The organism is Mariniflexile sp. (assembly GCF_052728615.1).
In genome coordinates, this window is record NZ_JBFVFE010000008.1 from 1 (window position 1) to 57671 (window position 57671).

The window sequence follows — 57671 nt, forward strand, 5'->3', positions numbered from 1 at the left end:
CTCCTCTACCGCTTTTGCAATAGCATCCTGTTTTTCCTTTTCAACACGTTCTGCTTCCTGCCTTTTGGCTAGTGCTTCTTGGGCTTCTAACTTTATTCTTTCCTCCTCTTTGGCTTTGGCAATGGCATCCTGCTGTGCTTTTTCCAATCGCTCTGCTTCTTGCTTTTTGGCAAGTGCTTGGGCTTCTAACCTTAACCGTTCCTCCTCTACCGCTTTTGCAATAGCATCCTGTTTTTCCTTTTCAACACGTTCTGCTTCCTGCCTTTTGGCTAGTGCTTGTTGGGTTTCTAATTTTATTCTTTCCTCCTCTTTGGCTTTGGCAATGGAATCCTTTCGTTTTTGCTCATTAACTTCCTCGTTTCCATTATCTACAATTTTCTGAATTCTTTTCTGTCTTGCTTCATTTTGTTCAATTAACTTTACTCTTTCCTTTTCTTGAAAATCATAGAACAGATCGGACATTTCGTCGGTAAAAACCAAATATTCAGAATCAACATACCCCACCCAACCGTTATATTTTATTTTAAAAACATCTTTTCCTAAATAATCAATGACCGTACATGCTTCCCCGCTTTTAAATTCGGTTATTTTTCGAGCATAAGTATGGGTGCTTTTATCATACGTTTTATAGAAAATGCCATCTAAGGAAAACTCTGTAGATATATTTACTTCTTGCGCAAATGAGCTTGAGAATGCACTCAAATAAACTAATATGAAGTAAAAAAATCTAGCCATTTATAAGTAAATAAAAATATTGAGAGGTTACAATAAGTCGTTCTTCAAGGTTTCGGTTAATCCATTGGGGATAATACAAATAAAATTGGCTTCTATTGTCTTTTTCTTCCATTAAGACTATTTTGGAGTTTATTTCTATTCCTTTCAGCGTCAAAGTTAAAGATAATTTGCAGTAATTTTTTAACCATTAATTTAACTGCAATGCAAATACAAGCAAAAATACAAGTTTTTGATTGTCCGTTTTCAATCGCAACCCTTTAATCATTAATCTATCGGAAAAATTGTTTAAATATAAATTGAATCAAAAAAGTGATGGCTTTTAATGTTTATTAAGAGTATCATTTTTTTCCAATTTAAAATTCAGCTTTTTTACGGTTCTATAGGCAATTATACTGGGATAGAGCAAATATTTTCTATTAAAAATAAAAACAAGCAGTAGGTTTAATTGGATTCCATTACCTAATGAAGACCTATATTTATCTAATGGATAAGCTCCAATAGCCTGAAAATCAGATAAGATATTTTTTAATTCTGAAATCTTAAAATGTGATCTGATAAATCTAAAAATAATGATAAATACATAGTGTTGCTGTTTTATGTGCAATCGCTGAACAACTTTATTATTAGTGGCTCCTTTCCCAGCCAAATTGTTTTTTAAACGATATAGTTCATGTACGGAAAAGCACATATCATAAAGGTGTGTTTTAAGGTGTTCGAACGATTTGTTTCTACTTATGGAGTTGTGCGATTTTCTGTATCTATGGACGTCATAATCAATATATGATATTCTTTCTGTTTTGCTTATAAGTGAAGGGGTGAAAAAAGAATCTTGAACAAATTTTTTATCGTAAAAGGACACGCCGCTATTTAAATAAAATGATTTTTTTGTAATGTACCGCCAAACTTCTGGTAAATAGTCGTGTGTGCCTAAAAAATCGATCCCACTTAAAATTTTATTGATTTCGATTTTTAAATGAGAGTGATTAAAATCAATTTGTTGTTCGTTTTTAACGGTCATGGATGAAAAAACGATCATATCAAGGTTATATTCCTCCAATAATTCAATAAGATTGCCCAACGTGTTCATTGCGATATAATCATCAGCATCCAAAAAATAAATGTATTTGCCTTTTGATAGGGTAACACCTATATTTCTGGCAGCCCCATGCCCCTTGTTTTTCTGACTTTTTAAATGGATATTGGAATATTCTTTGGTAAATGGGATGATTTTTTCCAAAGTATTATCGGTTGACCCGTCATTGACAACCATGATTTCATAATCAGTAGATTTTAAATCTTGTTTACAGCAACTGATGAGACATGACTCAATGTAGTTCTCAGCATTATAAACAGGAATTATTATGGTTAATTTCATGTGTCTATATATTTGTTTTATTGGTCACATGGTACTTCCATATAATCATTCCCTTGGGCATCAAGAATTCTTTATGGAAGTTTCATAATAATTAAAAGTAATTATTTTTATGATATGGTAAGTAAAATGAGCCATTAAAACAAAAAAGCCCCACTGTTTTTAGTGAAGCTTCCTGTGAGCCCTAAAGGATTCGAACCTTTGACCGCCTCCTTAGAAGGGAGGTGCTCTATCCAGCTGAGCTAAGAGCCCTCGTCACGAAAAACACATACTGCTTTGTTTTCCGGAGTGCAAATATAAAATTAACTGCATATCTAACAAAGATAATTATTGATATTTTTATCAACTAATGAATTTTACATTTTTATGCTGTTCAAATCATATAAAATATACCAATTAAAAGTTTATAAACAACTTTATTTTAATTTTAAGTCAATATCTTTATGTTTCTAATCGATATTCACAAATGATCACGGAACTAAAAGAAAGCTACGGTTACCTTTTTGAAGATAATCTATTAAAAGAAATCAATGATTTTGGAACTTTTAAAGAAATTCCTGAAGGGTTTCAGCTATTGGATATTGGCCAATATATAAAATCGATACCCCTTTTAATAAGTGGTGCCGTAAAAATACTGCGAGAAGATGCGAAAGGCGACGAGCTTTTACTGTATTTTATTGAACGGGGCGATACGTGTGCCATGACCTTATCTTGCTGCATGGGGCAGAAAAAAAGTGAGGTTAGGGCCATTGCAGAAACTCAAACCAAACTCATCATGGTACCTGTTGAAAAGATGAGTGAATGGATGGGAACATATAAAAGTTGGCAAAATTTCATCCTTCAAAGTTATCATGATAGAATGACCGAACTGTTGGAAGCCATTGATACCATTGCGTTTTTAAATATGGATGAACGCCTGCTAAAATATTTAAGAGATAAAGCCATGGTGAACCACGACGAGGTTATTAACGTCACGCACCAAGAAATCGCCTTTGACCTGCACACCTCAAGAGTTGTTATTTCAAGATTATTAAAAACTTTGGAAAATGACAATAAAATAAGGTTGTCCAGAAACAGTATTAAAATTATTGACCTTTAACTTCTCTGTAACAATTGTTACCCATCAAAATTACTTAGCACCATAGCTTTGTAACTTAAAACAGAACTATGACCCTGATAGATTTTTTAGGTTTTTACGGTGCTTTTTTAATTGGTATTATCCTGGGGCTTATGGGCGGCGGCGGCTCCATACTGACCGTTCCATTATTAGTGTACCTTTTAAGTTATAGTCCTGTGGTGGCCACGGCTTATTCGCTATTTGTGGTAGGGATGTCATCAGTGGTCGGTATCATTCAAAAACATCAAGAAAAATTAGTGGATTTTAAAACGGGATTAGCGTTTTCATTTCCTTCGTTTTTAGCGGTTTACATGTCCAGAAGGTATGTAGTTCCTAACATTCCAGATGAAATTTTCAGTTTAAACGGATTTGTTTTAACAAAAGAAATGGCCATCATGGTGTTTTTTGCAATCATCATGTTATTGGCTGCAATATCCATGATAAAAAGAAAACCCAAATTTGACGGGCCCTTTAAAAAACAAGCATATTACAAAACCTTTGTTCAAGCATTGGTTATTGGAACCATAACAGGCTTAATTGGTGCTGGCGGTGGTTTTTTGTATGTGCCCGCATTGGTGTTGTGGGCTGGCTTAAATATGAAAAATGCTGTTGGAACCTCTTTGGTTATTATTGCCATAAACTCCATTATTGGTTTTTTAGGGGACTTGCACACTTTAGATATTGATTGGGAATTTTTATTGTCATTTACTTTTTTAACCATTTTAGGAATTTTGCTGGGTGGCTATTTATCTAAGTACATTTCCAATAAAAAACTTAAAAAAGGCTTTGGGTGGTTTGTTATGGTCATGGCCATTTATATCATGATAAAAGAGTTTTCCTAATAAGGATACTGTAACTTTTGTTACTGAACTCATCTTGACTTTTTGTTTTTGACCGAAAACGAGATAAAATTTGTTCAGATGAGGCACTTTTTGAAAGGCATAGCATCGCTACGCATAAAAAAGGTAACGAAATATGGACGAATTTTAGCCGTTTTTTAGGAAATAGAAAAAGTCAAGATGAGCTCACTATAAAAACCCTGAAAATGAATTACTTTTACACTATCAAACATGTGATTATGAAGATTGAACAAATTTACACAGGATGCTTAGCACAGGGTGCTTACTACATAGAAAGCAAAGGTGAAGTGGCTATTATAGACCCATTAAGAGAGGTAACGCCCTATATGGAACGGGCAAAACGTAACAAGGCAAAAATAAAATACATTTTTGAAACGCATTTCCATGCCGATTTTGTAAGTGGGCATGTAACGCTTTCAAAACTTTCAGGAGCACCCATCATTTATGGCCCAACTGCAAATCCATCTTTTGATGCTATAGTTGCCAAAGATGGTCAAGTATTTCCTTTAGGGGACATTACCATTACCGCACTGCACACCCCAGGCCACACTATGGAAAGCACCACCTATTTATTGAAAGACAACAACGGGAAAGATCATGCTATTTTTAGTGGGGACACCTTGTTTTTAGGCGATGTTGGCAGACCAGATTTAGCGCAAAAAGCAGCTAACATGACCCAAGAGGAATTAGCTGGTTTGCTTTTTGAAAGCTTACGAAGCAAAATAATGACCCTTGCAGATGATGTAATCGTATATCCCGCGCACGGAGCTGGATCTGCATGCGGAAAAAATTTGAGCAAAAAAACCGTTGGCACCCTGGTCGAACAGAAGCAAACCAATTATGCCTTACGTGCTGATATGACCAAAGAAGAATTTATTAAGGAAGTAACAGACGGGTTGTTGCCTCCACCTCAATATTTTCCTTTAAATGTAAAGATGAACAAAGAAGGTTATGATGATATTGAAGATGTTATAGAACGCGGTACAAAACCCTTGTCCGCACAAGAATTTAAGTTCATTGCCAATACCACAGGAGCCATCGTTCTGGATGTCCGCAACGAAAAAGATTTTATCAAAGGACATATTCCAAGATCCATATTTATTGGTATTGAGGGTGGTTTTGCACCATGGGTGGGGGCTTTAATTGCCGATGTTGAACAACCTATTTTATTGGTGGCTCCAAAAGGTAGAGAGGAAGAAGCCATTATTCGTTTATCGCGTGTTGGTTTTGATAATACTTTGGGGTTTTTGGACGGCGGTTTTGAAGCTTGGAAACATGCTGGGTTTGATTATGATACCATTTCATCCATTTCTGCCGAAGAATTAAAATCTAAAATGGAAAATGGAGAAATACCTATTTTTGATGTTCGGAAAGAGGGTGAATTCAAATCGGAACATGTTAAAGATGCGCATCATACACCTTTGGATTATCTGAATGACCATCTTTCCGAATTTCCAGAAGACAAACCTTTTTATGTGCATTGCGCCGGCGGTTATAGATCGGTTATTGCGGCATCCATTTTAAAAAGCAGGGGCATTCATAATTTAATAGATGTTTCTGGTGGTTTTGCTGCCATTAAGGACGCTGGAGTTCCTGTAACGGATTATGTGTGCCCAACAACACTTTAAAATTTAGAAATGGGTCGTTTTTCAGATATAATCAATAAAGACAAACCTGTTCTGGTCGATTTTTTTGCCGAATGGTGCGGTCCTTGCAAAATGATGTCCCCAATTCTAAAAGAAGTTAAGGATAACCTAGGGGAGTCTGTTTCCATAATAAAAATAGATGTCGATAAAAACCAAGGGCTGGCCACAAAGTATCAGGTAAAAGGTGTGCCCACCCTACTCCTTTTTAAAAACGGAAAACAAATTTGGAGGCAATCCGGTTTAGTCCAAAAACAAGAATTGCTTTCACTTTTAAAAACTAAAATTTAGGGGATGGTTTATAAAATATCCTAGTTAACAATCCATCTGCCATTGGATTGTTAATTAGGATAGGAAAACGTTATCTGCTAAAGCGTTTTAGTAGCATAAAGAAACTGTATGTTTAAGGATATTCACTGTTATCTAGCAGCCTGCAACCGTTTGATCATTGCTTGCATTTCCTTAATCTCTTTTTCCTGTGCTTTAATAATATCCTCAGCTAACCTCTTTACTTCTGGATCTTTTATGTCTGCTCGCTTGCTTGTAAGTATTGCTATGGAGTGATGCGGAATCATCGCCTTCATCCACAGTATATCGCCAATGATAGGGCTTTGGGCCCTTACCAAACCGAGAGCACTTGCAAATAGAATGATGCTGCCCAACAAAATTGCCATGTTCTTTTTCTTGTTGTTGTACATTTTTCTCATAAAGAACAACATAATGAGTGCCATGGCAGATATACCCAAGCAAGCCATATAAAAGCGTGTTAAACTAAAATACACATGGTCTATGCTATAATTATTAAGGTACATGGTAATGTACATGGCAATAAATGATGCAACTAGCATCCAAATAAATTTAGTATAATGGTTGTTTCCTGTTTGTGTGTTAGATTGTTCCATAATTTAGTGTTTTGTTATTTATTATTTTAGTACATGACAAAAAAAGATATTTCATTAAAAAAATTATTTAAGTCGACCCCTCCGCCTATCGGCATACCGAAAAATCGGTACAGGCTCTACCCCTTGAAAAAAGGGGAGGAATTATTTAAGGAGTTTTTTTTAATAATCTGATGTTAATAAATTTTTGTCATGTACTTTAATTTATTATTGTTTTAATGGTTATGAAATGATATTTACAAATTAAATCCATAAGCGATACGAACCATCACTTGCGCTAATCCTTCATTTGCCGCACTTTTTTTAATAATAGGAAAATCCTTTAAAAATTCATACCTCAAACTAAAATCTATATTCTTGGTAGCATAGCCAATACTGGGCGAAAAAAGCATGGAATTGTCCTTGTACGCTTTTGTGGTTGAAAAGGCCCCTCCTATTTCTCCCATAACGTAAAACTCATTTTTAAACATGAATGTTTTATAACCCACTTTTACAGGGATGTAACCAAAATCAACACCATCATCCTTAACAAACAAATTATTATAACCTGTAGTAAAGGATAGTGAATAAGTGCTTGAGATATTATATTGAACCCTTACATCGCCCCCTAAATTAAATTGATAAGGATCGTTTAGTGGTAAACCGGTATTGAGCCCAACACCAAATTTAAAATTCCGATTGTAATTGCCATCATCTTGTGCGATGCCATAATTGGTATAACTGAAAATGCATATTATAGCCAAAATTATAGTTATTCTTTTCATTAGTTTTGTGTGTTGGCTTCCACTCTATTTGAAATAAATTTTGTTACACCAAATTGTAGAGCATAACCCAATATGGTTTTGAAAAATGAATGCGATTTACCTATCAATATTTTTTTAGATAAATAACCGCCGGCAAGACTCGCCACGGTTTGTAATACGCTTGATTTTAAGTTGTTGGAATGCTTTAAGTCTTCAAATTTTTCCTTTAGTATATTGATGGGTTTCATGCTATCAAAAGTAACTTCCAGTTGGTATTTAATTTCTTCCAACTTTATGTTTCTTTCAAGTTCTAAACGAGCAATGGCCTTATCTAGGTCCATACTTTGATTTTTATAGGCTTTCATCGGGAGCGGCTTTTGAACTGGTTGGTACTGATTTGGTTTTTAATAATTTTGCAATCACTAAATTTGTGATAGGGACTTTTATTATTTTATCTCTATTGTAATGCAGAATAAGAGCTACTATTAAATAGATACCGGATACTAATAAAAAACCTAGGTAATACTTGCCCAATAACTCTCCTAAATACAGGCTTAAAGCAATGTTTACAAATAAAAAGAACATTGCAACAACCATGATTACCAGCAATCTGGCCAGTACAGAAGAGACTATATCTGAAGTTTTATCAATGGCATTGAGTTTAACCAATTCAATATTAATCTCTGCATAACTTTTAGCTTTTTCATAAAGCAATTCTATGTTTGTTGCAATAGTGTCCATGTTCTTTTTTATTTATTCATTTGTTCTTTTACTGTCTTGACATCTTCTTTTGCATTTTGGATATCTTTTTTACCTTCTTTAGCCAATTTTTCACCTTTGCTTATCAAGGAATTGTATTTTTCTGATACGGTATCCAAAAAATCACTAAAGCTATTAATGGCTTGATCTTTAGCTTCACTGCTTTTTTTAGCGATTTTTTTTCTAGTGTCTTTTCCTTTATCAGGAGCAAATAAAATTCCTATTGCAGCACCTAATGCTACTCCTCCCAATACACCAATAATTGTTTTACTTGTTTTCATTTTTTTGTTTTTAAAAGTTAATTTTTATTGTTTCTTTATACGATTCTTATAAAGATACTCTTTAATGATAAGTTTTGCAATACTTTATCTTAGTTTAATTTTAGTGCTACGTAAACACTAAGATTGCTGTTTTTTCCATCAGGAAACGTATAGGCGCCACTACCAAAGCTTCTTTCTTTTCCTACGGTAGTAAGCCCATAGTTATAACGAGCCCCTATTCCAATGGTTTCAAAATCAAATCCAATACCAACAGAAACACCTGCATCAAATTTGTTGAAATCATCATTATTAAGGTTATCCTCAAAATCAAATGACCCACTGTCTGTTTCATTGGTTATTTGTGCATCAATTAAATAGGCAACATAAGGGCCCGCATGAATATTAAAATTTGGTGTTATATTTGCCTTTAGCAACACTGGCACTTCAATATAATTCAATTTGAATTTAGCTTTTCCAGTTGCAAAAACATTGTCATAAGTGAGTTCTGAACCTTTTCTACTAAATAAAAACTCGGGTTGTATTGCCAAGAAATCGGTTACGGGCATGCTAACGTACAAACCGGCATTAAAGCTTGTTAAAACATTGTTGTCATCTACATCTTCTGTGTACATGTTTGAAAAATTCACACCACCTTTAATACCAAATTCCGCGTTTGACGTAGCACTGGTTTGCGCTTGAGCGGTAATAAATGAAGATCCGGCAATTAGAATTACCGATGCAAATAATTGAATTTTATTTTTCATAATCATTAAAATTTATCGTTTGATTTTTACACTACAAAGATGCAACACATCGGCAGGATATTTATTATAAAATATTTTGGATGTTTTACAGAATTCCCATTTTACCCATAGAAATTGAGCTGTGAACAAGCTTAAATTTCCATTCAGGGCAATCAAAAATTGAATACAGCACCTCCAATTGGTATCCTATGCCTATCTTTATAACGTCTTAATGGATAAGACTAAAAAATATTAATTTTAAAAATTTTGATCATGAAGTTGAGAAACAAAACAGTAGCCATATTAGCTACGGACGGATTTGAAAAATCTGAATTATTTGAACCTTTTAATGCCCTTAAAGATGCAGGGGCCACCGTACATATCATTTCTATAAAAGAAGGCGATATTACCAGTTGGGATGATAAAAACTGGGGGAAAACCATAGCGGTGGATGCCTTGGCAAAAAATGTTAGTGCCTCTGATTATAATGCATTGGTACTGCCCGGTGGCGTTATAAACCCCGATTTATTACGTGTAAACGAGGATGCTTTAAAATTTGTTAAAGGCTTTTTTAAAGCAGGAAAACCTGTAGCAGCCATTTGCCATGCCCCCTGGCTTTTAATTAGCGCAGGTGTTATTGAAAACCGAACCGTTACCTCTTACAAAAGTATTAAGGACGATGTAATAAATGCGGGTGCACATTGGAAAGATGAAGAAGTGGTAGTAGACTCTGGATTGGTAACCAGCAGAAACCCCAAAGATTTACCGGCATTTATAAATAAAGTTATTGAAGAAATAGCAGAAGGCAAACATGAAAAACAGGTTGTTAGTGCTTAAAGTTTGAATGGATATTGATTATAGCACACTGAGAGGAGCAAAAAAGCTCCTCTCTATTTGTTTGAAATTTTAAATTATGAACATAATAGGGAACATTATAAAAAGTGCCATTGATTTAACCCAAAAGCTAAGCCCAGAAGCCAGTCCGTCCCAAAATCAAAAAGAGGTATTAAAAAATTTGTTGGGCAAGGCCAAAGATACGGCATTTGGTAAATTTTATAATTTTGGGGAGATACTGGAATCTGATGCTATCCAAAAAAGTTTCGCTGAACAAGTTCCTTACTTTGATTATAAAAAAATAAATGAAGCATGGTGGCAACAACTTCATGATGGCAACACCAATGTTACATGGCCCAAAAATCCGGATTATTATGCATTGAGTTCGGGTACCACGGGCAAAACCAGTAAACGCATTCCCGTTACCCAGGATATGGTGGACAGCATAAAATCCGCCGGAATCGCACAAATTATAGCCTTGAGCCAATTTGATCTTCCTCCCTCTTTTTTTGGGAAAGGCATATTGATGTTGGGCAGTTCAACCGATTTAATCGAAAAAGATAATCATTTGGAAGGCGAAATCAGCGGTATTGGTGCCAGCAACATCCCAACATGGTTTAGGGGGTATTACAAACCTGGGGGAGACATAGCCCAAATAGAGGATTGGGACGAACGTGTTAAAAAAATTGCAGAAAAAGCCAAGGATTGGGATATTGGCGCCATCAGTGGTATTCCGTCGTGGATTGAACTGATGCTTCACAATGTTATTGCCTTTAATAAATTGCAAAATATCCATGAAATTTGGCCCAACTTGGAAGTTTACATATCGGGCGGCGTTGCTTTTGGCCCTTATGAAAAAAGTTTTAACGCCCTGTTGGGCAGGCCTATAACCATTATTGATACGTATTTAGCCTCTGAAGGGTTTATTGCCTTTCAGGCCAGACCAGAAACTGATGCCATGCAATTGGTAACTGATGGAGGTATTTATTTTGAATTTGTTCCTTTTAAACCCGAATACATCAACCAAGATGGCTCCTTGGTTCCACATGCACCGTCACTGACCATGGCCGAGGTTGAATTAAACAAAGATTATGTCCTTATTATCAGCACCGTTTCTGGTACTTGGCGCTATATTATTGGCGATACCATAGAATTTACAGATATTGAAAGAGCAGAGATAAAAATAACCGGGCGCACCAAGTTTTTCCTAAACACGGTAGGTTCGCAACTTTCGGTCAATAAACTGGATGATGCCGTTAAAAATTTGGAAGCTACCTTTAACATAAAAATAAAGGAATATACCATTTGCGCCAAACGCTATGATGGCGAGTTTTACCATAGTTGGTATCTAGGAATTGATGATGCTATTGCTACTTCTGGTTCGTTGGCACAAACATTGGACGATTTTTTAAAGAAAGCCAATAAAAATTACCGTGTGGCACGTTCCAAAGCACTAAAAGGCGTTAAAGTAGAAGTAGTGCCCACTTGGGTTTTTTACGATTGGAACGCAGCCAATAAAAAGAAGGGCGGACAAGTTAAAATGGAGCGGGTTATGAACGAAGAAAAATTTGCCGAATGGGAAACTTTTGTAAATAGCTGTTGATGCATTTTAGCTGGAAATCTTCGCCTTTTCTTCACGTTCTTTTACAATCATCATAATTTCTTCGGGCGACAGATAAAACCGCTTGATTCTGTTGATGTAAATTTCAGAAAAGCCAGCTTCATTTAAAATAAAGTTCTTGGTGGCTAAAATGTATTTTTCCATCCCGTGCGAAACCGCAAACGTATCGGCTCTGCGCTCTGCGTTCTTCATGGATTTTTCTGAAAACAAATACCCTACACCGAACCCCATGAGATTAATCCCACTTCTATTTTGATAATCCATAATATGGCCCAATTCGTGCCCAAACCATCCAATAAGCACATTTGAAGGGGCATTTTTTGTATAATATAAAGTATCTCCAATCTTAAAGCTTTCACTGATCAATATCTTGTACCTACGCTTCGATTTGGTACGGAACACACTCCAAAATGTGGGTTGTGCCTGCATGGTGGATTTCCTGATCTTGTTTTTAAATTTAAATTCTATGGATACTTCCGCAAGTTCCGGGTAATGTGATAAAGCCGTTTCAGCTTCAGTGGCAATAGATTCTGGATACATATGTTGGGCATTCAAACTATATAGATTTAATGTTAATAAGAGAATAAAGTAGTTTTTCATTTTTTTGTTACATTATAATAAGGGACTGAAAAATTTGGCAAGGCCTTCTAAAAATTTTTGGGTTTTGGATCTGTCTTTAAAAGTTTCATAAGATAATTTAACCGCATCGGCGCATTCCATTTTAAATTCCTCCAAGATTTTATGGGTAATAACTTTATCATATACAACCGCATTCGTTTCAAAATTATGCTCAAAACTTCTATGGTCGAAATTACCAGATCCTACCGATGCTATTTTGCCATCGATGATAATGACTTTGCTATGTGAAAAACAATCTCTTACAAATACATTGATACCAACGGACAAGAATTCCTCAAAATTGGAAAACATGGAATAGGTTGCCAATTTGGAATCTCCTTTTTTAGGGACCAATAAATTTACCTCAATGCCACTTTGCGCAGCTATAATCAAAGCTTGCTGCACGGCACTGCCCGGGATAAAATAGGGGTTTGCAATAAAAATATTGGTTTCGGCAAGACTTATCATGGCAATGTATTGTTGCATAATGGCAGGTTGGTTTGAGTCGGGGCCACTGGATACAATCTGCACCGGGGAATTACCGATTTTTTTTGGCGTAGGAAGATATTTAGGGTGTACAAGCAGTTCTTTTTTGCTTGCAAAATGATAGTCTTTTACAAAAATGCGCTGCAAGCTATTTACAGCGGGCCCTTCCAATTGGAGATGTAAATCCTTCCAAATTCCAAGATCAGAAATCGGTTTTATGTATCTATCTGAAACGTTGACGCCTCCCGTAAACCCTACCTTACCATCAATAACAATTATTTTACGGTGGTTTCGATAATTTAATGTGAAAAGAAGATTCCCGAACCTTATGGGCATCATAGGGTATGCCTCCACACCAATGTTGCGAAAACGCTTTTTTAATTTCCCGCTAAAAGAAGAGCTTCCAAAGGAATCATAGATCATCCTTATTTCAACACCTTCTTGAATTTTCCTTTTAAACAATTCATAAAATTTATCTTGCAATTTGCCTTTCTCAAAAAGATAATACTGAAGGTGTATAAATTTTTTGGCTTTTGATACCGCTTCAAAAACAGCATCAAAAGTTTCTTTGCCATTGTTAAGCACTTCCACTTTATTGCCTTCAGAAGCATATAAATAGGTAGCGTTAAGTATAAGTTTTGAGAGTTTTTTGGATTGTGTAGATGAAAATTCACATTCAAATTCATCGCGTAATTCTTCTTCGTTTTCTGATTTGTACAGCTTTTGTACCTGAGATCTTTTCAACCTAAAAAATTTGAATTTCCTCCTGTTAACTCCAAATAAATAGTACAGGAGTGCGCCAGCAAACGGAAAAACAAAAATGGTAAATACCCAACTTAATGATTTTGTGGGCCTTGAACCATACATAATAACGTTATATAAAGCCCATAAGCTTAATAAAGAATATAAAATGATGAGTACTTTATACATATACTTGGAAAGATAAGGTAAAACCAGTATATTTTAAAAGAGTTTTTTTCTTTGCGTTACTATAATATGCGATTGGATTAATTTTTTGAAGGGTTATGTGTTTTCTTTGAATGATATGGAAAAATTAATATAAAAAATATGGGCATCATAGCAACAAACGAGAATGAAATTAAAATATATTACAGTTCTGAAACTTCTATTGGAAAGCAGGCGTATGCCTATGTAAGCGCATCAGAGAAAAAAGTGCTAGGGATTGATGTTTCAAAAACCAAAGTGCCCGGTAGCCATTGGGTAGAAATTGCCGATGGACTCAATATTGGTGGCATACAAAAATTAATCAATAGAGAGCACCCAGATTTTATAAAGGAATATGGGGACAAAAAAATGGATCTGGACCAACACGATTGGCTCCGTATTTTAGAAAAGCATCCGGAAACCCTGGCGTTTCCCGTGGTCATCATGGGAAAAAGAATGCTGATGATAAAGTCGCCTTCCGACTTTGTAAAATATATGGAACCGGATACTACAAATCAAGAAAATCCAGATTAATAATAGCTTTATGGGGACCAGGAATAAGAAAAAAATTAGGATCGTACTGTTTCTGTTGTTTTTCTTACTATTTGGTTTTTTATTAGTACAATGGTGGGCCAAAAATTATGTGGAAAATTTATTATCAGAAAAAATCCCAGCGCACTATACGGTAACGTATTCAGATTTGGACGTTAACATCCTCTCTGGAAATATCGTTTTTAACCATCCTTATGTTACAATAAAAAATAAAGAGTCACTTCAAAATCACATCAATTTGAAATTGGAAACCCTTCAATTAAACGGTATTGGGTATTGGGATTTGCTTTTTAATGAAACACTCTCCATACAAAACATCCTATTAAAAAATCCTCGGCTTCATTATCGTCCTTATAAAAAAAACACTTCCAAAAAGACGGAAACAAAAACCAACAATAAGGGGATAAAAACCATTCATATCAAGGATTTCAATATCACAAACGGCAGTATCGCTGTGATGGAACAAAGTTCCGATAGCATTAAACTTTCTGTTTCATCCTATAATTTGACCATTTCCGGAAGCACGGTAACTTTGCAATCTTCACAACAAAATCCCATAACTTATGATGGTTATAAATTTAATGCGCAAAACGTCATTTTAAACAATAGCGAATACGAAACCTTTAAAATGGACAGCATTCACAGCAATGAAGAAGCTTGGTCTCTTGACCATGTTCAAATCATCCCAAAATATGATAAAAAGGAACTTTCCAAACATTTAAGTAAAGAGCGCGACCATATTAAATTAAACATCCCAAAAGTGGTTTTGGAAAAACCCGATTTTAATTTTGATGAAAACCGCTTTGGCATGAAGGCAACCACAGTAAAAATTCTGGATCCAATTCTGGAAATTTATAGAGACAAGCTCGTGCCCGACGACTTGAGCGTAAAACCACTATACAGTAAATCCCTAAGAAATTTAAAGTTTGATTTGGAAATAAATAAAGTAGAAATAAAAAATGGTTACATATCCTATGCCGAATTAGTGGAAACAGATAAGGAAGCGGGCGTATTGTTCTTTAATAAGGTTGATGCGAGTTTAAACCACATTACAAACAAAAAAAACGCAAAAAAAACCGACATTACAGTACATTCCAACCTTATGGGAAAAGCGCCCTTGGAGCTCAATTGGGGTTTTGATGTAAACAATACCTGGGATGCCTTTGAGGTATCGGGTGCCATACAGGATCTGCCCGCCGATATGATGAATCCTTTTTTTAAACCAAATTTAAACGCGCTTGCCGAAGGCACATTGCAACAAATGTATTTTTCTTTTTATGGCAACACTACGGAATCGAAAGGAGAAATGAAAATGAAATATGAAGATTTTAAATTTAAGATATTACGTCAAAATAGTTTTAAAATAAATAAAGTGTTAACCGCTATCGGAAATATTTTTATTGCCGATGGGTCTAAAACGGACGCTGATGGCTATCGTTTCGGAAGCATAAAAGCAGAGCGGAACGTGACCAAATCATTCTTTAATTATTTGTGGATCAACGTAAAAAGTGGAGTCGTCAGTACATTGACCGGTAATGGCAAAAAGTAAAAGACAGGAAAAGGAAAATACATGCAACCAGCACCAAAAAGAAGAAGCCGATTTAAACGGAAACGCTACATCATCCCGATACTGATCATTGTTATTTTGATCATTTTCAGGATCGCGTTGCCCTACATGGTCAAGAATTATGTGAATAAGGTTTTAAGTGAAATTCCTGGCTATTACGGCCATGTAGAAGACATTGATATTGCTTTGGTTAGAGGTGCTTATGTAATACATGGCATGTACTTAAATAAAATGGACGCCAAAACCCAAGTGCCTTTTCTCAATTTAAAAAAGAGCGATATATCCATAGAATGGAAATCGCTTTTTAAAGGTAAAATTGTAAGTGAAGTGATACTTACAGAACCTGTTGTTATTTATGTGTTTGAAGACCAACAAAAAAAGGAAGCTGCCGAACCCGAATTTGACGATTGGAGCAAAGCACTGACCAATTTGGTGCCCATTGATATTAACCATTTGCAAATTATAAACGGAAAAGCGGCATTTGTACAAATAAGTGCCAATCCGAATATAGATTTGGATATGAACCATATTCAGCTCAATGCCACCAATCTTCGGAATGTGGTACAACCAGATGTAGCACTGCCCTCCAACATTTCGGCTACGGCAACCTCTGTAGGAAATGGTAAGATAAAACTTGATGGCAATATGAATTTGGTGAAGAAAATACCGGATATGGACATGGCCTTTTCGTTGGAAAATGCGTCGATAACAGCGTTTAACGACTTTACCAACCATTATGCGGGCATTGATTTTTCTGAAGGCAACTTTAATATTTTTAGCGAAATGGCCATTGCCGATGGGTTTTTAACCGGCTACGTTAAACCGCTTTTAAAGGATTCCAAACTTATTGGTAAAGAAGATGGTTTTTTTGAAACCTTGTGGGAGGGTTTTGTGGGCTTTTTTAAATTTGTCCTTAAAAACAAAAAGAATAATACCTTGGCGACCAAGATTGAGTTTAAAGGCGATCTAAACAACGTTAAATCAAAACTTTGGCCCACTATTTTCAACGTGGTTAAAAATGGCTGGATCAGCGCTTTTAAAAACACGGTTGATAATGATGTGGATTTTGAGGATGCCAAAAATTTAGCTGGCAAAGAAGAAAAAAAGGAACGTGTTAAAGCCAAAAAAAACAAATAAAAAAAAGAATAACACCTTATCATCATTATGCAAATTAAAATTACCCAATACACAAAAAGAGCCATCTTGGGCGGTGTTATCTGTTTAATTATCATTCTTTTAGGAACCTTGCTTTTGGGCAAATTAAGTGGTTATGAAGCAAAAGTGCTCATTAAAAAGTCGTTGTCCGGCATCAATACGCTCTGCAATACCATTGCCTTGGCATCTGCCACCATTTTAGCCTTATTGTTAACGGTATTGAGTATCAGTTCCAATTCCAAATCCAAACTTAAAAAAGACCATTACTTACAGGTGCTTCAAATAGCAAAATTGGATACCATGGTTTTTATAGCTTCCATCATGTCTTTTATTTTGTTGAACCTTCCAATTACTGAGTCGGACACTGTGCCAAACAATTGGTTCAATTCCATTTACTATATCTCTTTATCTATTTCAAGCATCTTGGCCTCAGGCCTTATTGTGGTGGTATTGATGCTCTACAACACCATAGTGAACATTATAAAAATAATTGGGTTAGGAATGCACGACCACCCTTTGGCCGATGTGGACCAAGAAAATAAGCAAATGCACAAGCATTGAAATTTTTAGGTTGCAAAACTATGGATGGATGTTTAACCATATAGCAGCACTAACTTAATAATCAATATCTTAACAAACATTTTAACACTTCCCTTATCGGAAATAATAAAAATTCGATAGGGTTAACAAATTAATCTTTTAGGCTAATTGCAGGCTTTCTAAATGTATAACTTCGCTAAAATGGATGGTATATCTAGTTATGGAATTACATATTCCAATAACCATTTAAAACCAATGATATGATGTAAGCACCACAAAATTTTAAAAGCATGAGACGCGATATAAATATTAAAAGTAATGTAACCACAAAGCCTACTAAACAGCATAAACTGTTGTACTTAAAAAAAAGACTGAACAGTAATACAAAGCTTAGAAGCTTACCCAAAATAGTATTGATGGCTACCTATCCGCCAAGGGAGTGTGGCATTGCAACCTATACGTACGATTTAAAAACAGCCCTCAACAACACCTATGAAAACTGTTTTGATATAAAAATATGTGCCTTAGAATCAAATACCGAAAACCATGCTTACAAACCCGGAGAAGTGAATTGGATATTGAATACCGATAACACCAAATCTTTTGCGTCACTTGCCAATAAAATCAATTTGGACCTTGAGATTGAACTTGTTATGATCCAACATGAATTTGGGCTGTTTAAAAATAACGAAGCCTCCTTTATAGATTTTTTGAAGGCCCTTACCAAGCCTGTCATTATTGCCTTTCATACCGTGTTACCAAATCCGAACAAAACTTTAGAAAAACACGTTAAAGATTTAGTGGCTTTAGCTCAAGGAGTTACAGTAATGACCCATGCTTCAGCAGAATTACTCATAAATACTTATGGGGTCAATCCAGAAAAAATAGATATTATATCGCACGGCACCCATTTAGTAAAGCACCAGGATAAATCGGTTCTGAAAGAAAAATACCAAGTACTGAACAGAAAAGTAATTTCAACCTTTGGTTTTTTAGGCCCCGGAAAAAGCATTGAGACAACTTTGGATGCTTTGCCCGAAATTATCAAAGAGCATCCGGAAGTTTATTTCTTGATTGTAGGCAAAACGCACCCCACCCTTTTTAATGATGAAGGGGATGCTTATAGAAATTATTTACAGAAAAAGGTTGAAGCATTAAAGTTGGAAGACCACGTGAGGTTTGTAAACAAATTTGTGCCGCTTCCCGAATTATTGGAATATCTGCAACTATCCGATTGTTATGTGTTTACTTCAAAAGATCCCAATCAGGCGGTAAGTGGCACGTTTTCTTATGCAGTTAGCTGTGGATGCCCTATTGTCTCTACGCCTATTCCACATGCTAAAGAAGTTTTGGATAAGGGAAATGGTGTGTTATTTGACTTTGGAAACTCTAAACAATTAGCCAATAAGGTCATTGAATTATTGAATAATGACGATTTAAGACATGATATGAAAATGAAAGGATTACATGCTTCTACCTCCACCTCTTGGGAAAATGTGGCCATATTGCACGCCTTTCTTTTTTCTAAACATATAAAAAGACCATTAAAATTAAAATATAAAAAACCACGTATAAATCTAGATCACCTTAAAAACATGACCACCGATGTGGGCATCATTCAATTCTCCAATATCAATACGCCAGACCTAGACTCTGGTTACACTCTGGACGATAACGCCAGAGCACTTATAGCGGCTTGCGAACATTATAAATTAACACAAAACCCTACAGATTTAAAATTGATAAAAACGTACACTAACTTTATTTTAAAATGCCAACGCGATACGGGTCTATTTTTAAATTATGTGAATAGGGACAAGAAATTCACAGATCAAAATAATGAAGTAAATTTAGAAGATGCCAATGGTAGAGCCATTTGGTCTTTAGGCTATGCCTATTATATAATGGAAGAAGGTATAGATCTAGGCATAACCCTGCTTCAAAATATAAAATGTGCCATCAATCAATTTAAATTAAAAATACACCATTTTAAATCTCCGCGCGCACTGGCCTTTGCTATAAAAGGGCTGTACTTTTTCAACATGAAAATGAACGATACAAAGATAACCGATATCATACATAATACAGCACACAAACTTTCCGATATGTACGATTTCAATTCTGAAAAGGGTTGGAATTGGTTTGAACCTTATCTAACCTATGCCAATAGTGTACTGCCAGAATCTCTTTTATACGCATGGAAATATACCGGAGAAGCAAGATTCAAACATATAGCGAAAGAATCCTTCGACTTTTTACTTACTAAAATCTTTAATCACGATTCCATACAGGTCATTTCCAACCAAAACTGGCTAATAAAAGGCTATGATAAAAAATTAGCATCTACGGGAGGCGAGCAACCAATAGATGTGGCTTACACCATACTGGCCTTAAAACAATTTGATCGTGTTTTTCCATTTGAAGGCTACAATAATAAGATGGAAATTGCCTTTAGTTGGTTTCTTGGCAACAACCATTTAAAACAACTGATCTATAATCCCTCTACCGGTGGTTGTCATGATGGCCTGGAAGCAAATAATGTTAATTTGAACCAAGGGGCCGAATCTACCATCAGTTATTTGTTGGCTCGATTTGCTTTTAATGATATTGCTTAAATAATTTTTGTTATTGAGAGTAAGAAAATAATGAGGTTGTCTAAAAAATGTACTTGTGTCAAACTGAACTCGTTTCAGTTTCTCATTAATGTTAGGATCCTGAAATAAACCACTATGGATCTCCAATCCATAGTTTTATATTGGCAGACTGAAAGGCTGCTTCGTGAAATAGCTGATAAAGTATAGGGAAAATACACATAATTGTTTGTGTTCCAGATAGCTATCGGGACGTGGCTAAAACATTTATGGAAACTAAAGTAACTGCAATGAATCCCGATAGCTATCGGGAGCAGGGTTTTAACCTTTAACTTGATAATATATTCAGAATGACACTTGTTTAGATTTTTTAGACAGTGAACTCATCTTTTTATATTATAATGTAAATCAAGGGTTAAAATATTGTAACTATTTAGCCGACTGAAAAATTGGAGTGCGCACTTGACTTAGGGGCGTTAGCCCTATAGTCTTTGTAGCTAAATGTGCTATGAAGATGAATTAGGGGCGTTCGCCCTGACATCTTTTTACAAAACAATTGTGTACGTGTTTACCGTGTTTATTAGATTTGAGGACTATATCTTTTTTGTTCGTTATCGTTTTATTTTACGAAGATAACAGGGCTACGCCCCTTTTTATTTCATTAACGTTTGTATCTACGATGATTTCAGGGCTAACGCCCCTAATATTGTTTTCTAAATCCTAATGGGTTATAATCTTTTCATCTCTTGATTCGCATATTATAATTTATTCTTTCCCTCTTTCGGCACTCTAAACAACAAGATAATCCCAGCTAAAAAGAAGATGAACAAAAACAGAATGCCATTCCTCATGGTTCCTGTAATTTGGTCTATGGATGCAAAAATGGCCATTCCAATAACAATACCTATCTTTTCGGCTACATCGTAAAAACTAAAGAAGGAGGTGGTATCTTCGGTTACTGGCAAAAACTTTGAATAGGTAGATCTTGCCAAAGCCTGTACACCGCCCATAACCATGCCAACCAAAGATGCCGCAATATAAAATTGAACGGGCGTTTCTATAAAATAGGCATAAAAGCACAGACCCATCCAAATAAAATTGAGTACAATCAACGTGTTGATGTTTCCAAATTTAGAAGATGCCCTCGATGTTAAAACAGCTCCAATTACTGCCAGCAACTGTATAATCAATATGCTAACAATCAATCCCATTGTTTTTTCACTATCGCCACCCCAAATTATTTCTTCTTCCCCAAAATAAACAGCTACCAGCATAATGGTTTGCACTGCCATACTGAACACAAAAAAAGCATACAGATAGCGTTTCAACCTTAAATTCTGTTTTAATTGTCTCCAAACCAGTCTTAACTCTTTCAGTCCATTAAAAACAACAGCACTGGTAACTTTATGCCCAGAAGAACTTCCTTTAGGCAAAAAATAAAATGAATATTGACTGAACAGTGCCCACCATAATCCAACGGTAATGAACGAATAGCGCATCATTTGTATTTTAGATGCGCCATCATCTTGACTCATTACCATGGCTAAATTGACAATAAGCAAAATAACACTCCCAATGTAGCCTAAGGAAAACCCTTTAGCACTAACTTGGTCCTGTTGCTCTGGAAATGCAATATCCGGTAAGTAGGAATTATAAAACACCAAGCTGCCCCAATAACCAATCAACCCCATAAAATAAAACAATATACTTATATAAATATGGCTTAAATTGAACCAATACAACCCAATGCACCCTGCACTGCCTACATAACAAAAGAATTTTAAAAAGTTCTTCTTGTTGCCAACATAATCGGCAATTCCGGAAAGGATTGGGGATGTAAAAGCAACTACCAAAAACGTAAAGGCCGTAACAAAGGTTATTAAAGCGGTACTTTTAAACTCAAACCCAAAGGCGTGGACCATTTTTAGGTTGTTTAAAAATAAGGCTGAATAAAACAAGGGAAATATGGACGATGCAATGGTTAAGGTATATACCGAATTGGCCCAATCGTAAAATGCCCAAGCGTTCAGAAGTTTTTTGCTTCCTTTTTCCAGTGGCTTCATTTGCATTTTGATTTTGACATTATTTTCAAAAGCACTTGTTGGCTATTTGTCATTTTATTTAGGTTTAAAGAAATACATGCCATAAAAAAGCCGCCCTTTTATGGGCAGCTTCTAAAGTAAACAAATATTTTTATTTGAATGATATTAAATTGTTACTTAAACGAAGTAACGCCAAATTTAGCAGCTTCCTTTTTAGCTTCGGGCGCTAAAGCGGTAAGATTGGCAATACGCGATGCATTTGAAGGGTGTGTGCTCAATAATTCTGGTGGTGCCTGTCCGTTACTTTGGGCGCTCATGCGCTTCCAAAGTTCGGCAGCTTCCGCAGGGTTGTAACCGGCAACTGCCATGAGGTACAATCCAATTTTGTCAGCTTCGGTTTCATGTGCTCTACTAAATGGCAACATCACTCCTACCTGAGACCCAACACCATAATATTGGTTGAACGCATTTCTGGATTGCTCATCTTTAATGGCTATGTTTCCTGCTATGGCCACCCCTTGCTGTACATACGCAGCGCTCATACGTTGCTGCCCATGGTTAGCCAATGCGTGCGCTACTTCATGGCCCAAAATGGCGGCTAGACCGGTTTCGCCATTGGCAATTGGTAAAATACCGCTGTAAACCACTATTTTCCCTCCAGGCATGGCCCAAGCATTAACTGCTTTGTCGTCCACCAAATTATACTCCCATTTGTAATCGTTTAAATAGCCTACATAGCCATTGGCACTTAACCAACGCTCGGCAGCCACTGCAATTTTTTGTCCTACTCTAGTTACCATTGCGGCATCTGAAGTCCCTTTTATAACCTTGTTTTCAGATAAAAATTGGTCATATTGGGCAAAAGAGGTTGGGAATAATTGGGAATTTGGCACTAACGCCATCGTTTTTTTTCCTGTAAATGGATTAGTGGCACACGAAACAATCAATACTACAGCTCCTAATATTATCAATGTATTTTTCAGTTTCATCTTTTAGTTTTTAATTATTCGATAAAAATACAAAAATTGTAGCTTTAATTTTTTACACAATTTTATTTTTATTTTCTATAATAAACATCTCTATATGGCTATCAAAATGTTATGTTCCACGATTAATTTCGACCTATCAAAAAAAATACAATGAAAAAATCAATAATTTTATGCATTTCCTTGGTATTTCTTAACTGCAAGGGTAACGCACAAAAAGAAGTAAAAAAAACCGGTACTGTCCGGAAAACCGATACGGAATGGAAAACACAATTATCAGACCTAGAGTTTTATGTTTTAAGACAAGCCGGTACGGAACCTGCATTTAGCAGTCCATTGAATAAAAATTACAAGCAAGGAACGTATGTGTGTGCTGCTTGCAATACGCCACTATTTAAAAGCGAAAACAAATTTGATTCGGGTACCGGTTGGCCTAGTTTTGATAGGGAGATTAAAGGGAATGTGGCATTTTCGGGTGGCTCTGATTTATTTTATGGCATGGAGGAGCACTGCGCAACCTGTGGCGGCCATTTAGGGCATGTATTTAATGATGGGCCGCAAGATACCACAGGAAAAAGACATTGTATTAATGGGGTTGCTCTAAAGTTTATTCCGAAAGAATAAATTAAAAAAGTAAATTACAAATTCCGATTTTGACTTAACTGTGTTTGATTTTAGCGTTATAGCTATTTCACAAAGTTGCACAGAGGCACACAGAGTTACACAAAGAAGGGACATAAAAAAAGCAAACTTCCAACACGGAATTATCTTTTCATTTCTTGTTTTGGAGTTTGGAATTTCTTAATTTGGAATTTAATTTTAGACAATGGAAAGCTATTTGGCAAGTGCCATCAAACAATTTGAATACTACAGAAGTCTGGGCGATAAAACTTTTGAGCAGTTGACTTTTGACGAACTTAAAAAAGAATTTGCAACAGATTCCAATTCCATAGCCATTATTGTGAAACATCTTGTTGGTAATATGTTGAGCCGTTGGACCCATTTTTTAACTGAAGATGGCGAAAAGGAATGGCGCCACCGCGATTTGGAATTTGAAGATACTTACAGCGCCAAACAAGAACTCATTGAAAATTGGGACCAAGGCTGGAACTGTTTGTTTGACGCCATAAAACCATTGAAGGATCTTGATCTGGAACGCATCATCTATATTAGAAATCAAGGGCACACCGTAACGGAGGCCATCAACCGGCAATTGGCACATTACGCTTACCACATTGGGCAAATTGTATTTTTGGGGAAACTTTTAAAAGGCGAAAAGTGGCAATCGCTATCCATTCATAAAGGGAATTCTTCTAAATATAACGTAGAAAAATTCAGTAAGGAAAAAGAACGACGACATTTTACGGATGATCTGTGAACTGGTGGTAAAACAGCTTTTATTTTGGTGTAGTAGTGTTTTTGGCTGATGGGTTTGCGTTAGGGGTTGGAGCGGCATCCTTTTGGTTTTCATTGGCAAGAAACCAAACTTGCAAACAAACCTCTAACTTTGATTGTGGACTCCTGCTTTCGCAGGAATGACAAAACCAAAAGATATAGCGTAAAACCCGACCCGAAGGGTAACGCCCAACTTTTTTAACATGTATTATTCTTTCACTTTCCTTTTAAACGGTCTGATTATCAATCGTGCTTCCCTATCAAAACGCACGTAATTATACACCCAGTTTACAAAAACCACCATGCGGTTTCTAAAACCAATCAAGAAAAACAGGTGTACAAACATCCAAACGTACCAAGCAAAAACGCCTTGGAACCTAAACTTCGGCAAATCTACAACCGCTTTGTTGCGCCCAACGGTTGCCATGGCGCCTTTGTCTTTATAAACAAAAGGTCTCATTGGTTTTCCTTCTATTAATCGAACCATATTTTCGCCCAATTGTTTTCCTTGCTGTATGGCCGGTTGCGCCATCATGGGTAATCCTATTGGGAATTCCTCATTAACCATACAAGAAATATCTCCCACAGCAAAAATATTCTCAAACCCTTTAACTTGGTTGAACCCATTAACCAAAAGACGCGAGCCGTGGGTTATAAATTCGCCAACACTCAAGCCTTTTATGGTCGCTCCTTTTACCCCTGCCGCCCAAACCAAAGTGGCGGTTTCAAAAGTTAAGTCGGTATTGGTGGTAACGGTTTTCCCGTCGTAGTTGGTTACCCGTATATTTTTCCAAACGTTTACGCCCAGATTTTCCAAAAAATCTTCGGCCTTGGCAGATGCTTGGGCGCTCATCCCTTTTAAAATGCAATCGCTGGACTGGATGATATGGATTTGTGCCAAACGGGTATCCAAATCCGGGTAATCCTTTGGTAAAATGCCTTTTTTAATTTCTGCCAATGCCCCTGCCAACTCTACGCCCGTTGGGCCACCTCCAACGATGACAAAATTCATCAGGGCATTGCGCTCATTTAAATTAGAAGTCAATAAGGCTTCCTCAAAATTTTCAAGGATCAAACTCCTTAAGTTTAAGGATTGTGGTATGGTTTTCATTGCCATACTGTGCTTTTCAATTTCTGAATTCCCAAAATAATTGGTCTCAGAACCTGAAGCTACCACTAAATAATCAAATTTAAGTTCCCCAATATCGGTCAACACTTTTCTATTTTCGGTATTAATTTCCTCAACATTTGCCAATCTAAAATGAAAATTAGGAAAATCCTTTAATATTTTTCTGATAGGATACGCAATAGAATCGGGTTCCAATCCACCTGTAGAGACTTGGTATAACAAAGGCTGAAATGTATGGTAGTTGTGCCTATCCAACAATACCACTTGTACTTCTTGCATTGATAATTTTTTTGCCAGTGAAATTCCGGCAAAACCACCGCCAATAATTACAATTCTAGGGTAACTCGTTACAGGTATGTTCATATGCTAATTGTTAAAAACAAAGATAATATAAACATATAAATTTATGGGCTCTAAATTCTTTATTCAAAATAGGTTTTGTAAATTCGTAGCATGAAACTAATCGATTAAAAAAATCATGGGTAAATACGATATTATTGTTCTTGGAAGTGGTCCTGGTGGGTATGTAACAGCTATTAGAGCATCGCAATTAGGTTTTAAAACTGCTATTGTTGAAAAGGAAAACCTGGGTGGTGTATGTTTAAATTGGGGTTGTATTCCAACAAAGGCCTTATTAAAATCTGCGCAAGTATTTGAATATTTGAAGCATGCGGGAGATTATGGCTTGTCTGTTAAAGATTATGACAAAGATTTTGGTGCCGTTATAAAACGTAGCCGCGGTGTTGCAGATGGTATGAGCAAAGGCGTTCAGTTTTTAATGAAAAAGAACAAAATTGATGTTATAGAAGGTTTCGGCAAATTGAAACCGGGCAAAAAGATTGACGTTGATGGCACTGAATATAGTGCCGACCATATTATTATTGCTACCGGAGCGCGCTCTCGTGAATTGCCCAGTTTACCACAAGACGGCAAAAAGGTAATTGGCTATAGAGAAGCCATGAGCTTACCCAACCAACCAAAAAAAATGATTGTTGTTGGTTCTGGAGCCATTGGTGTAGAGTTCGCCTATTTTTACAATTCCATGGGAACTGAAGTGACCATTGTTGAATTTTTACCAAATGTGGTGCCTGTTGAAGATGAGGATATTTCCAAACAATTAGAGCGCTCCTTCAAAAAAATCGGTATCAATATCATGACTTCTGCCGAAGTCACCAAAGTTGACACTTCGGGCGATGGTGTAAAAGCCACCGTTAAAACCAGTAAAGGCGAAGAAATTTTGGAGGCGGATATTATACTATCTGCCGTTGGTATCAAAACAAATATTGAAAATATTGGATTGGAAGATGTAGGTATTGTGGTTGACAGAGATAAAATTATTGTCAACAATTTTTACCAAACCAACATCCCTGGGTATTACGCTATTGGCGATGTAACACCGGGGCAAGCCTTGGCACACGTGGCTTCTGCAGAAGGTATCTTATGTGTTGAAAAAATTGCGGGCCAACATGTTGAAGCACTGGACTATGGTAATATTCCCGGGTGCACCTATTGCGCTCCAGAAATTGCAAGCGTGGGTTTGACCGAAAAGCAGGCTAAAGCAAAAGGTATTGAGATTAAAGTTGGGAAATTCCCGTTTTCTGCCTCTGGAAAAGCCAGTGCAAGCGGAAATAAAGATGGGTTTGTAAAAGTTATTTTTGATGCTAAATATGGTGAATGGTTAGGTTGCCACATGATTGGTGCTGGCGTAACCGATATGATTGCTGAAGCTGTTTTAGGCAGAAAACTTGAAACCACAGGGCACGAAGTGTTAAAAGCCATACATCCGCATCCAACTATGAGCGAAGCGGTTATGGAAGCGGTGGCCGATGCCTATGGGGAAGTGATTCATTTGTAAATAAGCCCCACCTAGCCTCCCCGAAGGGGAGGAACTCTTACTCGGATAGATAAAAAGACAAAATGCGATTCAAAAAATTGAATCGCATTTTTTTTGTTTAGAATCTAAATTTAGAACCTAATGTAAATGCGTTTTTTGACCCAAAAGTATAATCGTTATTAAATGGCATATCATCTGTTAATTGATAATTAAACTTCGCTTCAATTATAAAATTTTCATCAACATCATATTGAATGCCAAAAGTAGTATATAATGATGGACGAGAGAGCATCCCTTTAGTATTTGTATATAGATCAATTTTTGGGCCGATTAAAATACTAACCTTTTTAGCGATGTTATACTTCAATAATAAAGGAAACTCAAAAACCGCATAATCACCCCCTATTCTTGTTTGCATGTCTTGCTTAAAATATAAATGACTGTTAAGCTTTATTTCATTAAAATAATTTGAATATTCAACAGTATTTTTTTCTTGATACTCCAAACTATCTTTCTGCACATCTTCTTGTGCCACCATGTTTAGAGTAAATATTATAGACATTATAACTATTAGAACTTTCATAGTTTTAATTCAATTCCTAATACGAGTACATCTACATAATTTGGAACAATAGTCGTGAAATTTAAATCTGAGTAACATTTTTTCATATTAGAAATGCTTTATTGATTAATAAAAACAAATCTATTGCGATATCTTGTTAAAATTCTCTCAAACAAATCACAAATAAAATTAAAATATTAGTTAAGTTAATGTGAAATTTCTTAAAATATTAGGAAGTGTAATTTTTTTTATATTCACTCGTTGTGTACTTGAAAACTTCTTGTATTATTGTTTAAATAGTTACAACTAATGACCCCTCCGCCTATCGGCACCTCCCCTTAAAAAAGGGGAGGAATTATTTAGGTAATTATTTTTGGGATTTGAAATTCTTAATTTAATTTTTCCTTGTACTTAAATTCATTTGAGTAAGAGTTCCTCCCCTTCGGGGAGGTTAGGAGGGGCATAGACTCTGAATGGCCAACTCATAACTCTGCAACCCAAAACCAAGAATAACACCTTTTGCGTGAGCAGAAATATATGATTGGTGCCTAAATGCTTCCCTACCAAAGGTGTTGGAAATATGCACTTCCACAACGGGCGTCTCTATGCTCTTTACCGCATCTCCAATACCTATGGATGTGTGGGTATAAGCGCCCGCGTTTAAAATAATACCATCATAACTAAAACCTACTTCTTGTAATTTATCTATTATCAGTCCCTCCACATTCGATTGAAAATAATCCAGTTGTACTTTAGGGTATTTTTCTTTTACGGTATCAAAAAATTCAGTGAATGAAAGGCTTCCATAAATGGCTGGTTCGCGTTTTCCTAACAAATTTAAATTAGGTCCGTTGATGATAATCAGTTTTTTCATGGGGTAAATATATTAAATTTTGGGCATAAAAAAACCGAAGGATGAGCTTCGGTTTTTAATTATATCAAATTATAAAATTAGAATTTGTATCCAATTCCTGCAAAGAAACCACTTAATTTAACAGAAGTTCCGCTTGGAGCATTTTCAAGTAGGTTAGCCAAACCTAAATTATATCTCGCTTCTATTAAGAAATTTTCAGTAATATCATAAGCAACACCAGCTTCTAGACCGTAATTAAAAGATTTTGAACCTTCCTCTGTGTCAAGTAGAAATCCTAAAGTTGGACCTACCAATACATTGAATTGTTCTGATACAGGGAATTTAGCCATAAGCGGAATAGCTATTTGATCTGAATCTTCTATGGACACATATAAAATTTCGGGTTGAAAAATAAACGATTCAGAGATTCCTATTTCGGCAAAACCTCCAACATAGAATCCTGTTTTTGAAGTTGAAAGATTTCCATCGTCATTTTTCAGTCTAGCAGAAGCAAAATCTGCGCCTCCCTTTAATCCGAAATGAACTTCTTGAGCATTCACATTTGTTAATCCTAAAACTGCAATAGCAGCACTTAAAAATAATTTTTTCATAATTTTAAATGTTTAATTTGTTTATTCAAAACAAACTAAGTTTTTTTTTCCCACACAGACAAATTAAATGTTATATTTTTTAAAAATTTAATCTGAATAATACGCATTTAGAGGAGTCATGGCTTTATCTAAATATACTATGGAATTGTACTATTTTTACATCTATTAAATGACAGGCATATACGTTTTCAGTCTATATAAATGATATACTACAGTGAAATCCATCTGACCAATAAACCACAAAAAAAAGTGCCCGTTGTGTGTTTACCAAGTTTATTTAGGTTTGGACCGTTGATGATGGTGATTTGCTTTTTATGCTTTAAAAATATTTATTTTTGGGCATAAAAAAACCGAAGGATGAGCTTCGGTTTTTAGAGAATGTCTATAGGATTTAAGGTTGGAAAATAACTCCTATATTAAATGCTGAAGTAGCATTGAATACACTAAAATCTTCATCAAATAAATCAATAAAGCCATTATATCCCTGATATTGGATGTATAATTGTGTATCGTCCGCAATATCAAATTTATATCCTATTCCAACACCTAAACCAGCATCGAAAGAACTTTTTATTTTATCTTTAGCATCGAACTCTCCAAATGGCGTATCAGCTTTAGCACTAGCTAAAAAACCAATAGTAGGACCAAAATTCAAGAACCAATTTCTATTGGAACCAAAGTGCCAATTAGCATGCAAGGGGACTGCAATATAATTCAATTTATCAATGTAATCTTGACCAGATTGGGTTATTTTAGTTCCTTTAGAATCATATATAATACCTGAACGGATGCTCCAACGGTCACTAAAATAGTATTCGCCTATAACCCCAGCATTAAAAGCGGTTCTAATTTTATTGCTTAGGTTTTCAGAACTTGAATAATTTGATAAATTTAGCCCTATTTGTGGAGCAATTGTAAAATCGCCAGAACCTGACTGGGCCATCACATGCGATAATCCAAGTACTGCAAATGCAGCACACAATAATAATCTTTTCATAGATTTCTAAAAGTTTAATTGGTTAATAAGGCAATAAATTAAACGTAATTTTATTAAAAAACAAGAAAATAATTATAAATTTTATGATATTTTTCTTATAACATATTTAGTTTATAATTAAATGATTTTTATCACTTTTTTTGTAAAAAAAGAATACTAATTTAATTTATTTTTACAGAATGAAATGGCAACACGCGCTAAAAGATTATCAGCTATACCTAAAAATAGAACGCGGTCTATCTAAAAATTCCATCAACAGCTACACTTTGGATGTTCAAAAGCTGATTGCTTATTTAGAAGCCCACGGTATGCCTGATTCGCCCGTTTCGATAACCACCGAAACCATTCAGCAATTTATTTATGAAACCGCTAAAACTGTAAATGCACGTTCCCAATCGCGTTTGATTTCTGGCCTGAGAAGTTTTTTTAATTATTTGGTTTTTGAAGATTATATAAAGTCCAATCCTCTAGAACTTATAGAATCGCCAAAAATTGGCAGAAAACTTCCTGATATACTTTCTGAAGAAGAAATTGATAAGCTCATTGAGGCGATTGATTTAAGCAAACCTGAAGGTGAACGCAATCGGGCTATGTTAGAAACCTTATATGGCTGCGGTTTGCGTGTAAGCGAACTCATAAATCTAAAAATATCGGATTTGTTTTTTGACGAAGGTTTTATTAAAGTAACAGGGAAGGGCAATAAGCAACGTTTTGTGCCCATTGTCGGTATTACGCAAAAATATATCACTATTTACAAAAAAGAGAGACGTTCCCACTTAGCGATTCAATCTGGCCATGAAGATACTTTATTTTTAAATAGAAGAGGAAAACAGCTTACCAGAGCCATGGTTTTTACCATTATAAAACAATTGGCTGAAAAAATCGGACTTAAAAAAAGTATTTCCCCACATACTTTCAGACATTCGTTTGCGACCCACCTATTGGAAAACCATGCAGATTTGCGCTCTATTCAGCTTATGCTCGGGCATGAAAGCATCACAACTACTGAAATTTACGTCCATTTGGATAAAACCCACCTAACAAAGGTTATTGAAAAGTTCCACCCTAGAAAATAATATGTATTTTATCGGTATTATTTGTTTTTAATCTGATTATTATTATATTTGTTGTCGATATAACAAGTATTATCGGACAATATTTATTAAATACCCATATCTCTCAAATACTAATGGATATTAAAACAAACAAGCGTACTAACAATAGATCGACAAACTCCATAGCAAGCAACTTCAATGATTTGAAAATGAAATTTGCATTAAAAAACTCGAACATTGGAATCTGGGAATTTGATGCCCATTTAAACCGGGTGTTTTTTTCGCTCGAATCAAAAAATATCATTGGCTTTAAAACAGAAGAATTTGGGTCAGACCCACAAGATTGGAACGACCGGGTACATCCAGATGATAAGGAACAATATTTTAAAGATTTTGATGATCATTTAAAAGGACTAAAACCACTTTACACCAACGAACATAGAATTCTTTGTAAAGATGGAACTTATAAGTGGATTTCAGACAAGGGGAAAATAACAGAAAGGGATCAAGATGGAAACGCCACTCGAATTATTGGAACACATGTAGATATTACCGAACATAAGGAAAGTGAACTCGCCAACGCCAAATTGTTGAAATTATTGACCCATCAGAATGACAAACTCACAAATTTTGCGCACATAGTTACCCACAATCTCAAGTCACATTCTGCAAATTTTGAAAATTTATTGGAGTTTTATGATGAAGCGGAATCAATAAAAGAAAAGGAAGAGCTTATAAAGCACATCAAGACGGTCACCGAATCTTTAAGTAAAACAATTTTTAATTTAAACGAAATAGTATCCATTCAAACCCATAAAAACGAACAAGTAAAAAACTTAAATCTATCTCTTTATATAAACAATGCGGCAAAGCTATTGGATGTTGAAACCAAACAATCAAACGCTGTGATAATCAATGAGGTTGATCCATTAATAAATATAGATTTCAATCCTGCATATTTGGAAAGTATTTTCCAGAATTTGATATCAAATTCCATCAAGTATAAACATCCGGACAGGAATCCGTATATTCAGTTTAATTCAAGTAAAACTAAAAATTATTATATAATAACCGTACAAGACAATGGTATAGGCATTGATTTGGAAAAATATGGCGAAGAAGTGTTTAAACTTTACAGAACATTCCATAAAAATAAAAACTCCGAAGGGGTTGGTCTTTATCTGATAAAGAACCATTTGGAATCTTATGGCGGCACTATTGCTTTAAATAGCGTGGTAAACGAAGGTTCTATTTTTACAATTACATTACCGGTCAAAAAAAAACCAGCTAATTGATTAACTGGTTTTTTGTTTTTATTTAGCAATATTTACGGCTCTCGTTTCCCGTATTACGGTCACTTTTACCTGCCCAGGATACGTCATATCGGTTTGTACTTTTTGTGAAATACTGAACGATAAATCCGCCGCTTTTTGGTCGTCTACCTTTTCACTTTCAACAATAACCCTAAGTTCTCTTCCCGCTTGAATGGCATAGGCTTTTTTAACGCCCGTGAAACCAAAAGCAATATCTTCCAGATCCTTTAAACGTTGAATATAACTATCCAATACTTGACGGCGCGCCCCAGGACGCGCACCAGAAATGGCATCGCAAACCTGAATGATGGGTGCCAACAACGATTTCATTTCAATCTCGTCGTGATGCGCTCCAATAGCGTTGCAAACCTCGTCTTTTTCACCAAATTTTTCAGCCCATTGCATTCCTAAAATAGCGTGTGGCGTTTCCATATCGGCTTCCGCATCTGGCACTTTACCTATATCGTGCAACAAACCGGCACGTTTTGCCAGTTTCGGATTTAATCCTAATTCGGCTGCCATAACACCACAAAGTTTAGCCACTTCGCGTGAATGTTGTAATAGATTTTGTCCGTAAGACGAACGATACTTCATTCTACCTACCATCTTAATAAGTTCTGGATGTAGGTTATGGATTCCTAAATCGATGACGGTACGCTTCCCTACTTCTATAATTTCCTGCTCAATCTGTTTTTTTGTTTTTTCTACAACTTCCTCAATTCTTGCAGGATGTATTCTGCCGTCGGTCACTAATTTGTGCAACGATAAACGCGCAATTTCACGTCTTACCGAATCAAAACACGAAAGTATAATGGCTTCCGGGGTATCATCCACTATAATCTCTACCCCTGTTGCAGCTTCAATGGCACGGATATTTCGTCCTTCACGGCCAATGATGCGTCCTTTTACATCATCCGATTCAATATTGAATACAGACACACAATTATCAACCGCTTCCTCGGTGCCTATACGCTGAATGGTATTTATGATGATTTTTTTAGCATCTTGTTCTGCAGTCAATTTGGCTTCTTCCATCGCGTTTTGAATGTACGCCATGGCATCACTTTTGGCTTCTCCTTTTAACGATTCCACTAATTGTGATTTAGCTTCTTCCGCAGAAAGACTGGAAATAACCTCCAATTGCTGTACCTGGCTTTTATGGAGCCTATCAATATCTTCTTGCTTCTTTTCCATCACTTCAAGCCGATGGTTGTAATCTTTGATCTTATCTTCTAAACTTTGGTTTAGTTTGGCGTTTTTTGAAAGCTCACTGGATACTTGCGACTCTTTATCGCGTATGCGTTTTTCAGCTTCAGCCATTTTTTTATCTCGTGATAGAATGACTACTTCATGCTCTGCTTTAAGTTCTAAAAATTTCTCTTTTGCTTGAAGAATCTTATCTTTTTTCAACGCTTCTCCTTCGCTATTTGCTTCTTTAAGTATTAAGGTTGCATTTTTTTTCGCTTCTTTCACCAGTTTGGAAGCATTGTTTTTCTCTAAGGTCTTTGCTATAATAAAACCTATTATCAGTCCTAATATTACGCCGCCCGCTATCAATATAATTGAGTTGTCCATTATTGTATTTAGTTAATTTTGATATATAAAAAAGCCTACATCAGTTTAAAATTTTGCATAAACTCCTTAAATACAAGTTTAAGGCTAACAAGCTGATCAAGGATCTGCTAGGTACTGAAATAAATTCAGCAAATACAGCATGCTTTTACAACTTAAACTCACCTTTTTTAAAGAATTAACGTTGAGTTTATCAAATATAAATAACCAATGTAGGCAGTAACTTTTAGTTTATTTTAAAGAACGTTAAGAGACTAAATGAGAATGCAACAACTTGTTCAGCGCATTTAGTTTTTCCTCTACATGCTCACTTACACTCTCTTTATCAATAGATTTCTGTTCTACTTGAGATGCAAATTGTAAGGCACACATGGCCAATACATCTTGTTTATCCCGAACCGAATAACTTTGCTCAAATTGCTTAATCATCGCTTCAATGTTTTTCGCCGCTTTTCGCAATCCTTCCTCTTGATTGGCTTCAATGGTTAAAGGATATACTCTATTGGCTATAGATAGCTTTATTTTAAGCTGTTCTGACATTGATGTTTTTTGTATTAATCGGAGAGTTGAGCAATACAATGGTCAATATCCCTAATTAATGCGTTTATTTTAAGCTTGGTTTCTCTTTTACTTTCGTCACTACCAAGCATTGTATTTGCAATTTTTAATGCTTCAAATTTTTCTTCCCAATTGGCAATATGCCCATTTTGGTTTCGAATTTCTTGCTTTGAAACCTCCAATTCTTCACTTAATTTCGAGTTGGCAAGCTTTAAAAGCTCCAATTTGTGTAATACCTTACTAATTTTGTTTTCTAAAGAATCTACAATATCTTCAATATTACTCATTTGCAAATTTCAATACTTATCTCACAAAGTTAACATACCTGCCCATAAATTACAATTGTTTTTAATAAAAATTTTATTTTTCTCATAATGAACTCATTTAACCTTTTGGGATTGAAGCGAAAATTAATCATTTTATGACCGGTTGAAGGCTTTTTTTAGTTGCATAGCATCGTTACGGAAGTAAAAAAAGACAAAAAATGGGTGCAAAAGGATCATTTTTTAGCCAATTGAAAAAGTTTAAATGAGTTCACAATTCCCCATAAACAGTGCGGTGGCTTGATTTTTGTTTTATTCTTTTGCACATTCATTTCTAATTGATAATTTAGCAGCAACTACTTATATATGCGATCCATCCTTTTCATTCTATTGGTTTCCTCAACAGTCACTAACTCACAAAACACCTTTCCGCAAGATTATTTTGCCAATCCGTTGGAAGTCCCTCTTGTTTTAGCGGGAAACTTTGGAGAATTGCGCTCCAACCATTTTCATTCGGGTTTAGACATGAAAACCCAGCAACGTGAAGGCTTAAAAGTTTTATCGTCTGCCGATGGTTTTGTAAGCCGTATCAAGATAGCACATTTTGGCTATGGAAAGGCTTTATATATTACACATCCAAATGGTTATACCACCGTGTATGGGCATTTGCAAAAATTTTCGCCCGAAATTGAAGCTTACATCAAAAAGCAGCAATATGAAAAAGAATCGTTTGAGGTGGAACTGGTCCCAACTGCCGAAACCCTGCCCGTTAAAAAAGGAAGTTTGGTGGCTTATAGTGGCAATACCGGTGGCTCTGGCGGTCCGCATTTGCATTTTGAGATTCGTGATAAGGAAGAACGCCCCATGAACCCCATGCTTTTTGGTTTGGATGTTAAGGACACTACCAAACCTGTTGTACAGGCTGTTTATGCGTATGCCCTGGATGAAAACGCTTCGGTAAACAATTCGAACACCAAACAAAAATTAAGATTGACACCTTTAAAAACGGGCGATTACACCACCGAAAACGTGGAAGCTTACGGCAATATAGGCTTTGGTATTGAAACTACCGACCGACAGGATTTGGCAGCAAACTCCAACGGCGTTTATAATATTCAAACCTTTGTGAATGGCAGCCAAAATTATGAAGTTGATTTTGGCATGTTTTCTTTTGATGAATCGTCTTGCATCAACCAATTTATAGATTACGAACATTATATGGGCAGTAGGCAGCGTATCCAAAAACTGTTCAGAAAAAACAATCCGCTCAGTATCTTGAAACCTATATTCAATGATGGGATTCTTTCTGTAAAGGACAGTACCTCTTCAGTATATAAAATACGGGTATCCGATTATAAAAACAACGAATCGGTGGTTACCATCAATATTAAAGGCAAAAAATCTTCCATTTCAACTCCTAAGCCTGAAAAAACAACACCTTATTATATAGTGGCCGATCAATCGACCAACTTAAAATCCGGAAATGTATCGGTCGATTTTTATCCGGATACTTTTTACGAGAATTTTTACATGGATTTTGATGTGAAGAATGACACCTTAACGCTTCATAAAGATGTGGTGCCGACACGAAAAAATTTTACCATAAATTATGATATCAGCAATTATAAAGATGCCGACAAAGACAAACTTTTTATTGCCAGATTGGTAGGTTACAAAAAATACCCATCGTATTCCTTCACTAAAAGAAATGGCAATGTGTTAACCACCAGTACCAAAACATTGGGCACTTATGCGCTTGCATCCGATACGGAGAAGCCAACCATTTCCGCATTAAACTTTAAAGACGGCCAATGGTTAAGCGATTTTAGATTTTTAAAAGTGAAAATTGATGATGCGCTTTCTGGAATTTCAAACTACCGCGCCACCGTAAACGACCAATGGATTTTAATGGAATATGAGTACAAAAACAAAACACTTACTTATGATTTTAATGATAATGTGGTTGGTAATGGCACCAATAATTTCAAGATAATTGTAACCGATAATGTTGGAAATAGTGCTACTTTTGAAGCAGTATTCTATCGAAAATAAAACTTGATACACGTTTGAAAACACCTTTTCTAGTTTCTACACTCCTTTTTTTATCAATAATATGTGTTGGTTATTCGCAAACGGCTACCATAAAAGGTATTATTTTAGATGAAAATAACCTCCCCATTATAAATGTAAATATTAAAGCAGAAACAAAAGGCACCGTTACTAACGCCAATGGTTTTTATCTTTTGGAAATTCCTGCAAACCAAGATGTTTCCGTAGAATTCACACATATCTCACATAAAAAAATAGTCAGCGTTTTTAATTTAAAAAACGCTGAGGATTATGAATTCAACCCGGTAATGAGTACTTCCGTTGAGCAAATTGCCACCGTTATTGTTACAAATAAGCGACAAAAAGAAGTTGAGGGCATCATCACGTTGAAACCAGAAACCATTCGTAAAATCCCTGGTGCCAATGCAGGGGTTGAAAATTTATTGTTGACCCTTCCCGGTGTAAGCAACAACAACGAATTAAGTACCCAATATTCGGTACGTGGTGGTAATTATGATGAAAATTTGGTGTATGTAAATGATATTGAAGTATATAGGCCGTTTCTGGTGCGTTCTGGCCAGCAAGAAGGTTTCAGTTTTGTAAATACGGATTTGGTGCAGAACGTCGATTTTTCCGCAGGTGGTTTTCAAGCCAAATATGGCGATAAATTATCGTCTGTACTGGACATCACTTATAAAAACCCGTATCAATTTGAAGCGAATGCCGATTTAAGTTTATTGGGTGGCAGTCTATCTGTTGAAAGTATCAGTAAAGATTCCAAATTCTCTGGTATTGTTGGTGTTCGCTACCGCGATAATAGTCTGTTGGTAGATGCGCAACAAACCCAAACCAATTTTGTGCCCATATTTGCCGATGCCCAAGCTTATTTTACCTATAAATTCTCCAATAAATTCCATTTGGGTTTTTTAGGGAACGCTTCCATCAACAAATACAATTACCAACCACAAACACGTCAAACCAACTTTGGCACGCTTGCCGACCCTATTGCGCTTCTTGTTTTTTACGAAGGCCAGGAAAAGGACCAATACCAAACGTATTTTGGCGCCTTTAAAGGAACTTATTTTGCTAATGATGATTTAACCTTAAAACTTATTGCATCCAGATATCAGACTACTGAAGAAGAATATTTCGATATTTTGGCACAATATAGGTTGGGGGAAGTCAATACCAATATTGGCGATGAAAATTTGGGCGAGGTGGAGTTTAGCAGAGGGGTTGGGAGCCAGTTGAACCATGGGAGAAACGATTTGGATGCCCTAATTACCAATATAGAGCATAAAGGCGATTTTAAAATTAATGATAACCGATTTGAATGGGCTGTTAAATATACCAATGAAGATATTCGCGACCGTCTTATTGAATGGGAAGTTATAGATTCCGCTGGGTTTTCACTAAGACCACCAAAAACAATACCTGCAAACGAGCAACCGTACATACCTTACAGCGGCCCATTAGAACCGTTTACCAATGTACGCGCCACCAATTATACCCAAATTAACCGATTGCAAGCGTATGCACAATGGAGTAAACGTGCTACTTTGGGCACTAATGATGTTTGGTACAATGCCGGGGTTCGTGTACATAATTGGTCGGTAAATGGGGATAATGTTTCCTCAAAAAGCCAAACCGTGTTTAGCCCAAGAGCGCAATTCGCCATCAAACCGTATTGGGAAAAAGATATGTTGTTTAGAATAGCGGCAGGTATCTATTACCAACCGCCGTTTTATAGAGAACTTCGCGATGCCAATGGTGTGGTTCAACCAAACGTAAAAGCGCAACAATCGTTTCATTTGGTTTTGGGAAATGATTATAGTTTTAAAATGTGGGAACGTCCTTTTAAACTCACTTCCGAAGTTTATTATAAAAACCTTTCGGATGTAAACCCTTATACGTTGGAAAATGTTAGAATTCGATATGCGGCTGATAATAATGCCAAAGCTTATGCTTACGGATTGGATATGCGATTGAATGGGGAGTTTGTACCGGGAACCGAATCGTGGTTTAGTTTTGGATACTTAAAAACTGAAGAAAACATTGATAATAAAGGCTATATTTCTAGACCTACCGACCAACGATTAAAATTTGCGGCACTGTTTCAAGATTATGTGCCCAACGTACCCAACATGAAGCTGTATTTGAATTTAGTTTACAATACAGGATTGCCGGGAGGTTCGCCAAGTTATGCCGACCCATACGACTATCAAAACAGACTGCCAGATTATAAACGTGCCGACTTAGGGTTGCAATTTGTATTGGTGGATGATAAAAAACAGTTTAGCAGGGGTTGGAAAAAACCATTTAAGGAACTCACTTTTGGTTTTGAAATCTATAACATATTCGATGTGCAAAACTCCATTACCAATACTTGGGTAAGAGATGTGTACACAAAGCGTCAGTACGGAATACCCAACTATTTAACGCCACGGGTGTTTAATGTGAGGACTACAATGAAGTTTTAGTTTATCCAACACGGTGTATCTCTTACCTTTTTTTCGCCTGTAAGCAAATCTATTGTACCTAATACACATGAGTTTTCTTCATTTTCGTACGTAGCATATGCATCTAAAATTAAATTGCCTGTGGTTTTATCCAAAGAAATACCATTATAACATAATGTATTAAGCCCAGAGAAAGCAATTAAGGATGCTAAGGCACGATTTTTATCATTAAATTTCAAATCACTCCGATTGGTGATTTTTGCGATTTGAGAAGAAAATGCTCTTTTTTCTATAGCAAATTTTATATTTTCTTTCGTTAAATAAGTGTTTCGTGGTAAATTAAGTGTTGGATAAAGCGCATTGTCCTTTTCTATTTTAACAATAAATTGGTCACAATTATATACTACAGCCCAACCTATTTTAATTTTATAACAAACACGTATAGAAATCCCATCTGCCCAAGAGTTTAAATCTACATATTGAAGTTCAATATGATTATCAAAAAAACCTTGATTGATATTATTCTTCTCTTGAATTAATTCCTTCCAAATATTATAATACTCATTACAAATATCAGACGTACATATTTGCAATATTTGGTAATCCGGTTTCTCATACTCAACACAAGTTGTATTTCTAATAGCGTTTTCACTACTGCATCCGAGAATTATAAAAATAAAAATTATTGAAAAAAAAATATGATATTTCATTTTTAAATTTTTAAACAAGATGCAAAATTCTCACATAGGTTGCGTCATTGTTCCAAATTATCCCACAAATTCCTTTAAAACCCCAACCACATAATCCACTTCTTCCTTGGTATTATAAATACTGAACGAAAATCGGATGGAAGGTTTTTGCAAATCCTCAGCACTTAAAATTTCATTCAACACATGGGAATTCTGTGAACTTCCACTTTGGCAAGCACTTCCTTTGGAACAGGCAATGCCTTTTAAATCCAATTGAAACAACAACATGGCTGCTTTTTTTGGTGGTATGGGCAAGCATACATTTACCAAGGTATAGGTGCTTTTTTCCAAATCAGCAGAGTGTCCATTAAACGTGGCATTCGGTATTTCTGTTTTAATTTTATCAATAAAATAGTGTTTTATACCTTTTATATAGTCCGTTTCTTTTTCTAAATGGTCGTAAGCACTTTTTAGAGCGACTTCAATACCCACAATATTATGGACGCTTTCGGTTCCTGCCCGAAGGCCTCGCTCCTGCTCGCCTCCAAAAATTAATGGCTTTAAACGCGAATTCTTTCTTATAAAAGCAAAACCCACCCCTTTGGGCCCATGGAATTTATGCGCTGCTGCTGTTAAAAAATCAACTGGGATGTCTTGTAAATCCATTTTATAATGCCCCACAGATTGTACGGTATCGCTATGGAACAAAGCATTGTAGGTTTTGCATAATGCCGCTACATACTTCAAATTCAAAATAGTGCCAATTTCATTATTGATGTGCATTAAACTTACCAAGGTTTTGGTCCCACTTTTTAAAAGTGTTTCCAAATGCCCATAATCAATATCCCCATCTGGTGTTAAATCAACAAAACTGACGGTTATTTTATAATCTTTAACCAGTTGGTATATGGTATGCAACACCGCGTGGTGTTCAATTTTAGATGTAATAATATGCGTTATTTTTAAATCTCTAACGGCACTTAATAAAATTAAATTATCAGCTTCGGTACCTCCTGAAGTAAATATAATTTCACTTGCCGAAACATTTAAATACCCAGCAACCGCTTTTCTCGATTTTTCAATTAAACTTTTAGACGACCTACCAAAACTATGCGAAGACGAGGCATTACCGTAGTTGGTTTTCATAACCTCTACCATAGTAGTTATTACTTCGTCCCTAATTTGGGTAGTTGCAGCATTGTCAAAATATACGTTTGGCATGTCAAAATTTTAGTTTACAAAAATACTTAGAATAAAATTATTATTAATAAGCTACGTTATAATTAACAATTCGTTTATTTTTGCCTTAAAACCCAGACCTGATGCGTAAGTTATTTTTTGTTGTTTTTAGTATGTGCTTATTCAGTTTTTACACCTGTGATGATGGGGATATCATTACCGTGGAATTTAATTTCGACAATACCTTCAAAGCCTGTGGTACCACTGGTTTGGTTTTTTATAAAACAAAAAATGATCCATCGGAGTCTTTATCAATTAAGATAGCGGACTTAAAAATTAGTGATATTATTGCCGTTGGTGCTGAGAATACTTACAAAGCCAATTTTCAACTAAGCGCAACCAATGCATTTCATTACATAACCTACAGTAATGCCACCCTGCCTGTCGATTTGTTCTGTAATGACATACCGCTCTCTGAAGTTAAAATTACCAAGGATATTAAAAGCACCAGTGGAAATGTGTCCATTCAAACCGTACTGACCGAAGATGATAACGATGGAATTCCGAAAGCTTTGGAAGACCTGAATGGGAACGGGAATTTTGAGGATGATGATACCGATGGTGATGGCATACCAAATTATTTGGATGAAGACGACGATGGCGATAATGTGCTGACCAAAAATGAAAAACCAGACCCCAATAACGATGGCAATTTAAGCGATGCCCAAGACACCGATGGAGACGGTATTCCCGATTATTTAGATCCAGATGATGATGGCGATAATGTATTAACCCGTGATGAAGAAAACGACACCCAAGACCAAAACCCTGCTAATGATACCAGCTTAAATGGCATTGCAGATTATTTAAACCCTGCAGTATCCACCAAAATGGCTGCAACAAAATATAGAGAACACACCATTTACAAAACCTATGTGGTTACATTAACGGTTTCAAATTTCGATTTGGAAATTATATCGCTGGATGTTTTTGATTTTGGTGTTTTAGACGATAGCATCATCCCCACAGAAAATAAAAGCAGAAAAAAAACGCCTCCTTTTAACTAATTTTCAACTGGGTTTTGGTAAATGTAAACCTCGGTGGCGCCTACACCATACTTTTGGTAATTGGCATCGTAGAATTTAATGTTGCCATAGCGTCCCAATAAATATTCCAGTTCTATTTTAAGAACCCCTTCGCCAACGCCGTGAATGAATACCATTTTTTGTATGCGTTTTGAAATGGCAAATTCCAACTGGCGTTTTGCCGTATCCAATTGAAGCGTTAGCATCTCATGGTTGCTCATTCCCTTTGCCGATTTTACCAATTGATTGATATGCAAATCCACTTCCATAGTCGGTTCATAACGGTCTTTAGCGCGGGTTTTTGGCTGTTTTCTTTTGGCTGATCGTTCTTTATCGTTGATGGCGGCCTTTACATCTGAATGCGATAAAAATTCATTTTTAATGGCGTTCTTTGATGCCTTTTTAACCAATTCATGGCTTTCAAAATCAAGTAAAAACCCATCACTTGTTTCAATGGTAATGGTAGCGCCTTTTGTCTTCTTTACAGTGCCAGACATGGCTTCATCCAACACCAAAACGGCATCGCCTACTTTAAAAGTCATTGTTTTCATTTTGGTTATTATCAAAAGTATCTTCGTCCGTTCTACTGGGAATGCTTCTGGAAATTCTGTAAATCCCCACCATCAACAGCACAATCCCACCTATTAAAACATACTCGTTTTGTTCCGTTCCGGTTTTAGCATATATGGCTACAACAGCTCCAAGTACTATAAAAAGATAGTTTAAATATTTCATAAATAAAAACATCATTTAAAACCATAAAATTACTATAAAATTTAGAGTTTTTGAATGTATTTCAAAACTAATTAACGTGAATAATGGATAACCCTATTGAGCCGAAAATGCCCCTTCCCCAACCCTAAAAGGTGATACATTTTCTACATTTCAGGAATTTTTCCACCTTTTAGGGAGGGGAAAAAGAAAAATTCAATCTTAATTTTCTTATCTGTTATTCACATTAATTAATAAATTTTATACGTTTAAATGTAATATTTTAACGTTAAAATACATTTCATTGAAAATATTTCATATATTAGTCCCGTAAATTGTTATGCTCTCAAATAAATCATGCTCAATAGATTTTCAATTAGTGTTCTGTTCATTTATGGATTTTCTTACGGACAACTTTCTGTAAGGAACAACACGTATGTGTTTGTAAAAGATCAAATTGTGTTTGTAAAAGACGCCATTAATTTGAATGAAGCAGACAGTAGAATTTATTTGCGAAATGAAGCCCAAATTATTCAAGGGACTGGCACAACAGGAAACTCAGGAATTGGGGAATTAAGCGTGTATCAAGAAGGTAATGTTGGGGAATATGAATATAATTATTGGTGTTCACCTATTGGCAGCAAAACCAACAATTCGGTAAATAATCCTTTTGGAATTTCTTTTTTGAACGAAGCAACAGGACCAACTACTTCAACTCCAGCAAGTTTTAACCATAATTCTAATTTTAATGGAACTTCAAGCCCATTAAACATTGAGCCTTATTGGATTTGGAAATATATAGCAGGGACTGATTATTTCGATTGGATACATGTGGAAGGCAACACTGCCATAAACCCCGGGGAAGGCTTTACCATGAAAGGAACCATAGGCTCTGGCGATGCGCAACGCTATGATTTTAGAGGAAAACCAAACACGGGAACTATAGGCGTTAGCGTTTTAAACAATAAACTATCGTTGGTAGGAAATCCCTATCCTTCAGCAATGGATGCCGCTGCTTACATTCACGATTCACAAAATGCCTCGGTTATAACTGGAACACTCTATTATTGGGAACAAAACCCTGCAATTGATTCGCACTACTTACGGGATTATGAGGGCGGATATGCAACTTATACTATCGATGCCGCTGGTGTTGAGACATTTGTTCCTGCCGTATTCAATACCTTTAACGGCGACGGATCTATTAATGTTAGCAATACCGGAACGGGATCAAAAACCGCAAGAAGATATATTCCCATAGCTCAAGGTTTTATGGTAGAAGGCACGGCAACAGGAACTGTAAAAGCAAAAAATAGCCACCGGGTCTATGTAAAAGAAACAGCTGCTGACAGTGAGTTTTTTAAATCGTCGAACTCCAAGGAAAAATCTAAAATTAACCAATCAAGCATTGGTTTTTCAGTAGTTCCCAGTGATTATAAACGTTTTAGGATCAATGTCGATTTCAACAACACGTACACCAGACAATTGGTTGAAACTTTTCACGCTATAGCCACCATTGGATTTGATTATGGCATGGAATCAAAAATAAATGCTGATGATATTTTAAAATCGGATGCTTTTTGGTCCAATAACCCGGACGCTTTTCTTGCCGAAGCTTTACCTTTTGATGAAAATTCAACAATCCCTATTACCATAAAAGTGTCCCAAAAAATGCCTATTAGAGTGAGAATATTTGATATTCAAAATTTTGAAACCGTTCCCGCTATTTACTTGCATGATGTTGAATTGAATACTTATGTAGATTTAAAAACACAGGATTTCAATATTAATTTGGCAACTGGAAATTACACAAAACGTTTTGAGATCACCTTCAAAAACACCACTTTAGATGTTGAGGCAAATGTGTTTGAAGGCATCCAAGTTTTTCAAAACAATAACGCATCAGAAGTAACTATAGGCAATTCAAATGCCTTGGTAATTAAGTCGTTACAATTGCATGATGTTACAGGTAAACTTGTTTTACAACGTAATATATCTTCTAATGAAAAAGTGTACGCTTATTCTACAAAATCGTTAAGTGATGGTATTTACATTGCTACTTTAAGTTTAGTCACCCAACAAGTTTTCATTAAGAAAATCAGTATATCCAATAAAAAATAAGATTTAAAAAAATTCCCCACACAGCCATAAATTTTATAAATTTGGAAAAATCAGAATTAGAAAATGCGGTTAGACGATTACATGTTACCATGCTTAAACAAAAAACTTTTTGGTTTTGAGTGTATGGGCTGTGGTTTGCAGCGGTCGTTCTCCATGTTGCTGCATGGCGAATTTGCTTCGGCTTTTTATATGTATCCTGCTATTTATACCATAATCCCATTGACCTTGTTGATTATTACAAATCTTTTTTTCAAATTTAAACATTCAAATAAAATTATAAATCTATTGGCCATTGCAACGGTTGCAATAATTATTATTAGTTTTATAATCAAGAAAATCAACTAACCAAATTTTATATGGAAACACAAAAACTGAATCCCACACTCGTTTACGTTTTGGCTATCTTGGGTTTATTATGTTGCTGCTTCGGTGGTCTAGGATTTATTTTAGCCGGTATTGCTTTTTTAATGGCGAACAGCAAAATGAATGCCGTTAAAGCGAACCCGGAAAACTACGAAGCATCAAGCGTAAAAGCAATGAATACCGCTAAAACGGTTGCCTTGGTAATTCTTATTATTAACGTTATATATCTAATTATGACCATTTACCAAATTTATACCGTTGGTTGGGATGCTATTATGGAACAGTCCAGACAAATGATGGAGCAATGGCAAAACAAATAAGAACTTTATAAAAAAAGCGACCAATTGGTCGCTTTTTTGTTGTTTTAAATTTGAACTTTCATTTAATACATTACAATATCTCGTATTGTTGAAATAATTACTCTAAACCCTTCCGCCCATCGGCACCTCCCCTTAAAAAAGGGGAGGAATTATTGAGGTACTTATTTTAATGATTTGTCGTAATTGATTTTTTTTCGTGTGCCAAAATTTAATGATTCGAAATACTACTTTTCAAACTGTTTAAGCGTTTTAACAATAATGCTTAAACAATCCAGTAATTGCTCTTCAGTCATTACCAAAGGTGGGGCAAAACGAATGATGTTTCCGTGTGTGGGTTTAGCCAACAATCCATGGTCGCGCAATGCCAAACAGATGTTCCATGCCGTATCACTTTCTTCGGTATCATTAATTACAATAGCATTTAGCAAACCTTTTCCTCTAACCAAACTAACGATATTGCTCGTTTCAATATAATTGTTTAATTCACTTCTGAATAAATTACCCAATGTTTCTGCATTTTCAGCAAGTTGTTCGTCTCTAACCACTTTTAAAGCAGCAATAGCTACCGCAGCTGCCACTGGGTTTCCTCCAAAAGTACTTCCGTGGTTACCGGGCTTGATGACATTCATAATTTTATTGTTTGCCAAAACTGCCGAAACGGGATACACGCCCCCACTAATGGCTTTTCCCAAAACCAAAATATCCGGTTTTACATGTTCATGGTCTACCGCCAAAAGCTTTCCGGTGCGTGCAATGCCTGTTTGTACTTCGTCTGCAATAAACAAAACGTTGTGCTTTTCACATAATGCTTTTGCTTTAGCTAAATAGCCTTCTTGTGGCACATACACACCAGCTTCCCCTTGTATAGGCTCTACTAAAAACCCAGAGACATTCGGATTATTTTTTAAAACGGTTTCTAAAGCATCTAAATTATCATACTCAATTTTAATGAATCCTTTAGTAAAGGGTCCAAAATTTTTACGCGCCACAGGGTCGTTGGAAAATGAAATAATCGTAGTGGTACGCCCATGGAAATTATTTTCACAAACTATAATTTCAGCTTCATTTTCATCAATGCCTTTTACTTCATAAGCCCATTTTCTGCATAATTTAAGCGCCGTTTCTACTGCTTCAGCACCCGTATTCATAGGAAGTAGTTTGTCGAAACCAAAAAACTCGCAGGCAAATTTTTCGTAAGTTCCTAATACATCATTGAAAAAAGCTCTTGACGTTAAAGTTAACGTTTGTGCTTGTTGCACCATGGCATTAACTATTTTTGGATGGCAATGCCCTTGATTTACGGCAGAATACGCCGATAAAAAATCATAGTATTGCTTACCTTCTACATCCCACACATAAACCCCTTCTCCCCTGTTTAATACTACAGGAAGTGGGTGGTAGTTATGTGCGCCATACTTGTTCTCTAATTCAATTGTTTGTTGTGGTGTTAATTGTTCTAAAACAGCCATTTTAATTTTATTTAAATTGATAAAATAACCATTCCTTCTGTACCTTTATTCTTTCGAAATCCCGATAGCTATAGGGGCGAAAAAGCAGCGTGGGAGAGAAATCATCCCCGGATAGAGGCGCAAGTTAGCAAATTTTCTTAAATGTTATATGGGTTTATGAGTTTATCGGTTTATGAGTTTATTTGTTGGTGTATTTGAAGTTGCCATTCGTTAACAATATTGTCCGGTTAAAATGTTTTGTGATGACTTATCGTATTGGTTTCATTGACTTTACAGGGTTTTATACTAAGACACCTTGTTTTTTTGAAAAAAGAATAATTACGTTGATTAAAAAATCAACAATGTGTTTTGTATTGTTTTTCAATTATTTAGAATCAAGTCTATTTTCTTTATTCTAACAGCGAAGCGGTCTATAATCTTTAGTCGGACAATAATGATTCGTTAATCAAAAATCGTCAATCAAAAATCGTAAATCGTAATTCGTTTCATTACTTTTGCAGCATGTCAAAAAGAACCAAAAAGCAAGCGTTTACCAACGTTGAAGTTTTAGATGCCGGCGCCAAAGGAAAAACCATTGCCAAAGCACCAGATGGAAAAGTTATTTTTATACCCAATGCGGTACCTGGCGATGTGGTAGATGTGCAAACCTTTAAAGCACGTAAAGCTTATTACGAGGGAAAAGCCACGGTTTTTCATAAATTATCCGATAAGCGTACCACACCTGAATGCCAACATTTTGGAGTTTGTGGTGGCTGTAAATGGCAAGACATGGGCTATGAACATCAATTGTTTTACAAGCAAAAAGAAGTCACCAACAACTTAACCCGTATAGGTCATATAGAATTGCCCGAAATCACTCCTATTTTAGGGGCTTCAAATCAATATTTCTATAGAAACAAAATGGAGTTTTCTTTTAGTGATAGCCGTTGGTTAACACAAGAAGAAGTAGAATCCAATAACGATTTTGGCGATAGAAATGCCTTAGGGTTCCATATTCCGGGGATGTGGGATAAAATTCTCGATATTAAAAAATGTCATTTACAGGCAGATCCATCCAACGCTATTCGAAATGCGGTGAAGCAATTTGCTCTCGATCATGATTTTGAATTCTTCAACACTAGAAATCAAACAGGTTTGTTGCGAACCATCATGATTCGTACATCAAGTACGGGCGATGTGATGGTGGCAATCCAATTTTTTAAGGAAGATAAAGCAAAACGAGTCTTATTATTGGATTTTCTTGCTGAAACATTTCCGCAGATAACGTCTTTACAATACATCATCAACGGAAAAGCAAACGATACTATTTACGACCAAGACGTCATCTGCTACAAAGGAACTGACCATATTTTTGAGGAAATGGAAGGTTTGAAATTCAAAATAAATGCCAAGTCGTTTTATCAAACAAACTCAGAACAAGCTTTTGAACTCTATAAAATAACACGGGATTTTGCAGGTTTAACTGGTAACGAACTGGTTTACGATTTATATACAGGCACCGGCACCATTGCGCAGTTTGTTGCTAAACAAGCTAAAAAAGTGGTTGGCGTTGAAGCAGTTCCTGATGCTATTTCTGCTGCCAAGGAAAATGCACAATTAAATGGTATAAATAACGTTGAATTCTTTGTAGGCGACATGAAGCATGTTTTTAATGATGCATTTATTACGGCGCACGGACACCCAGACGTTATTATTACCGATCCACCTCGTGATGGCATGCATAAAGATGTGGTGCAACAAATACTGAATATCGCTCCTAAAAAAGTGGTTTATGTTAGTTGCAACAGTGCCACCCAAGCAAGGGATTTAGAACTTATGGACGTGATGTATAAAGTAACAAAAACGCAAGCGGTAGATATGTTTCCACAAACTTTTCATGTTGAGAATGTGGTACTTTTGGAAAAACGCTAACTGATTAACATAAACATATCAACCCATAAACTCATAAACTCATTGAAAAAATCAAGTTTACTTTTTATTCTCTTTACCATCATCGGCATTGGCATATCCATTAGTTGTGAAAGTGACGATATTTGTCCGGAAAGCACGCCAACCACACCAAGTTTAATTATTGAAGCTTATGATGCTGAAAATCCTACAAACTCAAAAGCGATAACTAAATTAGTGATTGGCGGTATTGGTAATGATAAGACATTGACCAACGGTATTATATCTGCCACAAAAATAGTGCTGCCTTTAAAAACGGATGCCAATACTACCCAATTCGCCTTTATAAAAGATGCTTTTATAAACGATAATGGAACACCAGATGATACCAGTGATGATTATTATGATGGCAATACCGATAAAATCACCATTAATTATAGTAGAGAGGAAATATATGTGTCTCGTGCTTGCGGATATAAAACCATCTATAGAAACGTAACGTTTACCATAGTACCCGATACCGACAACTGGATAAAATCAAGACAATCACTAAACGATAATCAATCTGTAGAAGATGAATCAGAAACACATTATAACATATTCCATTAATCTTATATTTTTGTTTTTGTTTTGTGTGACTGTAAATTCCCAAAACGATAGTATTGCAAAAACGGCAAAAGATTCCATGAAAATAAAAGAAAAATATGGCCTGCGTGTTGGTGGCGATATTGGAAAATTGATACGCTCTTTTGCTGATGATGAGTATTCAGGTTTTGAAGTTTCGGCAGATTATCGATTAAAAAAACGATTGTACATAGCAGGTGAATTAGGCTTTGAGGAAAAAAATACCACCAACGATTATTTGAATATTACCACGAGCGGAAGTTACCTAAAAGCCGGAATAGATTTTAATATGTACCAAAACTGGCTGGATATGGACAACATGATTTATGCCGGATTCCGTATTGGTGCCAGTACGTTTAACCAAAAACTAAACAGCTATACCATTTATACCACAGACCAATATTGGTCGCCACAGCTTACGTCTTCCGATTTAAAGGAATTTAACGGTTTAACGGCTATTTGGGCAGAACTTATTCTTGGTGTTAAAGCAGAATTGTTCAACAACCTATATCTGGGTTTAAACGTACAGCTTAAAATATCGGCAAGCGAAACCCAACCAGATAATTTTGGAAATGTTTACATCCCTGGATTTAATAAAACCTATGACAGTAGCGGTATCGGTGTTGGATATGGTTACACGCTTTCGTATCGTATTCCGCTTTATAAGAAAGATAAATAGTTCCTAGTTCATTCTCAATAAAATGTGTCAATTCGAGGCAAAAGATAAAAAAATTTATCAAGCGATATTGTTGACAATTAATTTGAAAATGAAAATGAAAATTTGAAAATATGGATTGTCCCCTTGAGGGGACTTTAGGGGTATTTTTAAAATTTGAGTGATATTTAAATACTTGAAAATCAAACATTTAAAAGACTTGTCAATGGTAGTGAATTTTACGATTGAAAATGAGTAAAATTTGTATCGAGAATCAAATTTCATTCAAATCCCCAACAAGTTGAAAGTCTTTTTAAAATTATATCTTTGTATTAAATTTTGAAAAAATAGTAATGCCTAAAAACACTTACAACATAGCCGTTATTCAATTAAACTTGAATAATACCCCTGAAAATAATCTCAAAAAATGTTTAAAATGGGTTAAAGATGCTGCTCAAAAAGGGGCGGAAGTGATCTCATTGCCCGAATTATATAGCAGTCATTATTTTTGCCAAAGTGAAGATGTTGATAATTTCGCTTACGCGGAACCTCTTTATAGCACATCTTTCACCGCTTTTAGTGCCTTGGCAAAAGAATTGGGCGTGGTTATTATTGTGCCTTTTTTCGAAAAAAGAATGGCAGGCGTTTATCATAATAGTGCATATATTATTGATACTGATGGTACAGAAGCCGGTTTGTACAGGAAAATGCACATTCCAGACGACCCGCATTTTTATGAAAAATTTTATTTCACGCCGGGCGATATCGGTTTTAAATCTTTCCCTACCAAAAAAGGAAATATCGGCACGTTAATTTGTTGGGACCAGTGGTACCCAGAAGCTGCACGATTAACAGCGCTACAAGGTGCAGAAGTCTTGTTTTACCCTACCGCTATTGGTTGGCATCCACAAGAAAAAGCACAACATGGCGAAAACCAACAAGGTGCTTGGATGAATGTGATGCGAGGACATGCCGTGGCAAATGGCATTTATGTTGCGGCTGCCAATAGAATCGGATTGGAAAAATACCTGCCAGACACCAATGGTATTGAGTTTTGGGGTTCATCATTCATTGCGGGACCACAAGGAGAAATTTTAGCGCAAGCTTCAGTAGATAAAGAAGAAATTTTAATTGCCGAAGTCGATTTAAGTTTACAAGAAAACGTTCGCCAAAACTGGCCATTTTTACGTGATAGACGCATTGATACTTATGGAGATATTACCAAAAGAGCCATTGATTAGAAATTTCAAATTATTTGTTATAGGATTTGTAAAATAAGTCACGGATTTCCCGGATTTACACAGATTTTTTGTTTCGAGATTATTTTTTAAAAGAAAAATATTAGATCCGTGAAAATCCGTGAAATCTGTGTCAAAAAAAAATTAAACCCAAAGCAAAACCAACTCATATCTAAAAGAATAGTAATGAAAAACAACTGGATATTTCCTGCGGAATGGGAAAAACAACAAGGTATTTTATTGTGTTTTCCCCATAACGGTAACGACTGGCCCGGGAAATACGAAGCCATTCGATATGCGTTTGTTGAGTTTATTAAAAAAATAGCTTCTGTTGAAGACGTTTTTTTGGTTGTTGCAGATGAAAAACTAAAAACCAAAGTGATAGACATGTTGGAACAAGGCCATGTCCCATTAAGTCGTGTCTCGTTCATCATCCACAAAACCAATCGCAGTTGGATGCGCGACTCGGGTCCCATCATCGTAAAAAATGGCACTTCCAGAAAAGCCATGGATTTCAATTTTAACGGTTGGGCAAAATATGGCAATTATAAATTAGACCAACACGTTCCTGGTAAAGTGGCGGACTTTTTAAACATTCCGTTAGAACAAGCTTTTTATAAAAACAAACCCGTTATTTTAGAAGGTGGTGCAATTGACGTTAACGGAAAAGGCACGTTAATTACTTCGGAAGAGTGTTTATTGCATCCAGATATTCAGGTTAGAAACGAAGGCTTTACAAAAAAAGATTATGAAGCTGTTTTTAAAACTTATTTAGGTGTTACTAATGTGATTTGGCTTGGAAATGGTATTGAAGGTGATGATACCCACGGGCATATTGATGATTTGGCACGCTTTGTAAATAACGATACCATAGTTGCTGTGGTAGAATCGGATCCAAAAGATAAAAATTACAAACCTCTTCAAGAAAATCTCAAACGCTTACAAGCCGCTACTTTAGAAAACGGAAAACAGCCAAAAATAGTAACTCTACCTATGCCTAAACGTTTGGATTTTGGTGGGTTACGACTTCCTGCTAGTTATGCCAATTTCTTGATTTTGAATAAAACGGTTTTGGTTCCAACTTTTAACGATGTGAACGACCGCATTGCATTAAATATACTAACCGATTGTTTCCCTGACAGAGACATTATCGGGATTGCTGCCACCGATTTTATTTGGGGTTTTGGGACATTGCATTGTTTGAGTCAGCAAATTCCTGAATAAAGTTTACTTATTTATGCGAATCAAGAGTTAGAATATTGTAACTATTCAGTCAATGAAAATTGGAGTACGCACTTGACTTAGGGGCGTTAGCCCTGTAGTATTAGTAGTAGCAAAATGAGCCATGATGATGAATTAGGGGCTTTAGCCCTGACATCTTTGATAAAATAATTATGTACGAGTTTGCCATGTTCATTGAATTTCAGGGCTATGTGATTTTTTTCATTATCTTGTTGTTTTATGAAGATAACAGGGCTACGCCCCTTTATATTTAATTAACGTTTGTATCTACGACGATTTAGGGCTAACGCCCCTAATATTGTCTTATAAATCGTAATGGGTTTTAATCTTTTCAACACTTGATTCGCATTATTTAGTAGTGAATTTGAAATGGATAAATTTTATTCCCCCCATTTTCTTATACTCACAACATCTGACGTTGGAAAATCACTTGGTACTTTTTGGGTTACTTTACCAGTTGCTGCCCATTCGGCACCTCTTTGAAACGTGGTAATAAACCCAACGCATTCCATAGAATAATCCATGTGCCCTAATGTAGAATGGAAGGTTCTGCCCTTTCCATAATCAATGGTCATCAATAAAGGTTCATGGCGTTTTGTGGCTTTATCACCAACATCAGAATATCCAGTTGCCAATACAGTTACATTCTCAGCAGGTCCACGTAAGCGTTCATACAACTCGTCCTTGGCGTGCATCCACGATGCAGGAAGTCCTTTCATGATAGGATGCTCAGGTGCTCTGGTATCTAAAACAAATTCATGTTGCGGTCCATGCGAACCCCCGTTTCCTTCACTCCTATCTTTTTGCAAAACTAAGTTGTCATCATAATATAAATAAGGGCCACTTTTTTCCGTTCTATCATCCCAACCACCTATACCAATCATTTTATTAAATGCTTCCCAATTACCCCAAGAATTATCGGCTGCATGCACCACTACGAATCCGCCACCGTTTTTCATATAATTTTCAAAATTTGTTTTTGTAGCCTCTGGCCAATTGGATGCCTTCCACCCAAAGTTTGAAATGACTACATCGTATTTTTCAAAATTAGGACTATAATTGGGGTCGGGAGTAGATTTATCAACTGCAATATGTTGTTTTTCAGACTTAATTGGGTATAAGGTTAACAACTCTTTTATATCATCAATCCCAGACATTTTGTTGTAATGCGGTCCTTGCCACGTGTAAAAGGTTCGGTCAACATCTACTTCAAACATACCTGTTTGTTCCAAATAATCTTTTAGCATCATGGTAGTTTTTGGCCATACGCCATGGCTGTTTTCACCATCAATTATTAACGCTTTTAGTTTTTGGGTTGGTTTTTGAGCTGTTGCACAACCCATTAATAAAACCATGGTGATAATAACGTAGCTGGACTTAAGCTTTTGAAATTGTAACATAGATAACCTCTTATAAATTTTGAAATAAATATACAATACTTAATCAAATGGATTCATATAAAAAACAAATTGCGCAAGGAAAAGGCTTTTAAACATTGAGCAATAATTCTCTGTAACTCTCGTCCACCAAAGCTTTTTTCATTTTTTTGGCTTTGCCCTGTGCTTACTGCGTTTAGTTTAATAATTCCATATGTAAATCATCAATTGGTTTTAATTTTGTTATGAAATTGTCCTTTGATTTAAAGTCAAGTCTAAACTGTATTTTATGTTCAGCTTTTCTAATTCCGCTTGTAATTCTTTTTGGTTTGTGTTTTTTGCTAAATTGAAAATATCTATTCGCATCAAAACGTCTTTTGCAAATACTCTTTTAGCATCCGAAAAAGTTATGGATTCCAAAAACTGTTTTGTTTTTTTCGAGTTTAGAAGTATAAGCGTGTAAATAGCATATTCAATTTTAGAAAAACCCAATAGATAACAAGTATCGTCAAGTGTATATGAAACGTAGTGCAGAAAATGAGCAGTTTCGTTTCGGATAGGCACAAGCCGAATTTTTAAATTTTTCTAATTATCTTTCTTTTCCCGATTAGCCAAATTTAATCCCGATAGCTATCGGGATGGCGACCTCGCAAAAATGCCCGAACCTTTGTGTTAGCAACGACTCGCACTATGCTTATATACGGTGTTGCCCATAGTGCTTTCCGCAATGTTGCTCAATAATCTTGTATCAAAACTTCAGTCGGAATATGTAATTTGGTGTTTAAATTTCTAATCATTTCTAAAGTCAGTTTGCGCTTTTTATTCATTATTTCGCTCACTCTACTTTTAAATCCAATCATCTCGACCAAGTCTTTTTGTTTCAAGCCCATTTGTTCCATTCTAAAATTAATGGCTGAAATTGGGTCTGGCATTCCAATTGGAAAACTCTCGTTTTCGTAGTTGTCAATAACGATTGCAAGGATTTCCAATTCGTCGCCTTCATCAGTTCCTTTTTTGGCATCAAAGATTAACTCTAAACGCTCAAGTGCATTTTGGTAATCCGTTTCGTTTCTAATCGGTTTAATTTTCATCCTAAATTTCGTTTGCGTTAACCTTATCATATTCAGCGTGAGTTCCGATAAAACGTATCCACGCAAGTTGATACTCAAAATTGAATTTAACAATCAGTCGATAATCGTTGCCTTTAATATTAAAGACAATTCGATTATCTTTTAAAATACTTGCGCTTGGATATTCTGATTTAAGGTCGTTTATAGATGACCAATTTGATTTTTCGGTTTCACGATACCACGTTTTCAATTGAAGTTCGCAGTCGCCGTGTTTTTCCCAAAAATCCGGTAATGTTCCTCTCGAAAATATTTTCACATTAAATTATTTGTCGCAAATATACAACAAAAGTTACCAAAATGATAACTCGTAATGTTTTTTCAGCATTATGGGCAACTTGTTTATATACGCAACTTTGTTCAGTATTCCGCTCTGTTTTGGGTGGCTATGCCCAAGTTTGGGTACGTTTTATTGTGTTTATTTTTTACTTCGATATGTAAAATTTTTCATATCCTATCCAAACTTAATATTATTTCACAAACTATCAAAAAGGATTTTTTATTTTCCGGTACTGGTCTCACTTGCATGCGTATAGATCATGGTCGTTTTAGGGGGTCGCAATGCCTTAATAAGCTTTGCATCATAACCCCGCGATCACGACTATCTCCTCAATAAACTTATCCGCTAACGCATCCGCTTCTGTTTGGGATTTTGCTTCCGTATAAATGCGAATAATAGGTTCGGTATTACTTTTTCTAAGGTGTGCCCAACTTTCAGGAAAATCAATTTTAACACCGTCAATAGTAGTCAATTGCTCATTTTGATAACGGTTTTCCATCGCTTTTAAAATGCCACCTACATCCAGTCCGGGGGTTAGCTCTATCTTCTTTTTGCTCATAAAGTAATTCGGATAGGTTTTTCGAAGTTGGCTCACACTCATGTTTTTATCTGCCAACAGGCTCAAAAAAAGCGCAATACCAACCAAGGCATCCCGACCATAATGCGATTCCGGATAAATGATACCCCCATTGCCTTCGCCACCAATTACCACCTTGTTTTTTTTCATTAATTTAACAACGTTCACTTCGCCAACAGCACTGGCTTCGTAAGTACCACCATGTTTTTCAGTAACATCCCTTAAAGCTCTTGTAGAACTCATGTTGCTAACGGTATTTCCGGGGGTTCTGCTCAATACATAATCGGCACACGCCACCAAGGTATATTCTTCACCGAACATATCGCCGTTTTCGTCCACAAACGCTAATCTATCTACATCGGGGTCCACCACGATACCAAAATCGGCACGTTCTTTAACTACGCGTGCTGATAAATCTGTTAAATGTTCCTTAAGTGGTTCTGGGTTGTGCGGAAATTGCCCGTTAGGTTCACAATACAGCTTTATAACATCCACGCCCAAGCGTTCTAAAAGTAGCGGAATTGCAATGCCTCCCGTGGAGTTTACTCCATCAACAACTACTTTAAATCGAGCATCTTCAATAGCGTTTACGGTTACCAATGGTAAATCCAACACCTCAATAATATGTAAATCTATATAGGCTTTGTTTTTTGTTATTTTCCCCAAACTATCCACATCGGCAAAATCCATGTTGTCACTTTCGGCTATTTCCAAAATTTTTGCGCCTTCAATTTCATCCAAAAATTCCCCTTGAGCATTTAATAGTTTCAAGGCATTCCATTGTTTAGGGTTGTGGCTCGCCGTTAAAATGATTCCGCCATCGGCATGTTCCATAGGCACCGCCATTTCAACGGTTGGAGTGGTTGACAAACCCAAATCCACTACATGGATTCCCAAACCTACCAAGGTGTTCATTACCAGTTTCTGGATCATTTCGCCCGAAATACGTGCGTCTCTCCCAACCACTACTTTATAACTGTCCTTTTCGCGTTGCTGTTTTACCCAAACGC

At 35.9% G+C, this 57671-nt stretch carries 56 protein-coding genes, 1 tRNA gene, 1 other RNA gene and 1 pseudogene (1 of these 59 running past the window's edge); 27 read left to right on the forward strand and 32 right to left on the reverse strand.

Annotation, left to right across the window (positions count from 1 at the left end; genetic code table 11):
- From ACU1LP_RS04785 to ACU1LP_RS04795, 3 genes and pseudogenes are all read right to left on the reverse strand, one after another.
- Nucleotides 1-735: pseudogene (locus ACU1LP_RS04785) on the reverse strand (hypothetical protein); the annotation flags it as partial.
- A gap of 319 nt (nt 736-1054) precedes the next feature.
- A complete protein-coding gene (locus ACU1LP_RS04790) occupies nt 1055-2110 on the reverse strand; it encodes a glycosyltransferase family 2 protein (RefSeq protein ID WP_445734665.1) in 1056 nt (351 codons plus the stop codon).
- A 175-nt stretch (nt 2111-2285) separates the two neighbouring features.
- A tRNA-Arg gene (locus ACU1LP_RS04795) sits at nt 2286-2359 on the reverse strand.
- 214 nt (nt 2360-2573) lie between these two features.
- On the opposite strand from ACU1LP_RS04795, the gene ACU1LP_RS04800 reads away from it, so the two are divergent.
- The 4 genes from ACU1LP_RS04800 (at nt 2574) to trxA (ending at nt 6018) form a co-directional block, all read left to right on the forward strand.
- Entirely contained in the window at nt 2574-3206 is a 633-nt protein-coding gene (locus ACU1LP_RS04800; protein ID WP_445734666.1) for a Crp/Fnr family transcriptional regulator, read from the forward strand.
- Nucleotides 3207-3274: 68 nt separating this feature from the next.
- On the forward strand, nt 3275-4066 hold the full coding sequence (locus ACU1LP_RS04805) for a sulfite exporter TauE/SafE family protein (protein WP_445735715.1): 792 nt from the start codon (nt 3275-3277) through the stop codon (nt 4064-4066).
- 236 nt (nt 4067-4302) lie between these two features.
- The gene (locus tag ACU1LP_RS04810) at nt 4303-5712 is read left to right on the forward strand and encodes an MBL fold metallo-hydrolase (RefSeq protein WP_445735716.1); all 1410 of its coding nucleotides are present in this window, start codon (nt 4303-4305) and stop codon (nt 5710-5712) included.
- 9 nt (nt 5713-5721) lie between these two features.
- Nucleotides 5722-6018: a thioredoxin gene (trxA, locus tag ACU1LP_RS04815; RefSeq protein WP_445734449.1), complete on the forward strand. Its 297-nt coding sequence runs from the start codon at nt 5722-5724 to the stop codon at nt 6016-6018.
- A gap of 128 nt (nt 6019-6146) precedes the next feature.
- Here trxA and ACU1LP_RS04820 read toward each other — a convergent pair whose 3' ends face one another.
- From ACU1LP_RS04820 to ACU1LP_RS04845, 6 genes are all read right to left on the reverse strand, one after another.
- On the reverse strand, nt 6147-6629 hold the full coding sequence (locus ACU1LP_RS04820; protein ID WP_445731413.1) for a DUF305 domain-containing protein: 483 nt from the start codon (nt 6627-6629) through the stop codon (nt 6147-6149).
- Between the two features lie 233 nt (nt 6630-6862).
- Nucleotides 6863-7390 (reverse strand): hypothetical protein, encoded by a 528-nt coding sequence (locus ACU1LP_RS04825; protein WP_445731412.1) that lies wholly within the window; start codon nt 7388-7390, stop codon nt 6863-6865.
- A complete protein-coding gene (locus tag ACU1LP_RS04830; protein ID WP_445731411.1) occupies nt 7390-7710 on the reverse strand; it encodes a hypothetical protein in 321 nt (106 codons plus the stop codon). The genes ACU1LP_RS04825 and ACU1LP_RS04830 overlap by 1 nt, the downstream gene beginning before the upstream one ends.
- Nucleotides 7711-7720: 10 nt before the next feature.
- A complete protein-coding gene (locus ACU1LP_RS04835) occupies nt 7721-8110 on the reverse strand; it encodes a hypothetical protein (RefSeq protein ID WP_445731410.1) in 390 nt (129 codons plus the stop codon).
- An 8-nt stretch (nt 8111-8118) separates the two neighbouring features.
- On the reverse strand, nt 8119-8409 hold the full coding sequence (locus ACU1LP_RS04840) for a YtxH domain-containing protein (RefSeq protein ID WP_445731409.1): 291 nt from the start codon (nt 8407-8409) through the stop codon (nt 8119-8121).
- Nucleotides 8410-8498: 89 nt separating this feature from the next.
- Nucleotides 8499-9152, reverse strand: a complete 654-nt coding sequence (locus ACU1LP_RS04845; protein WP_445731408.1) for a porin family protein — start codon at nt 9150-9152, stop codon at nt 8499-8501.
- Nucleotides 9153-9404: 252 nt separating this feature from the next.
- Here ACU1LP_RS04845 and ACU1LP_RS04850 point away from each other — a divergent pair, with 252 nt between their 5' ends.
- On the forward strand, nt 9405-9968 hold the full coding sequence (locus tag ACU1LP_RS04850; protein WP_445731407.1) for a type 1 glutamine amidotransferase domain-containing protein: 564 nt from the start codon (nt 9405-9407) through the stop codon (nt 9966-9968).
- A gap of 76 nt (nt 9969-10044) precedes the next feature.
- Complete coding sequence (locus tag ACU1LP_RS04855; protein WP_445735717.1) at nt 10045-11568, forward strand: GH3 family domain-containing protein; 1524 nt, start codon at nt 10045-10047, stop codon at nt 11566-11568.
- 6 nt (nt 11569-11574) lie between these two features.
- Here ACU1LP_RS04855 and ACU1LP_RS04860 read toward each other — a convergent pair whose 3' ends face one another.
- Nucleotides 11575-12186 carry a hypothetical protein gene (locus tag ACU1LP_RS04860; protein ID WP_445735718.1) on the reverse strand — a complete coding sequence of 204 codons (612 nt, stop codon included), beginning with the start codon at nt 12184-12186 and terminating at the stop codon, nt 11575-11577.
- Between the two features lie 12 nt (nt 12187-12198).
- Nucleotides 12199-13620: a cardiolipin synthase gene (gene cls / locus ACU1LP_RS04865; protein WP_445735719.1), complete on the reverse strand. Its 1422-nt coding sequence runs from the start codon at nt 13618-13620 to the stop codon at nt 12199-12201.
- 138 nt (nt 13621-13758) lie between these two features.
- Here cls and ACU1LP_RS04870 point away from each other — a divergent pair, with 138 nt between their 5' ends.
- The 5 genes from ACU1LP_RS04870 (at nt 13759) to ACU1LP_RS04890 (ending at nt 20064) form a co-directional block, all read left to right on the forward strand.
- A complete protein-coding gene (locus ACU1LP_RS04870; RefSeq protein ID WP_445731403.1) occupies nt 13759-14169 on the forward strand; it encodes an arsenate reductase family protein in 411 nt (136 codons plus the stop codon).
- A gap of 109 nt (nt 14170-14278) precedes the next feature.
- Nucleotides 14279-15736, forward strand: coding sequence for a hypothetical protein (locus ACU1LP_RS04875; RefSeq protein WP_445731402.1), 1458 nt, complete (start codon nt 14279-14281; stop codon nt 15734-15736).
- A 21-nt stretch (nt 15737-15757) separates the two neighbouring features.
- The gene (locus ACU1LP_RS04880) at nt 15758-16891 is read left to right on the forward strand and encodes a DUF748 domain-containing protein (protein ID WP_445731401.1); all 1134 of its coding nucleotides are present in this window, start codon (nt 15758-15760) and stop codon (nt 16889-16891) included.
- 27 nt (nt 16892-16918) lie between these two features.
- Complete coding sequence (locus ACU1LP_RS04885; protein WP_445731400.1) at nt 16919-17470, forward strand: hypothetical protein; 552 nt, start codon at nt 16919-16921, stop codon at nt 17468-17470.
- 269 nt (nt 17471-17739) lie between these two features.
- Nucleotides 17740-20064 carry a glycosyltransferase gene (locus ACU1LP_RS04890; protein ID WP_445735720.1) on the forward strand — a complete coding sequence of 775 codons (2325 nt, stop codon included), beginning with the start codon at nt 17740-17742 and terminating at the stop codon, nt 20062-20064.
- 734 nt (nt 20065-20798) lie between these two features.
- Here the strand turns inward: ACU1LP_RS04890 and ACU1LP_RS04895 are convergent.
- Nucleotides 20799-22103: an MFS transporter gene (locus ACU1LP_RS04895; RefSeq protein ID WP_445731398.1), complete on the reverse strand. Its 1305-nt coding sequence runs from the start codon at nt 22101-22103 to the stop codon at nt 20799-20801.
- A 152-nt stretch (nt 22104-22255) separates the two neighbouring features.
- Nucleotides 22256-23071 (reverse strand): M48 family metallopeptidase, encoded by an 816-nt coding sequence (locus ACU1LP_RS04900; RefSeq protein ID WP_445731397.1) that lies wholly within the window; start codon nt 23069-23071, stop codon nt 22256-22258.
- Nucleotides 23072-23221: 150 nt separating this feature from the next.
- Here ACU1LP_RS04900 and msrB point away from each other — a divergent pair, with 150 nt between their 5' ends.
- Complete coding sequence (gene msrB / locus ACU1LP_RS04905) at nt 23222-23692, forward strand: peptide-methionine (R)-S-oxide reductase MsrB (protein WP_445731396.1); 471 nt, start codon at nt 23222-23224, stop codon at nt 23690-23692.
- A gap of 202 nt (nt 23693-23894) precedes the next feature.
- Nucleotides 23895-24446 (forward strand): DUF1572 family protein, encoded by a 552-nt coding sequence (locus ACU1LP_RS04910; protein ID WP_445731395.1) that lies wholly within the window; start codon nt 23895-23897, stop codon nt 24444-24446.
- 225 nt (nt 24447-24671) lie between these two features.
- Here ACU1LP_RS04910 and ACU1LP_RS04915 read toward each other — a convergent pair whose 3' ends face one another.
- Nucleotides 24672-25955: an NAD(P)/FAD-dependent oxidoreductase gene (locus ACU1LP_RS04915; RefSeq protein WP_445735721.1), complete on the reverse strand. Its 1284-nt coding sequence runs from the start codon at nt 25953-25955 to the stop codon at nt 24672-24674.
- A gap of 115 nt (nt 25956-26070) precedes the next feature.
- On the opposite strand from ACU1LP_RS04915, the gene lpdA reads away from it, so the two are divergent.
- The gene (lpdA, locus tag ACU1LP_RS04920) at nt 26071-27447 is read left to right on the forward strand and encodes a dihydrolipoyl dehydrogenase (RefSeq protein WP_445735722.1); all 1377 of its coding nucleotides are present in this window, start codon (nt 26071-26073) and stop codon (nt 27445-27447) included.
- A gap of 97 nt (nt 27448-27544) precedes the next feature.
- On the opposite strand, the gene ACU1LP_RS04925 is transcribed toward lpdA, so the two are convergent.
- The 4 genes from ACU1LP_RS04925 to ACU1LP_RS04940 form a co-directional block, all read right to left on the reverse strand.
- Nucleotides 27545-28009 carry a hypothetical protein gene (locus ACU1LP_RS04925; protein ID WP_445735723.1) on the reverse strand — a complete coding sequence of 155 codons (465 nt, stop codon included), beginning with the start codon at nt 28007-28009 and terminating at the stop codon, nt 27545-27547.
- Nucleotides 28010-28439: 430 nt separating this feature from the next.
- On the reverse strand, nt 28440-28862 hold the full coding sequence (aroQ, locus tag ACU1LP_RS04930) for a type II 3-dehydroquinate dehydratase (RefSeq protein WP_445731391.1): 423 nt from the start codon (nt 28860-28862) through the stop codon (nt 28440-28442).
- 77 nt (nt 28863-28939) lie between these two features.
- Nucleotides 28940-29452, reverse strand: coding sequence for a porin family protein (locus ACU1LP_RS04935; protein ID WP_445735150.1), 513 nt, complete (start codon nt 29450-29452; stop codon nt 28940-28942).
- 391 nt (nt 29453-29843) lie between these two features.
- The gene (locus tag ACU1LP_RS04940; RefSeq protein ID WP_445735724.1) at nt 29844-30449 is read right to left on the reverse strand and encodes a porin family protein; all 606 of its coding nucleotides are present in this window, start codon (nt 30447-30449) and stop codon (nt 29844-29846) included.
- A gap of 179 nt (nt 30450-30628) precedes the next feature.
- Here ACU1LP_RS04940 and xerD point away from each other — a divergent pair, with 179 nt between their 5' ends.
- Both xerD and ACU1LP_RS04950 read left to right on the forward strand, forming a co-directional pair.
- On the forward strand, nt 30629-31525 hold the full coding sequence (gene xerD, locus ACU1LP_RS04945; protein ID WP_445735725.1) for a site-specific tyrosine recombinase XerD: 897 nt from the start codon (nt 30629-30631) through the stop codon (nt 31523-31525).
- Between the two features lie 113 nt (nt 31526-31638).
- Nucleotides 31639-32799: a sensor histidine kinase gene (locus tag ACU1LP_RS04950; protein WP_445735726.1), complete on the forward strand. Its 1161-nt coding sequence runs from the start codon at nt 31639-31641 to the stop codon at nt 32797-32799.
- A gap of 18 nt (nt 32800-32817) precedes the next feature.
- Here ACU1LP_RS04950 and rny read toward each other — a convergent pair whose 3' ends face one another.
- The 4 genes from rny to ACU1LP_RS04970 form a co-directional block, all read right to left on the reverse strand.
- A complete protein-coding gene (gene rny, locus ACU1LP_RS04955; protein WP_445735727.1) occupies nt 32818-34392 on the reverse strand; it encodes a ribonuclease Y in 1575 nt (524 codons plus the stop codon).
- 59 nt (nt 34393-34451) lie between these two features.
- A non-coding RNA gene (gene ssrS / locus ACU1LP_RS04960) (6S RNA) lies at nt 34452-34579 on the reverse strand.
- Nucleotides 34580-34635: 56 nt separating this feature from the next.
- Entirely contained in the window at nt 34636-34929 is a 294-nt protein-coding gene (locus tag ACU1LP_RS04965) for a cell division protein ZapA (RefSeq protein ID WP_445735728.1), read from the reverse strand.
- 14 nt (nt 34930-34943) lie between these two features.
- Nucleotides 34944-35234, reverse strand: a complete 291-nt coding sequence (locus ACU1LP_RS04970) for a hypothetical protein (RefSeq protein ID WP_445735729.1) — start codon at nt 35232-35234, stop codon at nt 34944-34946.
- A gap of 342 nt (nt 35235-35576) precedes the next feature.
- Between ACU1LP_RS04970 and ACU1LP_RS04975 the strand changes: the two genes are divergently transcribed.
- Nucleotides 35577-37262, forward strand: coding sequence for a M23 family metallopeptidase (locus tag ACU1LP_RS04975; RefSeq protein WP_445735730.1), 1686 nt, complete (start codon nt 35577-35579; stop codon nt 37260-37262).
- A 14-nt stretch (nt 37263-37276) separates the two neighbouring features.
- Nucleotides 37277-39739 (forward strand): TonB-dependent receptor, encoded by a 2463-nt coding sequence (locus ACU1LP_RS04980; RefSeq protein ID WP_445735731.1) that lies wholly within the window; start codon nt 37277-37279, stop codon nt 39737-39739.
- Here ACU1LP_RS04980 and ACU1LP_RS04985 read toward each other — a convergent pair.
- The gene (locus ACU1LP_RS04985) at nt 39736-40428 is read right to left on the reverse strand and encodes a hypothetical protein (RefSeq protein ID WP_445733696.1); all 693 of its coding nucleotides are present in this window, start codon (nt 40426-40428) and stop codon (nt 39736-39738) included. The two genes, ACU1LP_RS04980 and ACU1LP_RS04985, sit on opposite strands and share 4 nt — an antisense overlap.
- Before the next feature lie 57 nt (nt 40429-40485).
- Entirely contained in the window at nt 40486-41628 is a 1143-nt protein-coding gene (locus ACU1LP_RS04990) for a cysteine desulfurase family protein (protein WP_445733697.1), read from the reverse strand.
- Between the two features lie 101 nt (nt 41629-41729).
- Between ACU1LP_RS04990 and ACU1LP_RS04995 the strand changes: the two genes are divergently transcribed.
- A complete protein-coding gene (locus ACU1LP_RS04995) occupies nt 41730-42653 on the forward strand; it encodes a hypothetical protein (protein WP_445733698.1) in 924 nt (307 codons plus the stop codon).
- Here the strand turns inward: ACU1LP_RS04995 and ACU1LP_RS05000 are convergent.
- Together ACU1LP_RS05000 and ACU1LP_RS05005 are read right to left on the reverse strand one after the other, a co-directional pair.
- On the reverse strand, nt 42650-43213 hold the full coding sequence (locus ACU1LP_RS05000; protein WP_445732940.1) for a Smr/MutS family protein: 564 nt from the start codon (nt 43211-43213) through the stop codon (nt 42650-42652). The genes ACU1LP_RS04995 and ACU1LP_RS05000 overlap by 4 nt on opposite strands.
- Nucleotides 43203-43406 carry a hypothetical protein gene (locus tag ACU1LP_RS05005; protein WP_445732941.1) on the reverse strand — a complete coding sequence of 68 codons (204 nt, stop codon included), beginning with the start codon at nt 43404-43406 and terminating at the stop codon, nt 43203-43205. Before ACU1LP_RS05005 ends, ACU1LP_RS05000 begins: the two co-directional genes overlap by 11 nt.
- Nucleotides 43407-43739: 333 nt before the next feature.
- Between ACU1LP_RS05005 and ACU1LP_RS05010 the strand changes: the two genes are divergently transcribed.
- The 3 genes from ACU1LP_RS05010 to ACU1LP_RS05020 all read left to right on the forward strand — a co-directional run bounded on the left by ACU1LP_RS05010 (nt 43740) and on the right by ACU1LP_RS05020 (nt 46186).
- Entirely contained in the window at nt 43740-45503 is a 1764-nt protein-coding gene (locus ACU1LP_RS05010) for a T9SS type A sorting domain-containing protein (protein WP_445733699.1), read from the forward strand.
- Nucleotides 45504-45566: 63 nt separating this feature from the next.
- Nucleotides 45567-45848, forward strand: a complete 282-nt coding sequence (locus ACU1LP_RS05015) for a DUF2752 domain-containing protein (RefSeq protein WP_445733700.1) — start codon at nt 45567-45569, stop codon at nt 45846-45848.
- A gap of 11 nt (nt 45849-45859) precedes the next feature.
- Nucleotides 45860-46186, forward strand: a complete 327-nt coding sequence (locus ACU1LP_RS05020) for a CCC motif membrane protein (RefSeq protein WP_445733701.1) — start codon at nt 45860-45862, stop codon at nt 46184-46186.
- A 224-nt stretch (nt 46187-46410) separates the two neighbouring features.
- On the opposite strand, the gene rocD is transcribed toward ACU1LP_RS05020, so the two are convergent.
- On the reverse strand, nt 46411-47655 hold the full coding sequence (gene rocD, locus ACU1LP_RS05025; RefSeq protein WP_445733702.1) for an ornithine--oxo-acid transaminase: 1245 nt from the start codon (nt 47653-47655) through the stop codon (nt 46411-46413).
- 501 nt (nt 47656-48156) lie between these two features.
- Between rocD and rlmD the strand changes: the two genes are divergently transcribed.
- From rlmD to ACU1LP_RS05050, 5 genes are all read left to right on the forward strand, one after another.
- Complete coding sequence (gene rlmD / locus ACU1LP_RS05030; RefSeq protein ID WP_445733703.1) at nt 48157-49566, forward strand: 23S rRNA (uracil(1939)-C(5))-methyltransferase RlmD; 1410 nt, start codon at nt 48157-48159, stop codon at nt 49564-49566.
- A gap of 42 nt (nt 49567-49608) precedes the next feature.
- The gene (locus ACU1LP_RS05035) at nt 49609-50151 is read left to right on the forward strand and encodes a DUF6452 family protein (RefSeq protein WP_445733704.1); all 543 of its coding nucleotides are present in this window, start codon (nt 49609-49611) and stop codon (nt 50149-50151) included.
- Entirely contained in the window at nt 50117-50845 is a 729-nt protein-coding gene (locus ACU1LP_RS05040; protein ID WP_445733705.1) for a DUF6048 family protein, read from the forward strand. The genes ACU1LP_RS05035 and ACU1LP_RS05040 overlap by 35 nt, the downstream gene beginning before the upstream one ends.
- 329 nt (nt 50846-51174) lie before the next feature.
- Nucleotides 51175-52062 (forward strand): carbon-nitrogen hydrolase, encoded by an 888-nt coding sequence (locus ACU1LP_RS05045; RefSeq protein WP_445735732.1) that lies wholly within the window; start codon nt 51175-51177, stop codon nt 52060-52062.
- Nucleotides 52063-52245: 183 nt separating this feature from the next.
- On the forward strand, nt 52246-53283 hold the full coding sequence (locus ACU1LP_RS05050; RefSeq protein WP_445735733.1) for an agmatine deiminase family protein: 1038 nt from the start codon (nt 52246-52248) through the stop codon (nt 53281-53283).
- A 398-nt stretch (nt 53284-53681) separates the two neighbouring features.
- Here ACU1LP_RS05050 and ACU1LP_RS05055 read toward each other — a convergent pair whose 3' ends face one another.
- The 5 genes from ACU1LP_RS05055 to glmM form a co-directional block, all read right to left on the reverse strand.
- The gene (locus ACU1LP_RS05055) at nt 53682-54701 is read right to left on the reverse strand and encodes a ThuA domain-containing protein (RefSeq protein WP_445735734.1); all 1020 of its coding nucleotides are present in this window, start codon (nt 54699-54701) and stop codon (nt 53682-53684) included.
- Nucleotides 54702-54920: 219 nt separating this feature from the next.
- Nucleotides 54921-55241, reverse strand: coding sequence for a hypothetical protein (locus tag ACU1LP_RS05060; RefSeq protein ID WP_445735735.1), 321 nt, complete (start codon nt 55239-55241; stop codon nt 54921-54923).
- 170 nt (nt 55242-55411) lie between these two features.
- Nucleotides 55412-55768 (reverse strand): helix-turn-helix domain-containing protein, encoded by a 357-nt coding sequence (locus ACU1LP_RS05065; RefSeq protein WP_445732722.1) that lies wholly within the window; start codon nt 55766-55768, stop codon nt 55412-55414.
- 1 nt (nt 55769) lies between these two features.
- Nucleotides 55770-56063: a type II toxin-antitoxin system HigB family toxin gene (locus tag ACU1LP_RS05070; protein WP_445735736.1), complete on the reverse strand. Its 294-nt coding sequence runs from the start codon at nt 56061-56063 to the stop codon at nt 55770-55772.
- 322 nt (nt 56064-56385) lie between these two features.
- A protein-coding gene (gene glmM, locus ACU1LP_RS05075) for a phosphoglucosamine mutase (RefSeq protein WP_445735737.1) crosses the window boundary here: on the reverse strand, nt 56386-57671 show its 3' portion. It continues 103 nt past the right edge of the window; the window shows 1286 of its 1389 coding nt (coding positions 104-1389); its start codon lies beyond the right edge, outside the window; it ends in the stop codon at nt 56386-56388.

What these genes read in the sequence shown, in the direction of transcription:
- ACU1LP_RS04790 (WP_445734665.1), bottom strand. Translation starts at nt 2,110, where the DNA reads ATGAAATTAACCATAATAATTCCTGTTTATAATGCTGAGAACTACATT.
- ACU1LP_RS04800 (WP_445734666.1), top strand. Translation starts at nt 2,574, where the DNA reads ATGATCACGGAACTAAAAGAAAGCTACGGTTACCTTTTTGAAGATAAT.
- ACU1LP_RS04805 (WP_445735715.1), top strand. Translation starts at nt 3,275, where the DNA reads ATGACCCTGATAGATTTTTTAGGTTTTTACGGTGCTTTTTTAATTGGT.
- ACU1LP_RS04810 (WP_445735716.1), top strand. Translation starts at nt 4,303, where the DNA reads ATGAAGATTGAACAAATTTACACAGGATGCTTAGCACAGGGTGCTTAC.
- trxA (WP_445734449.1), top strand. Translation starts at nt 5,722, where the DNA reads ATGGGTCGTTTTTCAGATATAATCAATAAAGACAAACCTGTTCTGGTC.
- ACU1LP_RS04820 (WP_445731413.1), bottom strand. Translation starts at nt 6,629, where the DNA reads ATGGAACAATCTAACACACAAACAGGAAACAACCATTATACTAAATTT.
- ACU1LP_RS04825 (WP_445731412.1), bottom strand. Translation starts at nt 7,390, where the DNA reads ATGAAAAGAATAACTATAATTTTGGCTATAATATGCATTTTCAGTTAT.
- ACU1LP_RS04830 (WP_445731411.1), bottom strand. Translation starts at nt 7,710, where the DNA reads ATGGACCTAGATAAGGCCATTGCTCGTTTAGAACTTGAAAGAAACATA.
- ACU1LP_RS04835 (WP_445731410.1), bottom strand. Translation starts at nt 8,110, where the DNA reads ATGGACACTATTGCAACAAACATAGAATTGCTTTATGAAAAAGCTAAA.
- ACU1LP_RS04840 (WP_445731409.1), bottom strand. Translation starts at nt 8,409, where the DNA reads ATGAAAACAAGTAAAACAATTATTGGTGTATTGGGAGGAGTAGCATTA.
- ACU1LP_RS04845 (WP_445731408.1), bottom strand. Translation starts at nt 9,152, where the DNA reads ATGAAAAATAAAATTCAATTATTTGCATCGGTAATTCTAATTGCCGGA.
- ACU1LP_RS04850 (WP_445731407.1), top strand. Translation starts at nt 9,405, where the DNA reads ATGAAGTTGAGAAACAAAACAGTAGCCATATTAGCTACGGACGGATTT.
- ACU1LP_RS04855 (WP_445735717.1), top strand. Translation starts at nt 10,045, where the DNA reads ATGAACATAATAGGGAACATTATAAAAAGTGCCATTGATTTAACCCAA.
- ACU1LP_RS04860 (WP_445735718.1), bottom strand. Translation starts at nt 12,186, where the DNA reads ATGAAAAACTACTTTATTCTCTTATTAACATTAAATCTATATAGTTTG.
- cls (WP_445735719.1), bottom strand. Translation starts at nt 13,620, where the DNA reads ATGTATAAAGTACTCATCATTTTATATTCTTTATTAAGCTTATGGGCT.
- ACU1LP_RS04870 (WP_445731403.1), top strand. Translation starts at nt 13,759, where the DNA reads ATGGGCATCATAGCAACAAACGAGAATGAAATTAAAATATATTACAGT.
- ACU1LP_RS04880 (WP_445731401.1), top strand. Translation starts at nt 15,758, where the DNA reads ATGCAACCAGCACCAAAAAGAAGAAGCCGATTTAAACGGAAACGCTAC.
- ACU1LP_RS04885 (WP_445731400.1), top strand. Translation starts at nt 16,919, where the DNA reads ATGCAAATTAAAATTACCCAATACACAAAAAGAGCCATCTTGGGCGGT.
- ACU1LP_RS04890 (WP_445735720.1), top strand. Translation starts at nt 17,740, where the DNA reads ATGAGACGCGATATAAATATTAAAAGTAATGTAACCACAAAGCCTACT.
- ACU1LP_RS04895 (WP_445731398.1), bottom strand. Translation starts at nt 22,103, where the DNA reads ATGAAGCCACTGGAAAAAGGAAGCAAAAAACTTCTGAACGCTTGGGCA.
- ACU1LP_RS04900 (WP_445731397.1), bottom strand. Translation starts at nt 23,071, where the DNA reads ATGAAACTGAAAAATACATTGATAATATTAGGAGCTGTAGTATTGATT.
- msrB (WP_445731396.1), top strand. Translation starts at nt 23,222, where the DNA reads ATGAAAAAATCAATAATTTTATGCATTTCCTTGGTATTTCTTAACTGC.
- ACU1LP_RS04910 (WP_445731395.1), top strand. Translation starts at nt 23,895, where the DNA reads ATGGAAAGCTATTTGGCAAGTGCCATCAAACAATTTGAATACTACAGA.
- ACU1LP_RS04915 (WP_445735721.1), bottom strand. Translation starts at nt 25,955, where the DNA reads ATGAACATACCTGTAACGAGTTACCCTAGAATTGTAATTATTGGCGGT.
- lpdA (WP_445735722.1), top strand. Translation starts at nt 26,071, where the DNA reads ATGGGTAAATACGATATTATTGTTCTTGGAAGTGGTCCTGGTGGGTAT.
- ACU1LP_RS04925 (WP_445735723.1), bottom strand. Translation starts at nt 28,009, where the DNA reads ATGAAAGTTCTAATAGTTATAATGTCTATAATATTTACTCTAAACATG.
- aroQ (WP_445731391.1), bottom strand. Translation starts at nt 28,862, where the DNA reads ATGAAAAAACTGATTATCATCAACGGACCTAATTTAAATTTGTTAGGA.
- ACU1LP_RS04935 (WP_445735150.1), bottom strand. Translation starts at nt 29,452, where the DNA reads ATGAAAAAATTATTTTTAAGTGCTGCTATTGCAGTTTTAGGATTAACA.
- ACU1LP_RS04940 (WP_445735724.1), bottom strand. Translation starts at nt 30,449, where the DNA reads ATGAAAAGATTATTATTGTGTGCTGCATTTGCAGTACTTGGATTATCG.
- xerD (WP_445735725.1), top strand. Translation starts at nt 30,629, where the DNA reads ATGAAATGGCAACACGCGCTAAAAGATTATCAGCTATACCTAAAAATA.
- ACU1LP_RS04950 (WP_445735726.1), top strand. Translation starts at nt 31,639, where the DNA reads ATGGATATTAAAACAAACAAGCGTACTAACAATAGATCGACAAACTCC.
- rny (WP_445735727.1), bottom strand. Translation starts at nt 34,392, where the DNA reads ATGGACAACTCAATTATATTGATAGCGGGCGGCGTAATATTAGGACTG.
- ACU1LP_RS04965 (WP_445735728.1), bottom strand. Translation starts at nt 34,929, where the DNA reads ATGTCAGAACAGCTTAAAATAAAGCTATCTATAGCCAATAGAGTATAT.
- ACU1LP_RS04970 (WP_445735729.1), bottom strand. Translation starts at nt 35,234, where the DNA reads ATGAGTAATATTGAAGATATTGTAGATTCTTTAGAAAACAAAATTAGT.
- ACU1LP_RS04975 (WP_445735730.1), top strand. Translation starts at nt 35,577, where the DNA reads ATGCGATCCATCCTTTTCATTCTATTGGTTTCCTCAACAGTCACTAAC.
- ACU1LP_RS04985 (WP_445733696.1), bottom strand. Translation starts at nt 40,428, where the DNA reads ATGAAATATCATATTTTTTTTTCAATAATTTTTATTTTTATAATTCTC.
- ACU1LP_RS04990 (WP_445733697.1), bottom strand. Translation starts at nt 41,628, where the DNA reads ATGCCAAACGTATATTTTGACAATGCTGCAACTACCCAAATTAGGGAC.
- ACU1LP_RS04995 (WP_445733698.1), top strand. Translation starts at nt 41,730, where the DNA reads ATGCGTAAGTTATTTTTTGTTGTTTTTAGTATGTGCTTATTCAGTTTT.
- ACU1LP_RS05000 (WP_445732940.1), bottom strand. Translation starts at nt 43,213, where the DNA reads ATGACTTTTAAAGTAGGCGATGCCGTTTTGGTGTTGGATGAAGCCATG.
- ACU1LP_RS05005 (WP_445732941.1), bottom strand. Translation starts at nt 43,406, where the DNA reads ATGAAATATTTAAACTATCTTTTTATAGTACTTGGAGCTGTTGTAGCC.
- ACU1LP_RS05010 (WP_445733699.1), top strand. Translation starts at nt 43,740, where the DNA reads ATGCTCAATAGATTTTCAATTAGTGTTCTGTTCATTTATGGATTTTCT.
- ACU1LP_RS05015 (WP_445733700.1), top strand. Translation starts at nt 45,567, where the DNA reads ATGCGGTTAGACGATTACATGTTACCATGCTTAAACAAAAAACTTTTT.
- ACU1LP_RS05020 (WP_445733701.1), top strand. Translation starts at nt 45,860, where the DNA reads ATGGAAACACAAAAACTGAATCCCACACTCGTTTACGTTTTGGCTATC.
- rocD (WP_445733702.1), bottom strand. Translation starts at nt 47,655, where the DNA reads ATGGCTGTTTTAGAACAATTAACACCACAACAAACAATTGAATTAGAG.
- rlmD (WP_445733703.1), top strand. Translation starts at nt 48,157, where the DNA reads ATGTCAAAAAGAACCAAAAAGCAAGCGTTTACCAACGTTGAAGTTTTA.
- ACU1LP_RS05040 (WP_445733705.1), top strand. Translation starts at nt 50,117, where the DNA reads ATGAATCAGAAACACATTATAACATATTCCATTAATCTTATATTTTTG.
- ACU1LP_RS05045 (WP_445735732.1), top strand. Translation starts at nt 51,175, where the DNA reads ATGCCTAAAAACACTTACAACATAGCCGTTATTCAATTAAACTTGAAT.
- ACU1LP_RS05050 (WP_445735733.1), top strand. Translation starts at nt 52,246, where the DNA reads ATGAAAAACAACTGGATATTTCCTGCGGAATGGGAAAAACAACAAGGT.
- ACU1LP_RS05055 (WP_445735734.1), bottom strand. Translation starts at nt 54,701, where the DNA reads ATGTTACAATTTCAAAAGCTTAAGTCCAGCTACGTTATTATCACCATG.
- ACU1LP_RS05065 (WP_445732722.1), bottom strand. Translation starts at nt 55,768, where the DNA reads ATGAAAATTAAACCGATTAGAAACGAAACGGATTACCAAAATGCACTT.